General features: G+C 67.6%; 57 protein-coding genes and 1 tRNA gene (1 of these 58 running past the window's edge). 38 read left to right on the top strand and 20 right to left on the bottom strand.

Translation table 11 applies throughout. From position 1 onward, the window contains the following. Together JMF86_RS04450 and JMF86_RS04445 are read left to right on the top strand one after the other, a co-directional pair. Window positions 1–708, top strand: partial view of a Smr/MutS family protein gene (locus JMF86_RS04450; protein ID WP_011544830.1) — the 3' portion only. Its footprint begins 72 nt before the window's first position; the window shows 708 of its 780 coding nt (coding positions 73–780); its start codon lies beyond the left edge, outside the window; it ends in the stop codon at window positions 706–708. Beyond that, entirely contained in the window at window positions 695–1318 is a 624-nt protein-coding gene (locus JMF86_RS04445; protein WP_011544829.1) for a trimeric intracellular cation channel family protein, read from the top strand. The genes JMF86_RS04450 and JMF86_RS04445 overlap by 14 nt, the downstream gene beginning before the upstream one ends. Window positions 1319–1415: 97 nt before the next feature. Here JMF86_RS04445 and JMF86_RS04440 read toward each other — a convergent pair whose 3' ends face one another. From JMF86_RS04440 to JMF86_RS04425, 4 genes are all read right to left on the bottom strand, one after another. Beyond that, window positions 1416–2534, bottom strand: coding sequence for an ABC transporter ATP-binding protein (locus JMF86_RS04440; RefSeq protein ID WP_006476647.1), 1119 nt, complete (start codon window positions 2532–2534; stop codon window positions 1416–1418). 112 nt (window positions 2535–2646) lie between these two features. Continuing rightward, the gene (locus JMF86_RS04435) at window positions 2647–3504 is read right to left on the bottom strand and encodes a carbohydrate ABC transporter permease (RefSeq protein ID WP_006476648.1); all 858 of its coding nucleotides are present in this window, start codon (window positions 3502–3504) and stop codon (window positions 2647–2649) included. Then, window positions 3494–4432, bottom strand: a complete 939-nt coding sequence (locus tag JMF86_RS04430; protein WP_011544827.1) for a carbohydrate ABC transporter permease — start codon at window positions 4430–4432, stop codon at window positions 3494–3496. Before JMF86_RS04430 ends, JMF86_RS04435 begins: the two co-directional genes overlap by 11 nt. A 138-nt stretch (window positions 4433–4570) precedes the next feature. Then, the gene (locus tag JMF86_RS04425) at window positions 4571–5818 is read right to left on the bottom strand and encodes an ABC transporter substrate-binding protein (protein WP_006476650.1); all 1248 of its coding nucleotides are present in this window, start codon (window positions 5816–5818) and stop codon (window positions 4571–4573) included. Window positions 5819–6248: 430 nt separating this feature from the next. Here JMF86_RS04425 and zwf point away from each other — a divergent pair, with 430 nt between their 5' ends. The 3 genes from zwf (at window position 6249) to JMF86_RS04410 (ending at window position 10393) form a co-directional block, all read left to right on the top strand. Continuing rightward, window positions 6249–7718, top strand: coding sequence for a glucose-6-phosphate dehydrogenase (zwf, locus tag JMF86_RS04420; RefSeq protein WP_011544826.1), 1470 nt, complete (start codon window positions 6249–6251; stop codon window positions 7716–7718). Window positions 7719–7806: 88 nt separating this feature from the next. Beyond that, window positions 7807–8487, top strand: coding sequence for a 6-phosphogluconolactonase (pgl, locus tag JMF86_RS04415; RefSeq protein ID WP_011544825.1), 681 nt, complete (start codon window positions 7807–7809; stop codon window positions 8485–8487). Further along, window positions 8465–10393 (top strand): bifunctional transcriptional regulator/glucokinase, encoded by a 1929-nt coding sequence (locus JMF86_RS04410; protein ID WP_006476653.1) that lies wholly within the window; start codon window positions 8465–8467, stop codon window positions 10391–10393. The genes pgl and JMF86_RS04410 overlap by 23 nt, the downstream gene beginning before the upstream one ends. Window positions 10394–10497: 104 nt before the next feature. Here the strand turns inward: JMF86_RS04410 and JMF86_RS04405 are convergent, their stop codons facing one another. Continuing rightward, the gene (locus tag JMF86_RS04405) at window positions 10498–11715 is read right to left on the bottom strand and encodes a Bcr/CflA family multidrug efflux MFS transporter (protein ID WP_006476654.1); all 1218 of its coding nucleotides are present in this window, start codon (window positions 11713–11715) and stop codon (window positions 10498–10500) included. Between the two features lie 246 nt (window positions 11716–11961). Here JMF86_RS04405 and JMF86_RS04400 point away from each other — a divergent pair, with 246 nt between their 5' ends. From JMF86_RS04400 to JMF86_RS04360, 9 genes are all read left to right on the top strand, one after another. Then, window positions 11962–12414 (top strand): hypothetical protein, encoded by a 453-nt coding sequence (locus tag JMF86_RS04400; protein WP_012328082.1) that lies wholly within the window; start codon window positions 11962–11964, stop codon window positions 12412–12414. Between the two features lie 181 nt (window positions 12415–12595). Next, window positions 12596–13879 (top strand): glutamate-1-semialdehyde 2,1-aminomutase, encoded by a 1284-nt coding sequence (hemL, locus tag JMF86_RS04395; protein ID WP_201316770.1) that lies wholly within the window; start codon window positions 12596–12598, stop codon window positions 13877–13879. A gap of 15 nt (window positions 13880–13894) precedes the next feature. Further along, a complete protein-coding gene (ribD, locus tag JMF86_RS04390; RefSeq protein ID WP_006476657.1) occupies window positions 13895–15016 on the top strand; it encodes a bifunctional diaminohydroxyphosphoribosylaminopyrimidine deaminase/5-amino-6-(5-phosphoribosylamino)uracil reductase RibD in 1122 nt (373 codons plus the stop codon). A 14-nt stretch (window positions 15017–15030) separates the two neighbouring features. Then, window positions 15031–15660 carry a riboflavin synthase gene (locus JMF86_RS04385; RefSeq protein WP_054927488.1) on the top strand — a complete coding sequence of 210 codons (630 nt, stop codon included), beginning with the start codon at window positions 15031–15033 and terminating at the stop codon, window positions 15658–15660. Between the two features lie 364 nt (window positions 15661–16024). Then, window positions 16025–16543: a DUF1993 family protein gene (locus JMF86_RS04380; protein WP_023475222.1), complete on the top strand. Its 519-nt coding sequence runs from the start codon at window positions 16025–16027 to the stop codon at window positions 16541–16543. 157 nt (window positions 16544–16700) lie between these two features. Further along, window positions 16701–17843, top strand: a complete 1143-nt coding sequence (gene ribBA / locus JMF86_RS04375; RefSeq protein WP_006476660.1) for a bifunctional 3,4-dihydroxy-2-butanone-4-phosphate synthase/GTP cyclohydrolase II — start codon at window positions 16701–16703, stop codon at window positions 17841–17843. Window positions 17844–17896: 53 nt separating this feature from the next. Continuing rightward, complete coding sequence (ribH, locus tag JMF86_RS04370; protein WP_201316769.1) at window positions 17897–18406, top strand: 6,7-dimethyl-8-ribityllumazine synthase; 510 nt, start codon at window positions 17897–17899, stop codon at window positions 18404–18406. Next, window positions 18403–18840, top strand: coding sequence for a transcription antitermination factor NusB (gene nusB, locus JMF86_RS04365; RefSeq protein ID WP_006476662.1), 438 nt, complete (start codon window positions 18403–18405; stop codon window positions 18838–18840). The genes ribH and nusB overlap by 4 nt, the downstream gene beginning before the upstream one ends. A gap of 70 nt (window positions 18841–18910) precedes the next feature. Further along, window positions 18911–20107 (top strand): pyridoxal phosphate-dependent aminotransferase, encoded by a 1197-nt coding sequence (locus tag JMF86_RS04360; RefSeq protein WP_125380741.1) that lies wholly within the window; start codon window positions 18911–18913, stop codon window positions 20105–20107. Between the two features lie 118 nt (window positions 20108–20225). Here the strand turns inward: JMF86_RS04360 and JMF86_RS04355 are convergent, their stop codons facing one another. Beyond that, the gene (locus JMF86_RS04355; protein WP_125380742.1) at window positions 20226–21362 is read right to left on the bottom strand and encodes a transglycosylase SLT domain-containing protein; all 1137 of its coding nucleotides are present in this window, start codon (window positions 21360–21362) and stop codon (window positions 20226–20228) included. A gap of 596 nt (window positions 21363–21958) precedes the next feature. On the opposite strand from JMF86_RS04355, the gene JMF86_RS04350 reads away from it, so the two are divergent. Both JMF86_RS04350 and JMF86_RS04345 read left to right on the top strand, forming a co-directional pair. Then, a complete protein-coding gene (locus JMF86_RS04350; protein ID WP_201316768.1) occupies window positions 21959–23515 on the top strand; it encodes a UbiD family decarboxylase in 1557 nt (518 codons plus the stop codon). Window positions 23516–23574: 59 nt separating this feature from the next. After that, a complete protein-coding gene (locus tag JMF86_RS04345; RefSeq protein ID WP_077178026.1) occupies window positions 23575–24243 on the top strand; it encodes a LysE family translocator in 669 nt (222 codons plus the stop codon). Window positions 24244–24364: 121 nt separating this feature from the next. Here JMF86_RS04345 and JMF86_RS04340 read toward each other — a convergent pair whose 3' ends face one another. Continuing rightward, window positions 24365–24661: a hypothetical protein gene (locus tag JMF86_RS04340; RefSeq protein ID WP_006488565.1), complete on the bottom strand. Its 297-nt coding sequence runs from the start codon at window positions 24659–24661 to the stop codon at window positions 24365–24367. Between the two features lie 515 nt (window positions 24662–25176). Between JMF86_RS04340 and JMF86_RS04335 the strand changes: the two genes are divergently transcribed. Together JMF86_RS04335 and JMF86_RS04330 are read left to right on the top strand one after the other, a co-directional pair. Then, window positions 25177–26106 carry a Rossmann-like and DUF2520 domain-containing protein gene (locus JMF86_RS04335; protein ID WP_125380743.1) on the top strand — a complete coding sequence of 310 codons (930 nt, stop codon included), beginning with the start codon at window positions 25177–25179 and terminating at the stop codon, window positions 26104–26106. Window positions 26107–26181: 75 nt separating this feature from the next. Next, a complete protein-coding gene (locus tag JMF86_RS04330) occupies window positions 26182–26745 on the top strand; it encodes a YggT family protein (protein WP_006488584.1) in 564 nt (187 codons plus the stop codon). A 13-nt stretch (window positions 26746–26758) separates the two neighbouring features. On the opposite strand, the gene JMF86_RS04325 is transcribed toward JMF86_RS04330, so the two are convergent. Together JMF86_RS04325 and crcB are read right to left on the bottom strand one after the other, a co-directional pair. Then, on the bottom strand, window positions 26759–27109 hold the full coding sequence (locus tag JMF86_RS04325) for a DUF190 domain-containing protein (protein WP_006476669.1): 351 nt from the start codon (window positions 27107–27109) through the stop codon (window positions 26759–26761). A gap of 24 nt (window positions 27110–27133) precedes the next feature. Continuing rightward, entirely contained in the window at window positions 27134–27520 is a 387-nt protein-coding gene (gene crcB / locus JMF86_RS04320) for a fluoride efflux transporter CrcB (RefSeq protein WP_011544810.1), read from the bottom strand. 414 nt (window positions 27521–27934) lie between these two features. Between crcB and JMF86_RS04315 the strand changes: the two genes are divergently transcribed. Beyond that, the gene (locus JMF86_RS04315; protein WP_175809035.1) at window positions 27935–29146 is read left to right on the top strand and encodes a S53 family peptidase; all 1212 of its coding nucleotides are present in this window, start codon (window positions 27935–27937) and stop codon (window positions 29144–29146) included. 37 nt (window positions 29147–29183) lie between these two features. Here the strand turns inward: JMF86_RS04315 and JMF86_RS04310 are convergent, their stop codons facing one another. The 3 genes from JMF86_RS04310 to JMF86_RS04300 all read right to left on the bottom strand — a co-directional run bounded on the left by JMF86_RS04310 (window position 29184) and on the right by JMF86_RS04300 (window position 31216). Further along, on the bottom strand, window positions 29184–30053 hold the full coding sequence (locus JMF86_RS04310) for a Sir2 family NAD-dependent protein deacetylase (protein ID WP_175809034.1): 870 nt from the start codon (window positions 30051–30053) through the stop codon (window positions 29184–29186). Window positions 30054–30239: 186 nt separating this feature from the next. After that, window positions 30240–30620: a DUF4406 domain-containing protein gene (locus tag JMF86_RS04305; protein WP_201316767.1), complete on the bottom strand. Its 381-nt coding sequence runs from the start codon at window positions 30618–30620 to the stop codon at window positions 30240–30242. Continuing rightward, window positions 30617–31216, bottom strand: a complete 600-nt coding sequence (locus JMF86_RS04300; protein WP_006476674.1) for an NUDIX domain-containing protein — start codon at window positions 31214–31216, stop codon at window positions 30617–30619. The genes JMF86_RS04305 and JMF86_RS04300 overlap by 4 nt, the downstream gene beginning before the upstream one ends. Window positions 31217–31297: 81 nt before the next feature. Here JMF86_RS04300 and JMF86_RS04295 point away from each other — a divergent pair, with 81 nt between their 5' ends. The 3 genes from JMF86_RS04295 to JMF86_RS04285 all read left to right on the top strand — a co-directional run bounded on the left by JMF86_RS04295 (window position 31298) and on the right by JMF86_RS04285 (window position 33335). Further along, window positions 31298–32053 carry a DeoR/GlpR family DNA-binding transcription regulator gene (locus JMF86_RS04295; protein WP_175809032.1) on the top strand — a complete coding sequence of 252 codons (756 nt, stop codon included), beginning with the start codon at window positions 31298–31300 and terminating at the stop codon, window positions 32051–32053. A gap of 131 nt (window positions 32054–32184) precedes the next feature. Further along, window positions 32185–32796 (top strand): chromate transporter, encoded by a 612-nt coding sequence (locus JMF86_RS04290; protein WP_012328068.1) that lies wholly within the window; start codon window positions 32185–32187, stop codon window positions 32794–32796. Continuing rightward, the gene (locus JMF86_RS04285) at window positions 32793–33335 is read left to right on the top strand and encodes a chromate transporter (protein ID WP_006476677.1); all 543 of its coding nucleotides are present in this window, start codon (window positions 32793–32795) and stop codon (window positions 33333–33335) included. Before JMF86_RS04290 ends, JMF86_RS04285 begins: the two co-directional genes overlap by 4 nt. Window positions 33336–33375: 40 nt before the next feature. On the opposite strand, the gene scpB is transcribed toward JMF86_RS04285, so the two are convergent. From scpB to JMF86_RS04270, 3 genes are all read right to left on the bottom strand, one after another. Beyond that, window positions 33376–34185 carry a methylmalonyl-CoA decarboxylase gene (scpB, locus tag JMF86_RS04280; protein WP_175788383.1) on the bottom strand — a complete coding sequence of 270 codons (810 nt, stop codon included), beginning with the start codon at window positions 34183–34185 and terminating at the stop codon, window positions 33376–33378. Continuing rightward, window positions 34182–35405, bottom strand: a complete 1224-nt coding sequence (locus tag JMF86_RS04275) for a CaiB/BaiF CoA-transferase family protein (protein WP_175809031.1) — start codon at window positions 35403–35405, stop codon at window positions 34182–34184. Before JMF86_RS04275 ends, scpB begins: the two co-directional genes overlap by 4 nt. Window positions 35406–35467: 62 nt before the next feature. Beyond that, window positions 35468–36790 (bottom strand): MFS transporter, encoded by a 1323-nt coding sequence (locus tag JMF86_RS04270; protein WP_175809030.1) that lies wholly within the window; start codon window positions 36788–36790, stop codon window positions 35468–35470. 192 nt (window positions 36791–36982) lie between these two features. Here JMF86_RS04270 and JMF86_RS04265 point away from each other — a divergent pair, with 192 nt between their 5' ends. Beyond that, on the top strand, window positions 36983–37903 hold the full coding sequence (locus JMF86_RS04265) for a LysR substrate-binding domain-containing protein (protein ID WP_124677238.1): 921 nt from the start codon (window positions 36983–36985) through the stop codon (window positions 37901–37903). Window positions 37904–37980: 77 nt separating this feature from the next. Then, window positions 37981–38607, top strand: a complete 627-nt coding sequence (locus JMF86_RS04260; RefSeq protein WP_077218805.1) for a LysE/ArgO family amino acid transporter — start codon at window positions 37981–37983, stop codon at window positions 38605–38607. A 3-nt stretch (window positions 38608–38610) separates the two neighbouring features. Here JMF86_RS04260 and JMF86_RS04255 read toward each other — a convergent pair whose 3' ends face one another. After that, window positions 38611–39789, bottom strand: coding sequence for an enolase C-terminal domain-like protein (locus JMF86_RS04255; protein ID WP_125380750.1), 1179 nt, complete (start codon window positions 39787–39789; stop codon window positions 38611–38613). Window positions 39790–40127: 338 nt separating this feature from the next. Then, entirely contained in the window at window positions 40128–40472 is a 345-nt protein-coding gene (locus tag JMF86_RS04250) for a cupin domain-containing protein (protein WP_006496617.1), read from the bottom strand. Window positions 40473–40774: 302 nt separating this feature from the next. Here JMF86_RS04250 and JMF86_RS04245 point away from each other — a divergent pair. Further along, a tRNA-Gly gene (locus tag JMF86_RS04245) sits at window positions 40775–40849 on the top strand. A 132-nt stretch (window positions 40850–40981) separates the two neighbouring features. Beyond that, entirely contained in the window at window positions 40982–41758 is a 777-nt protein-coding gene (gene trmB, locus JMF86_RS04240) for a tRNA (guanosine(46)-N7)-methyltransferase TrmB (protein ID WP_125380751.1), read from the top strand. Window positions 41759–41856: 98 nt separating this feature from the next. On the opposite strand, the gene JMF86_RS04235 is transcribed toward trmB, so the two are convergent. The 3 genes from JMF86_RS04235 to JMF86_RS04225 form a co-directional block, all read right to left on the bottom strand. Next, window positions 41857–42687: an undecaprenyl-diphosphate phosphatase gene (locus tag JMF86_RS04235; RefSeq protein WP_011544783.1), complete on the bottom strand. Its 831-nt coding sequence runs from the start codon at window positions 42685–42687 to the stop codon at window positions 41857–41859. 79 nt (window positions 42688–42766) lie between these two features. Next, window positions 42767–43348, bottom strand: a complete 582-nt coding sequence (locus tag JMF86_RS04230; protein WP_074800945.1) for a DUF1439 domain-containing protein — start codon at window positions 43346–43348, stop codon at window positions 42767–42769. Next, window positions 43345–43662, bottom strand: a complete 318-nt coding sequence (locus JMF86_RS04225) for a YkgJ family cysteine cluster protein (protein ID WP_125381074.1) — start codon at window positions 43660–43662, stop codon at window positions 43345–43347. The genes JMF86_RS04230 and JMF86_RS04225 overlap by 4 nt, the downstream gene beginning before the upstream one ends. Before the next feature lie 173 nt (window positions 43663–43835). Between JMF86_RS04225 and hemN the strand changes: the two genes are divergently transcribed. The 12 genes from hemN to JMF86_RS04165 form a co-directional block, all read left to right on the top strand. Then, window positions 43836–45227: an oxygen-independent coproporphyrinogen III oxidase gene (gene hemN / locus JMF86_RS04220; RefSeq protein ID WP_125380752.1), complete on the top strand. Its 1392-nt coding sequence runs from the start codon at window positions 43836–43838 to the stop codon at window positions 45225–45227. A 96-nt stretch (window positions 45228–45323) separates the two neighbouring features. Next, window positions 45324–45581 (top strand): hypothetical protein, encoded by a 258-nt coding sequence (locus tag JMF86_RS04215; RefSeq protein ID WP_125380753.1) that lies wholly within the window; start codon window positions 45324–45326, stop codon window positions 45579–45581. Window positions 45582–45685: 104 nt separating this feature from the next. Continuing rightward, on the top strand, window positions 45686–46342 hold the full coding sequence (locus JMF86_RS04210; protein ID WP_011544780.1) for a protein-L-isoaspartate O-methyltransferase: 657 nt from the start codon (window positions 45686–45688) through the stop codon (window positions 46340–46342). Window positions 46343–46356: 14 nt separating this feature from the next. Further along, window positions 46357–46680 carry a rhodanese-like domain-containing protein gene (locus JMF86_RS04205; protein WP_006476692.1) on the top strand — a complete coding sequence of 108 codons (324 nt, stop codon included), beginning with the start codon at window positions 46357–46359 and terminating at the stop codon, window positions 46678–46680. A gap of 352 nt (window positions 46681–47032) precedes the next feature. After that, window positions 47033–48340 (top strand): urea ABC transporter substrate-binding protein, encoded by a 1308-nt coding sequence (gene urtA, locus JMF86_RS04200; RefSeq protein WP_011544779.1) that lies wholly within the window; start codon window positions 47033–47035, stop codon window positions 48338–48340. A 148-nt stretch (window positions 48341–48488) separates the two neighbouring features. Continuing rightward, window positions 48489–50108: an urea ABC transporter permease subunit UrtB gene (gene urtB, locus JMF86_RS04195; RefSeq protein ID WP_201316766.1), complete on the top strand. Its 1620-nt coding sequence runs from the start codon at window positions 48489–48491 to the stop codon at window positions 50106–50108. Window position 50109: 1 nt separating this feature from the next. After that, window positions 50110–51297 carry an urea ABC transporter permease subunit UrtC gene (urtC, locus tag JMF86_RS04190; protein WP_027810756.1) on the top strand — a complete coding sequence of 396 codons (1188 nt, stop codon included), beginning with the start codon at window positions 50110–50112 and terminating at the stop codon, window positions 51295–51297. Further along, complete coding sequence (gene urtD, locus JMF86_RS04185; protein ID WP_006476695.1) at window positions 51294–52151, top strand: urea ABC transporter ATP-binding protein UrtD; 858 nt, start codon at window positions 51294–51296, stop codon at window positions 52149–52151. Before urtC ends, urtD begins: the two co-directional genes overlap by 4 nt. 4 nt (window positions 52152–52155) lie before the next feature. Beyond that, window positions 52156–52848 (top strand): urea ABC transporter ATP-binding subunit UrtE, encoded by a 693-nt coding sequence (gene urtE / locus JMF86_RS04180; RefSeq protein WP_175809017.1) that lies wholly within the window; start codon window positions 52156–52158, stop codon window positions 52846–52848. Between the two features lie 266 nt (window positions 52849–53114). Beyond that, window positions 53115–53846, top strand: a complete 732-nt coding sequence (locus JMF86_RS04175; protein ID WP_124545230.1) for a type IV toxin-antitoxin system AbiEi family antitoxin domain-containing protein — start codon at window positions 53115–53117, stop codon at window positions 53844–53846. Next, window positions 53846–54838: a nucleotidyl transferase AbiEii/AbiGii toxin family protein gene (locus JMF86_RS04170; protein WP_125381075.1), complete on the top strand. Its 993-nt coding sequence runs from the start codon at window positions 53846–53848 to the stop codon at window positions 54836–54838. The genes JMF86_RS04175 and JMF86_RS04170 overlap by 1 nt, the downstream gene beginning before the upstream one ends. A 223-nt stretch (window positions 54839–55061) precedes the next feature. Next, on the top strand, window positions 55062–55439 hold a 378-nt coding region (locus JMF86_RS04165; protein WP_201316765.1), incomplete at its 3' end, for an urease accessory protein UreD.

Raw genomic sequence — 55439 nt, 5'->3', positions numbered from 1 at the left:
CCCGAGGCGCCGCCGCCCGTGCCCGACGCGGCCGCGTTGCGCGGCCAGGGCCTCGCGGGCCTCGGCGCGTTGCGCAAGTCGCTGCAAGGCGAAGCCGATCGTCGCGAACGCGCGCGCATCGAAACCGCGCAGGCCGAGCGCAAGGCGGAAGCCGACGCGAACCTGTTCCGCAACGAAATCGGCACGATCCGGCCGCTGAACGCGCCGCCGCGCGCGTCGTCGGGCCGCATGCCGCCCGACCCGGTGCCGAAACAGACGCAGCGCGACGAGGAAGCCGTGCTGAACGCGACGCTGTCCGACGAATTCGATCCCGAGACGCTGCTCGACAGCGACGACTCGCTGTATTACCACCGCCCCGGCATCAGCCGCGACGTCGTGCGCAAGCTGCGTAGCGGCGCGTGGATCGTGCAGGCGCAGATCGACCTGCACGGCATGCGGCGCGACGAAGCGCGCGATGCGCTCGCCGAATTCATCCGCGAAGCCGGCAAGAAAGGGCTGCGCTGCCTGCGCGTGATTCACGGCAAGGGGCTCGGCTCGATCGGCAAGGAACCGGTGCTGAAGGGCAAGGTGCGCGCGTGGCTCGTGCAGAAGGAAGAAGTGATCGCGTTCTGCGAGGCGCGCGGCCACGACGGCGGCGCGGGCGCGGTGCTCGTGCTGCTGCAGCCGCACGCGGCGCCGGCCGACCGGGGGCCGCGTGCCGCATCCTAGGCTGACGCTCGCGATCGCGATACTGGAGGCGATCGCCACGCTGGCCTTCGCGATTTCGGGGTTCATCGAGGCGCGCAAGAACCGCCTCGACTCGGTCGGCACGTTCGTCGTCGCGCTCGCGACCGCCTTCGGCGGCGGCACGCTGCGCGACATCCTGCTCGAGCGCCGGCCGTTCTACTGGGTCGTGCACGACGACTACGTGATCGCGATCTTCGTGCTCGCGCTGTTCGCGCCGTTCGTGCTGCGGATGCTGTCGCGGCTGTCGGCCGAACGGCTGCTGCTGATCGCCGATGCGATCGGGCTCGGCATCTTCAGCATCTCGGGCACGTCGATCGCGCTCGACGCCGAGATGCCGCGCTTCATCGCGGTGATGATGGGCGTGATCACCGGCGTGGTCGGCGGGATCGTCCGCGACGTGCTGTGCAACGACATCCCGCTGATCCTGCGCGATTCGCGGCCGTACGCGACCTGCGCGTTCGTCGGCTGCTGGTTCTACCTGCTGCTTGTGTGGCTGCAGTTCGACTCGGTGTACAGCGTGCTGCTCGCCACCGGCTTCATCCTCGTCGCGCGGCTCGCGACGTTCAAGTTCGACGTGCGGTTGCCGCATTGACCGGCGCATCCGCGCGCGCGTCAGCCGCATCGCAAAACGAAAAAGGGGCCGTTCATCGAAACGGCCCCTTTGTCTTTCATTCAGCGCAAGCGTCGCGTCACGCGATCCGCTCTTCCGACGCCGGATCGAACAGCACGGCCTTCGACACGTCGAACAGCAGCGACTGCGTCTGCCCCGGCTGCGGGTTCGCGGCCGGATGCACGCGGCTCACGATCCGCTTGCCGTTCACCTGCGCGAACACGTGCGTGTCCGGCCCGGTCGGCTCGGTCACGTCGACGCGCACGTCGATCGGCTGCAGGTTCGACGCCTCGCCGTTGTGCGCGTTGCGTGCGTCGGTGATGCGCTCCGGACGCAGGCCCAGGATCACCTCGCGGCCGACGTGCGACTTCAGCTTCGCCGCGTCGAACGGCAGGATCAGCGCGCTGCGCGCGAGGCCCGTGTCGATCTCGAGCGCGATTCCGCCGCCCTGCTCGACCAGCTTGCCGTTGATGAAGTTCATCGGCGGCGCGCCGATGAAGCCCGCGACGAACAGGTTCGACGGCGAATCGTAGATGTCCTGCGGCGCGCCGAACTGCTGGACCACGCCGTCCTTCATCACCGCGATCCGGTCGCCGAGCGTCATCGCCTCGATCTGGTCGTGCGTCACGTAGACGATCGTCGTGCCGAGACGCTGGTGCAGCAGCTTGATTTCCGCGCGCATCTCGATGCGCAGCTTCGCGTCGAGGTTCGACAGCGGTTCGTCGAACAGGAACAGCGACGGATCGCGTGCGAGCGCGCGGCCCATCGCGACGCGCTGCCGCTGGCCGCCCGACAGCTGGCCCGGCTTGCGGTCGAGCAGGTGCTGGATCTGCAGCATCGCCGACACGCGGTCGACGATCTGCTGCTGCTCGCTCTTCGGCACCTTGCGGATGTTCAGCCCGAACGAGATGTTCTCGCGCACCGTCATCGACGGATACAGCGCGTACGACTGAAACACCATCGCGATGTCGCGATCCTTGGGCGACAGGTCGTTGACGACCTTGCCGTCGATGCAGATCTCGCCGCTCGTGACCGTCTCGAGCCCGGCGATCATGTTGAGCAGCGTCGATTTCCCGCAGCCCGAGCCGCCGACCAGGATCAGGAACTGTCCGTCCTCGATCTCGATGTCGACACCCTTCAGGACCGGCACCCCGTTCGGGTAGGTCTTGTACACGTCACGGATGGAAAGGCTTGCCATGCTGTGAATCCTCTGTCTCGTCTCGCGCGGCGCACTCGGGCGCCGCGTCGGGTTCGTTTCGATGCGCCGCGCGTGGTGCGCGGCCGGTTCGTCGTATCGGATGAAGCCGCGCTTACCCCTTCACCGCGCCTGCCGTCAGCCCGCGCACGAAGTAGCGGCCGGCGACGATGTAGACGAGCAGCGTCGGCAGCGCGGCAATGATCGCGCCGGCCATGTCGACGTTGTATTCCTTCACGCCCGTCGACGTGTTGACGAGGTTGTTCAGCGCGACCGTGATCGGCATCGAGTCGACGCCGGAGAACACGATCCCGAACAGGAAGTCGTTCCAGATCTGCGTGAATTGCCAGATCAGGCACACCATGAAGATCGGCAGCGACACCGGCAGCAGGATCTTCGTGAAGATCGTGAAGAAGCCCGCGCCGTCGATGCGCGCGGCCTTCACGAGTTCGGCCGGCACGCTCACGTAGAAGTTGCGGAAGAACATCGTCGTGAACGCGATCCCGTACACGACGTGCACGAACACGAGGCCCGGAATCGTGTTGGCGAGGCCGAGCATCCCCTGCAGGCGCGCCATCGGCAGCAGGATCACCTGGAACGGGATGAAGCAGCCGACCAGCATCATCGTGAACAGCGCGTCCGCGCCGCGAAAGCGCCAGTGCGTGAGCACGTAGCCGTTGAACGCGCCGATCAGCGACGAGATCAACACGGCCGGAATCACCATCTGCAGCGAGTTCAGGAAGAACGGCTTCATCCCGTCGCAGCGCACGCCGGTACAGGCGCCGCTCCAGGCCTTCACCCACGGATCGACGGTCCACGAGGTGGGCGGCGTCAGCAGGTTGCCGGTGCGCAACTGGTCGAGGTCCTTGAACGACGTCGACAGCATCACGTAGATCGGGAACAGGAAATACAGCGCGAACAGGATCAGTGCCGCATAGATCACTGCCCGGCTGATCGTCATCTTAGGCTGCATTGCGGGTGCTCCTCGATTCCATATACATCAGCGGCACCAGCACCGCGACCACGGTCGCGAGCATCATCACCGAGGACGCCGCGCCGAGCCCGAGCTGGCCGCGGTTGAACGAAAACGTGTACATGAACATGGCCGGCAACGACGACGACGTGCCCGGGCCGCCCGCAGTCAGCGCGACGACGAGGTCGAAGGTCTTGATCGTGATGTGGCAGAGGATCAGCAGCACCGAGAAGAACACCGGGCGCATGCTCGGGATCACGATCTTGCGGTAGATGGTCGGCAGCGTCGCGCCGTCGACCTGCGCGGCCTTGAAGATCTCGCCGTCGACACCGCGCAGCCCCGCGAGGAACAGCGCCATCACGAAGCCGGTCGATTGCCACACGGCCGCGATCACCACGCAGAAGATCGCCTTGTCCGGATCGTCGAGCCAGCCGAACGAGAAGCTCGTCCAGCCCCAGTCGTGCATCACCTTCTCGAGGCCGAGGCCCGGGTTCAGAATCCATTGCCACGCGGTGCCGGTGACGATGAACGACAGCGCCATCGGGTACAGGAAGATCGCGCGCAGCGCGCCTTCGTTGCGAATCCGCTGGTCGAGCAGGATCGCGAGGAACAGCCCGAGGCCGACGCAGATCGCGATGAACGGAATCCCGAACCAGCCGAGGTTCGCGGCGGAGGTCCACCACACGTCGTTCTGGAACAGGTCCGTGTAACGGCCGAAGCCGTCGAATTCGTAGTTGGGCAACAGCCGCGAGCGGGTCAGCGACAGATAGCCGGTAATCAGGATGAAGCCGTAGATGAACACCACGGCGATCGCGACGCTCGGCGCGAGCACGAGCTTCGGGATCCAGCGATCGGCGAAGGCCGACATCGGCGACGTACGCCGTGCGGCGGCAGCGCCGGATCCGTTTCCGCTAAGAGGGGCAGCCACTTGATTCGACTCCTGGAACGAGGGCGACGCAGGCCGGGCCGGCGCCGGGTACGGCACGGGCCCGCGGGCGAGCCCGTTTGCTGCACATGCAAAAACGCCCGGCCGATGAAGCGTGTCCGGCCGGGCGCCTGGCGCGCGTTACTTGACCTTCGCGGCCTTCGCGAGCGCGGCGACCGCGCTCTTCGAATCCTGCTGCGAGTTCATGAACTTCGTCACGACGTCGGTGATCGCGCCGGCGGTCGCGTCGCCTTGCGCCATGCCGTGCGCGAGCGACGGCACGAAGCCGCCCGACTTGATCGCGGTCTGCTCGTCGGCATACGACTTCTTCGCGCAGTCGTCGAACTTGTCCATCTTCACGCCGAGACGCACCGGCACCGAGCCCTTCAGCAGGCTGAACTGCTCCTGGAACTCGGGCGTCATGATCGTCTTCGCGAGCGCGAGCTGGCCCGGCGTCGCGTTCTTCTCGCCCTTCTGCTGGAAGAACACGAACGAATCGACGTTGAACGTGTACGAATTCGCGGTGCCCGGCACCGGCGCGCAGATGTAGTCCTTGCCCGCCTTCTTGCCGGCGTTTTCGAATTCGCCCTTCGCCCAGTCGCCCATGAACTGCATGCCGGCCTTGCCGTTGATGACCATCGCGGTCGCGAGGTTCCAGTCGCGGCCGTTACGGCCGGTGTCGAAGTAGCCCTGGATCTTGCGCACCGTGTCGAACACCGACAGCATCTGCGGCGACGTCAGCGTCGCCTGGTCGAGGTCGACCAGCGCCTTCTTGTAGAACGCCGGGCCCTGCGACAGCACGACGTCTTCCCACAGCGTCAGGTCCTGCCACGGCTGGCCGCCCATCGCGACCGGCTGGATGCCCGCGGCCTTCAGCTTGTCGGCCACCGCGAAGAATTCGGGCCAGGTGGTCGGCACCTTCGCGCCGACCTTGTCGAGCGCGGCCTTGTTGATGTACAGCCAGTTGACGCGGTGCACCGAGAACGGCGCGGCGACGGTATGGCCCTTGTACTTGATGATCTTGTCGATTTCCGGCGGCAGGTTCTGCTTCCAGTCGCCGGCGGCCGAATCGATGTTGACGAGCACGCCCTGGTCGGCCCAGTCCTGGATCAGCGGGCCCTTGATCTGCGCGGCCGACGGGGAATCGCCGCTGATCACCTTGGTCTTCAGCGCGGTCATCGCCGCGGCGCCGGCGCCGCCCGCGACCGCGAAGTCCTTCCACACGTAGCCCTGCTTCTGCAGGTCGTCCTTCAGCACGCCGACGGCCTTCGACTCGCCGCCCGAGGTCCACCAGTGCAGCACGGTTACGTTCTCGGCTGCCTGCGCCGCCACGGCGCCAGCCATCAGACCCGCGGCGCAGAGCGCGCCCATGATCGAGCGAACTTTCATTACTTATCTCCTCCAGACTGAATCAACTCGTGAGGTTCCCCGACGGGGAACCGGCTTCTTGATAAACGACGGGGAAATCGAGCCGCGGGACGCATGCAGCGTACGGGGCCGATGACCGGCCGGGCTCTTACAGAAAGCGTGAATCGAGATTCAACGGCGTGTCTCCTCTTTGTGTTTCTGGCCCACCGCGATGCTGCGGCGCGAGCCCGGGGGCGACGGCGCGCAATGATGCGCTCCGTCAATGTCCGATACCATTCGGCACAAGGCGCTCCCGAAGGCGAAGCTCGCGCAGTTCATCGACCGCACTTCTTTTTTTCTTCACCCAGGTGCTACCCCTTGCGGCGGATTGTAGTTAAACTACAATTCAGTGTCAAAAATATTTTTATCGCACTACGGATCGCTTCCAGCACCCCCAACACGGCGGAGACACATGCATACCGATTCCAGCTTTACCTTCGTACTTTTCGGCGGCACCGGCGATTTGTCGATGCGCAAGATCCTGCCCGCGCTGTTCGAAGCGCACCGTGCGAACATGCTGGCGGACGGCGGTCGGATCGTGGCCGTCGCACGACACGAATCGGATCGGGCGGGCTATCTCGAATGGGTCGACACGCACGTGAAGCCGCATGCGGCGAAGGCGGCCGGCAACGCGTTCGACGACGCGGCCTGGAAGTCGTTTCTCGACCGCATCGAGTACGTGAAGCTCGATCTCGGCCGCGCGGAGGACTACGTCGTGCTGCGCGACGCGATCGCATCGCTGCCCGGCATCCGCGTGTTCTATCTCGCGACCGGCCCGTCGCTGTTCGTGCCGATCTGCAAGGCGCTCGCGTCGGTCGGCCTGAACGAAGGCTCGCGCATCGTGCTGGAGAAGCCGCTCGGCTACGACCTGAAGTCGTCCAACGCGATCAACGACGCGGTCGGCGAGATCTTCGCGGAAGGCCAGATCTACCGGATCGACCACTACCTCGGCAAGGAGCCGGTACAGAACCTGCTCGCGCTGCGCTTCGGCAATGCGCTGTTCGAGCCGCTGTGGCGCCGCGAATGGGTCGAGAGCATCCAGATCACGATCGCGGAAGAGCTCGGCGTCGAGGCGCGCGGCGATTTCTACGACAATACGGGCGCGCTGCGCGACATGGTGCAGAACCACCTGCTCCAGCTGCTGTCGATCGTCGCGATGGAGCCGCCGCACTCGATGGATTCCGACTCGGTACGCGACGAGAAGCTGCGCGTGCTGCGCGCGCTGAAGCCGATCGATCCGCGCGACATCGGCAAGGTCGCGGTGCGCGGCCAGTATCATGCGGGCGTGATCAAAGGCGCGCAGGTGCCGGCCTACGCGACCGAGCCGGGCGTGAAGCCCGACAGCCAGACCGAAACCTTCGTCGCGCTGAAGGTCGAGATCGAGAACTGGCGCTGGGCCGGCGTGCCGTTCTTCCTGCGCACCGGCAAGCGTCTGGCCGACCGCGTCGCGGAGATCGTCGTCAACTTCCGCCCGGTGCCGCATTCGGCGCTCGGGCCGACCGCGCTGCGCCCCGGTTCGAACCGTCTCGTGATCCGGCTGCAGCCGAACGAGACGATCCGCCTGTACTGCCTCGCGAAACAGCCGGGCGAAGGGATGAACCTCGCGAGCGTGCACCTCGACCTCGCGTTCGACCAGTTCTTCAAGGAAGGGCAGATGGAGGCGTACCAGCGCCTGCTGCTCGACGTGATCAACGGCCGGCTCGCCCTGTTCGTGCGTCGCGACGAGCAGGAAGCCGCCTGGCAATGGGTCGAGCCGATCCTGAACGAATGGGCGCGCACGCTCAAGCCGCCGAAGCCGTACGCGGCGGGCACGTGGGGGCCGGCCGCGTCGAGCGCGATGCTCGCGCAGCACGACACCTGCTGGCTCGAAGAAGAAAACTGATGCAAACCGTTGCGGCGTACGCCACCGTACGCGGCAACGCGCCTCACGATTCGTACGATTTGAACAGACAAAGCAGTCCGGAGGAGATGTGATCGAGATCCACGCTTTCGACACCCAGGAAGCGCAAAGCGAAGCGCTCGCGCGCGCCGTCGGCGATGCGCTGCGCGCGGCGCTTGCCGGCCCCGCGCGCCCCACGCTCGCGGTGTCCGGCGGCACCAGCCCGCGCCCGTTCCTGCATACGCTGTCGCACGCGGCGCTCGACTGGGCCGGCGTCGACGTCACGCTGGTCGACGACCGCTGGGTGCCGGACGACGACGCGGCCAGCAACGCGCAACTCGTGCGCGACACGCTGCTGCAGCGCGCGGCGGCCCCTGCCCGCTTCCTGCCGCTCGTCGACACGCGCAGCACGCTCGACGCGCACGTCGCCGCGTTGAACGCGAACCCCGACTACCGCGTGCCGACCGTCGCCGTGCTCGGCATGGGCGAGGACGGCCACACCGCGTCGATCTTCGCCGACGCACCCGAATGGGACCACGCGATCACGACGTCCGAGCGGTTCGTCGCCGTGCATCCGGGCGCGGCGCCCCATGCACGCGTGAGCTATTCGCTCGATGCGCTCAAGCGCGTCGACCGGCTGTTCCTGCTGATCGCGGGCGCCCGCAAACGCGACGTGCTCGACGCCGCGGCCGCGTCGCTGCAGAAGAACGCGATTTCCCAACTGGCCAACGACAAGGGGACCCAGCTCGATGTCTACTGGTGCGCAAAGTAAGGCGGTCGTCGCGGGTCAGCATGCCGACGGCCCGCGCCTGCTCGCGGACGTCGGCGGCACCAACGCGCGCTTCGCGCTGGAAACCGGCCCCGGCGAGATCACGCAGATCCGCGTGTATCCCGGCGCCGACTATCCGACGATCACCGACGCGATCCGCAAGTATCTGAAGGATGTGAAGATCAGCCGCGTGAACCACGCGGCGATCGCGATCGCGAACCCGGTCGACGGCGACCAGGTCACGATGACCAACCACGACTGGAGTTTCTCGATCGAGGCGACGCGCCGCGCGCTCGGCTTCGACACGCTGCTGGTCGTCAACGACTTCACCGCGCTCGCGATGGCGCTGCCGGGCCTGACCGATGCCCAGCGCGTGCAGGTCGGCGGCGGCGCACGTCGCCAGAACAGCGTGATCGGCCTGCTCGGGCCCGGTACCGGGCTCGGCGTGTCGGGGCTGATTCCGGCCGATGACCGCTGGATCGCGCTCGGCAGCGAAGGCGGCCACGCATCGTTCGCGCCGCAGGACGAGCGCGAGGACCTGGTACTGCAGTACGCGCGCAAGAAGTTTCCGCACGTGTCGTTCGAACGCGTGTGCGCGGGCCCCGGCATGGAGATCATCTATCGCGCGCTCGCGGCGCGCGACAAGAAGCGCGTCGCCGCGACCGTCGACACGGTCGAGATCGTCGAGCGCGCGCATGCGGGCGACGCGCTCGCGCTCGAGACGGTCGAATGCTTCTGCGGGATTCTCGGCGCGTTCGCGGGCAGCGTCGCGCTAACGCTCGGCGCGCTAGGCGGCGTGTACATCGGCGGTGGCGTCGCGCTGAAGCTGGGCGAGCTGTTCACGCGCTCGTCGTTCCGCGCGCGCTTCGAGGCGAAGGGCCGCTTCACGCACTACCTCGAAAACATCCCGACCTACCTGATCACCGCCGAATACCCGGCGTTCCTCGGCGTGTCGGCGATTCTCGCGGAACAGTTGTCGAACCGTTCCGGCGGTGCGTCGTCGGCCGTGTTCGAGCGAATCCGCCAGATGCGCGACGCGCTGACGCCGGCCGAGCGCCGCGTCGCCGATCTCGCGCTGAACCATCCGCGCTCGATCATCAACGATCCGATCGTCGACATCGCGCGCAAGGCCGACGTGAGCCAGCCGACCGTGATCCGCTTCTGCCGCTCGCTCGGCTGCCAGGGGCTGTCGGACTTCAAGCTGAAGCTCGCCACCGGCCTCACCGGCACGATCCCGATGAGCCACAGCCAGGTGCATCTCGGCGATACGGCCACCGACTTCGGCGCGAAGGTGCTCGACAATACGGTGTCCGCGATCCTGCAGCTGCGCGAGCACCTGAATTTCGAGCACGTCGAGAACGCGATCGAGATCCTGAACGGCGCGCGCCGCATCGAGTTCTACGGGCTCGGCAACTCGAACATCGTCGCGCAGGACGCGCACTACAAGTTCTTCCGCTTCGGCATTCCGACGATCGCGTACGGCGACCTGTACATGCAGGCCGCGTCGGCCGCGCTGCTCGGCAAGGGCGACGTGATCGTCGCGGTGTCGAAGTCGGGCCGCGCGCCCGAGCTGCTGCGCGTGCTCGACGTCGCGATGCAGGCCGGCGCGAAGGTGATCGCGATCACGTCGAGCAACACGCCGCTCGCGAAGCGCGCGACCGTCGCGCTCGAAACCGACCACATCGAGATGCGCGAGTCGCAGTTGTCGATGATCTCGCGAATTCTGCATCTGCTGATGATCGACATCCTCGCGGTCGGCGTCGCGATCCGTCGCGCGTCGACGAACGGCGAACTGCCCGAAGCCGTCGCGCAGGCGAAAGCGCGCGCCAGCGACGACGAAACGGCCGACGTGCTCGACTGGCTGAGCCACGGCGCGTCGCCGGCGGCGAAGGACGTCGCGCGGGACTAGCGCATGGCGCGGCGTCAGCCGCTTCACGCGTCCCAACGAAAAACGCCACCGGCGCATCGCGCGCGGTGGCGTTTTTCATTGTGCGACCCGGCGGGCGGCGCGGTTCAGGCGCCCGCTTTCACCGGCCGGCCGTGCCAGCGCAGCACCAGATAGCGCCCGGCGAAGCACAGCAGGCCCGACACACCGATCGTCACGCCCATCGCGAACGGCGTGCCGTCCGCGAGTGCGCCGATCGCGACGCTCGCCAGCGCGCCGAGCGCGAGCTGCATCGCGCCGAACACGGCCGCCGACGCGCCCGCGTTGTGCGGATAGCGATGCATCAGGTCGGTCGTGCAGTTCGCGGACAGGATCCCGACCACGCCGACGACGAAGAACAGGCACACGACGATCGACCACAGCCCGCCCAATCCGGTCAGCGCGACGAACGCGACCGCGAGCGACGCGATGCAGCTCACGAGCGACGCGGCCGCGATGATGCGCAGCGAACCGATGCGGCCGACGAGCCGCGTGTTCGCGAAGTTGCCGATCATGATCCCGACGACGTTCAGGCCGAACAGCAGCCCGTAGTGCTGCGGCGACACGTGGAAATACTCGATGTACACGAACGGCGTCGCGGTGATGTACGAGAACATCGATGCGAACGCCATCCCGCCGCACAGCATGTGCCCCCATGCGACGGGGTCGGACAGGATGCGCCCGTACGACGCGAACGACGCGAGCACGGCCGCGCTCTTGCGCCGCTCCTTCGGCCAGGTTTCGGGCACCCGCAGGTACGCAGTCGTTGCGCAGAGCGCGCCGAACACGGCGAGCACGACGAACACGCCGCGCCAGCCGGAGAAACGCAGGATCTGGCCGCCGATCAGCGGCGCGAGCAGCGGTCCGACCGCGGTGACGATCGCGACCATCGACAGCACCTTCGCCGCGTCGCTCGGCTCGTGCGCGTCGCGCGCGATCGCCCGCGCGAGCACCGACGCGGCGCCGGCGCCGAGCGCCTGCAAAAAGCGCACGACGATCAGCATGTCGATCGAACCCGCCACGAAGCAGCCGATACTCGCGAGCGTGAACAGCGCGATCCCGCCGAGCAGCACGGGGCGGCGGCCCCACGTGTCGGACAGCGGGCCGTACAGCAGCATGCCGATCGAGAAACCGGCCATGAAGCTCGTCAGCGTGCGCTGCGCGGCGCCGGCGCTGACGGAGAAGCCTGCGGCGATCGACGGCAGGCTCGGCAGGTACATGTCGGTGGCGATCGGCCCGCAGGCCGCGAGCGCGCCGAGCAACAGGATCAGCCGGGCATCGGGCCGGCGCCGGACGACGTGGGACATGGGTATCCGGAATGGGAGCCCGCGCGCATCGGGGCGCGCGTGGCGGTGAAGACGGGAAGCCGCGCTGCAAGCGGCGCGTTCAGGCCCATGATTGTACGCGCAACTTTTTTGCGTGCCTCGGGCCGCATGCTGCGGCGGGCAGGAACCCGCCCACGCGCGTCGCGCGCCGAACCAGCGTGAGGGCGGATTCGATTAAGCTTGCTGCTTGCCGCTCTTGTCTGATCTATTCGACGTACGACCGACCCGATGACCGCTTTCCTGCTGATCTGGAGCCCCAAGAAATGGCCATGGCCCGAGCTGCCCGACGTCGCCGCGCGCGTGAAGGCCGGCGAGGCCGTGCATGACGTATGGGGCTGCGGCTTCGCGCGCGGCATCCTGCCCGGCGACCGCGTATTCCTGCACCGCGTCGCGAAGGAGCCCAAGGGTGTGTTCGGCTCCGGCTACGTGACGCGCGCGCCATACGAGGTACCCGATCCGTCGACCAAGCGCGGCTACCGGCTGTGCATCGACTTCGTGTACGACTGGCTGGTCGACGCGCACCAGGACGTCGTGATTCCGCGCGATGCGCTGCGCGTCCATCCGTATTCGGTACAGACCTGGGATGCGCAGAGTTCCGGCACGTCGATCAAGCCGATGGTCGAAGGTCCGCTCGAAAAGCGCTGGGCCGAGCTGACCGGCAAGCGCAAGCCGCCGCGATAAGCGGAAACCGGGTCGCATCGGGGCCGCCTTTCTGTCCGGCCGATTCCCCCGGCGCGCCGAAAGGCCGCGGACCGGCCGGCGGGCTTGCCGCGCGTGTCTCCGGTACAATCAGACGATCGTTCCGCCCAGGCGCCGCGGCCCGTGCACAGGCCCCCGCGCCCTTCTCTCGCAGGTTTCGCTCATGTCCAACAATCAGATCCTCTTCGAACGCGCCCAGAAGACCATTCCGGGCGGCGTCAACTCGCCGGTGCGCGCCTTCCGCTCGGTCGGCGGCACGCCGCGCTTCGTCGCGCGCGCGCAAGGCCCGTATTTCTGGGATGCCGACGGCAAGCAGTACATCGACTACATCGGCTCGTGGGGCCCGATGATCGTCGGCCACGTCCATCCGGAAGTGCTGTCGGCCGTGCAGAACGTGCTCGCCGACGGCTTCTCGTTCGGCGCGCCGACCGAAGCCGAGATCGAGATCGCCGAGGAAATCTGCAAGCTCGTGCCGTCGATCGAGCAGGTACGGATGGTGTCGAGCGGCACCGAGGCGACGATGAGCGCGCTGCGTCTCGCGCGCGGCTTCACGGGCCGCAGCCGCATCGTCAAGTTCGAGGGCTGCTACCACGGCCACGCGGACAGCCTGCTGGTCAAGGCCGGCTCGGGCCTGCTGACGTTCGGCAACCCGACGTCGGCCGGCGTGCCCGCCGACATCGCGAAGCACACGACCGTCCTCGAATACAACAACGTCGCCGCGCTGGAAGAAGCGTTCGGCGCGTTCGGCGACGAGATCGCCGCGGTGATCGTCGAGCCGGTCGCCGGCAACATGAACCTCGTGCGCGGCACGCCCGAATTCCTGAACGCGCTGCGCGCGCTGTGCACGAAGCACGGCGCCGTGCTGATCTTCGACGAGGTGATGTGCGGGTTCCGTGTCGCGCTCGGCGGCGCGCAGGCGTACTACGGGATCGCGGCCGACCTCACCTGCCTCGGCAAGGTGATCGGCGGCGGGATGCCGGCCGCCGCGTTCGGCGGCCGCCGCGACATCATGGCCCACCTCGCGCCGCTCGGCGGCGTCTATCAGGCCGGCACGCTGTCGGGCAATCCGATCGCGGTCGCCGCGGGCTTGAAGACGCTGCAACTGATCCAGGCGCCGGGTTTCTACGACGCGCTCACCGCGCAGACGAAGCGGCTCGCCGACGGCCTCGCAGCGGAAGCACGCGCGGCCGGCGTGCCGTTCGCGGCCGACTCGATCGGCGCGATGTTCGGCCTGTGCTTCGCCGAGCGCGTGCCGGGCAGCTTCGCGGAAGTCACCAAGAGCGACGTCGAGCGATTCAACCGCTTCTTCCATCTGATGCTCGACGAGGGCGTGTACTTCGCGCCGTCCGCGTACGAAGCCGGCTTCGTGTCGAGCACGCACGACGACGCGGTGATCGACGCGACGCTCGCGGCCGCGCGCCGCGCGTTCGCGGCACTCGCCGCCTGACCCGGGGCCGCGCGCATGTTCTCGGATACCGATTTCGCCCACATGCAGCGCGCGCTCGCGCTCGCGGCGCGCGGCATGTACACGACCGCGCCGAATCCGCGCGTCGGCTGCGTGATCGTCAAGGACGGCGACGTGATCGGCGAAGGCTTCACGCAGCCGGCCGGCCAGGACCACGCGGAAGTGCAGGCGCTCAAGGACGCGCGTTCGCGCGGCTACGACGTCGCGGGCTCGACCGTCTACGTGACGCTCGAACCGTGCAGCCATTTCGGCCGCACGCCGCCGTGCGCGAACGCGCTGATCGACGCGCGCGTCGCGAAGGTCGTCGCCGCGATGGAAGACCCGAACCCGCAGGTGTCGGGGCGCGGCCTCGGAATGCTGCGCGACGCGGGTATCGACGTGCGCTGCGGGCTGCTCGCGAATGAAGCCGGCGAGCTGAACATCGGCTTCGTGTCGCGGATGACGCGCGGCCGCCCGTGGGTGCGGATGAAGACCGCCGCATCACTCGACGGCCGCACCGCGCTGCCGTCCGGCGAAAGCCAGTGGATCACCGGCGAGGCCGCGCGCCTCGACGGCCATGCGTGGCGCGCCCGCGCGTGCGCGATCCTCACCGGTATCGGCACCGTGCGCGAGGACAATCCGCTGCTGACCGTGCGCGGCATCGACACGCCGCGCCAGCCGCAACGCATCCTGGTGGACAGCCGCCTCGACCTGCCGCTCGACGCGCGGCTGCTCGAAGGCGCGCCGTTGCTGATCTTCTGCGGCCGGCTCGACGCCGCCGGCGAACTGCGCGCGAACGTGCTGAAGTCGCGCGGCGCGGAAATCGTGCCGCTCGCGAATGCGCACGGCAAGGTCGACCTGCCCGCGATGCTGGCGGCGCTCGGCGCGCGCGGCGTCAACGAGTTGCACGTCGAGGCCGGCCACAAGCTGAACGGTTCGCTGCTGCGCGAGCACTGCGTCGACGAATTGCTGGTGTATCTGGCGCCGAGCCTGCTGGGCGCCGACGCGGCCGGCATGTTCGATCTCGCCGCGCCGGCCAGCCTCGAGGCGCGCACCCGGCTGTCGTTCCACGGTATCGAGCGGGTCGGCGACGACCTGCGCATCCTCGCGCGCGTCGCACCGACCGACACGTCTCACTGAACGGAATCGCCACGATGTTTACCGGAATTGTCGCGGCCGTCGGCCGCATCGAAACGATCGCCCCGCTCGGCACGTCGGCCGATGCGGGCGTGCGCCTGACCGTGCAGGCCGGCGGGCTCGATCTCGCCGATGTCGCGCTGAGCGACAGCATCGCGATCCAGGGCGCATGCATGACGGTGATCGAGAAGACCGACACCACGTTCGACGTCGACGTGTCGCGCGAAAGCCTGAACCGGACGGTCGGCCTCGCGCAGCCCGGCGAAGTGAATCTCGAGAAGGCGCTGCGCGCGCATGACCGCCTCGGCGGGCATATCGTGTCGGGCCATGTGGACGGCCTCGGTACCGTATCGCGCTTCGCACCGGTCGGCGAGTCGCACGAACTGCGGATCGTCGCGCCGCGCGAACTCGGCCGCTATCTCGCGTACAAGGGATCGATCACGGTGAACGGCGTCAGCCTGACCGTCAATACGATCGACGATCGCGCGGACGGCTGCGAATTCTCGATCAACCTGATTCCGCATACGGTTGAAGTCACGACGCTGCGTCACCTGCGGGCCGGCGACAAGGTCAACCTCGAGGTCGACATGATCGCGCGGTATGTGGAGCGGATGCTGTCGGCATCGCAGGGCGTGCATCAGGACTGAACAAGCAGATCCTCTGTATATGGAATGACGGCTGGCGGTTCGTTTCGGCATTGTTTGGGCGTCGCCACGACCCCGTCGCTCCTCCACTCACCGGCCGCCGTGCCGATCGTGTGCGGTAACCGAGCTGGCGCCACCGGGCATTGCTCGTACCCTACTTCGTGCCGTGCCGCTCCGTCTCCTGCCATCCGAAATGCCGGCATCGCGATCGGGTTCGGTCGTTGGCCGTCCGGCCGGCACCTGGCCGAACGGCCAACGACGCGCACGGGCCATGCCGTCGCGCTAAGATGCGTCGACAGCGGTTTCCACGCCGCCACGTACGACGCGCCGCGTAGCGGCCGCCACTCTTCCCATTGGAGTCGTCCCCATGTCCATCTCGATGTACCAGGCTTCGCTGCCCGTCCTGATCCGCGGCCTCACCAACCTGCAGCACATCCTCGGCAAGGCACAGGCGCATGCGGCCGAAAAGCAGATCGATCCGTCGGTGTTCATCGGCGCACGCCTCTATCCGGACATGCTGCCGCTCGTCCGCCAGGTGTACATCGCGACCGATACGGCCAAGGGCTGCGCCGCGCGGCTCGCCGGCGCCGAAATCCCGAGCTACCCGGATGTCGAGCAGACCTTCGACGAACTGCACGCACGCATCCAGAAGACGATCGACTACCTGAAGAGCTTCGACGCCGCGCAGATCGACGGCAGCGAGACGCGCCAGATCGTGCTGAAGATGCGCGTCGGCCCGATCGAGTTCACCGGCCAGTCGTACCTGCTGAATTTCGTGCTGCCCAACTTCTTCTTCCACGTGACGACCGCGTACGACATCCTGCGCCACAGCGGCGTCGAACTCGGCAAGCTGGACTACCTCGGCGGGCGCAACGAGCACGCGTGACGCGCGGCCGGGCCACGTCCGGCCCGCCTCCGTTCGCCCCCGCGCGGGGGCCGGCCGCAGCGCTTTCCGGAGCACGCGCGGGCCCCGCGCGGCCCGCGCCAGCCGAAACGCCGTCCGGCTGGCGTAAAATACGCACTTTCCTCTTTCTCGCCCCCTTATGACGCTCGCCTCCACGCTCGACATCATCGCCGAGCTGAAAGCCGGCCGGATGGTGATCCTGGTCGATGAAGAAGACCGCGAAAACGAGGGCGACCTCGTGATCGCCGCCGAATTCGTCACGCCGGAAGCGATCAACTTCATGGCCAAGTACGGCCGCGGCCTGGTTTGTCTGACGTTGACGCAGGAGCGCTGCAAGCAGCTTCACCTGCCGCTGATGACCTACCGCAACGGCACGCAGTACGGCACCGCGTTCACGGTCAGCATCGAAGCGGCCGAAGGCGTGACGACCGGCATCTCGGCCGCCGACCGGGCGCACACGATCGCCACGGCGGTCGCGCACGACGTGCGCCCCGAGCACATCGTGCAGCCGGGCCACGTGTTCCCGATCATGGCGCAACCGGGCGGCGTACTCGTGCGCGCGGGCCACACCGAGGCCGGCTGCGACTTCACGGCGCTCGCGGGCCTCACGCCGGCCGCGGTGATCTGCGAGATCATCAAGGACGACGGGACGATGGCGCGCCTGCCCGACCTGATCGAATTCGCGAAGGAACACAACCTGAAGATCGGCACGATCGCCGACCTGATCCAGTACCGCAGCCGCACCGAATCGATCATCGAGCGGATCGCCGAGCGCACGATGCAGACCGCGCACGGCACGTTCCGCGCGGTGCTGTACCGCGACCAGCCGAGCGGCTCGCCGCACATCGCGCTGGTGCGCGGCGCTCCGTCGCCCGATGTCGATACGCCGGTGCGCGTGCACGAGCCGCTGTCGGTGCTCGATCTGCTCGAGACCGGCATCTCGACCCACTCGTGGACGCTCGACGCCGCGATGCGCGACATCGCGGAACGCGACCTCGGCGTGATCGTGCTGCTCAACTGCGGCGATACGAAGGAACACCTGATCGACGTCTTCAAGGCGTTCGACGAGGAAGAAAGGGCTGCCGCGCTCAAGCGCCGGCCGGTCGATTTCAAGACGTTCGGCATCGGCGCACAGATCCTGCGCGATGTCGGCGTCGGCAAGATGCAGGTGCTGTCGAATCCGCGCAAGCTGGGCAGCATGTCCGGCTACGGCCTCGAAGTCACGGGCTTCATTCCGATGCCCGGCGGCGAAGCCAAGTCCTGCCCGGCGTCCCACGCGTAACCCGCCACGGCGCTTTCGCCCTATAACCGTTCATCCACACCACGGACCAGATCATGGAAATCGGACAATACCAACCGAATCTCGAAGGCGACGGCCTGCGTATCGGCATCGTGCAATCGCGCTTCAACGAGCCCGTGTGCAACGGCCTCGCCGACGCGTGCGTCGAAGAACTGGAACGCCTCGGCGTCACCGGTGAAGACGTGCTGCTCGTGTCGGTGCCCGGCGCGCTGGAAATCCCGCTCGCGCTGCAGAAGCTCGCCGAAAGCGGCCAGTTCGACGCGCTGATCGCGCTCGGCGCGGTGATCCGCGGCGAGACCTACCATTTCGAACTCGTGTCGAACGAGAGCGGCGCGGGCATTACCCGCATCGGCCTCGACTTCAACCTGCCGATCGCGAACGCCGTGCTGACGACCGAAAACGACGAGCAGGCCGTCGCGCGCATGACCGAAAAGGGTCGTGACGCCGCACGCGTCGCGGTCGAGATGGCCAATCTGACGATGGCGCTCGACCAACTCGGCGACGACGAGGACGAAGAGGAAGACGACGAAGAGGAGCGCGCATGAAGAAGAGCGCCCGCCGACAATCGCGCGAGCTGGCGACGCAGGGCCTGTACCAGTGGCTGCTGTCGAACGCGCCCTCCGGCGAGATCGACGCGCAACTGCGCGGCGCGCTCGGTTACGACAAGGCTGACAAGGAACTGCTCGAAGCGATCCTGCACGGCGTGATCCGCGAGCATGCGACGCTCGTCGAAGCGCTGGCGCCGTCGCTCGACCGTCCGATCGATCAGCTGTCGCCGGTCGAACGCGCGGTGCTGCTGATCGCGACGTTCGAGCTCACGCACCATGTCGAAACGCCGTACCGCGTGATCATCAACGAAGCCGTCGAACTCGCGAAGACGTTCGGCGGCTCCGACGGCTACAAGTACGTGAACGGCGTGCTCGACAAGCTCGCCGCGAAGCTGCGCCCGGCCGAAACGCAGGCGCGTCGCAACGGCTGACGCCGCTGGTTGGTCCACGGGCGCGCAAGCGCCCGTTTTTCATTCTTTTCCCCCTCCGCCCTGCCCGCCGATGAATACCACCGCCGATTCGCTCGTCACGCTCGCCGCACGCGTCGACGCGATCCAGCCTTTTCATGTGATGGAACTGATGAAGGAGGCACAGCGGCTCGAGTCCTTGGGGCGCGATGTTATCCACATGGGCATCGGCGAGCCGGATTTCACCGCGCCGGAGCCGGTTGTCGAGGCCGCCGCGGCCGCGCTGCGCCGCGGCGTCACGCAGTACACGAGCGCGCTCGGCATCGCGCCGCTGCGCGAGGCGATCGCCGCGCACTATGCACGCGCATACGGCCTCACGGTCGCCCCCGAGCGGATCGTCGTGACGGCCGGCGCATCGGCCGCGCTGCTGCTCGCATGCCTCGCGCTGGTCGGCCGCGATGACGAAGTGCTGATGCCCGATCCGTCCTACCCGTGCAACCGGCACTTCGTCGCGGCGGCTGAAGGCCGTCCGGTGCTCGTGCCGAGCGGCCCGGACGCGCGCTTCCAGCTCACCGAACACGACGTCCGCACGCACTGGAACGAGCGCACGCGCGGCGTGCTGCTCGCGTCGCCGTCGAACCCGACCGGCACGTCGCTCGAACCGGACGAACTGAAGCGGATCGTCGAAGCGGTGCGCGCACGCGGCGGCTTCACGATCGTCGACGAGATCTACCAGGGGCTCAGCTACGACGCCGCGCCCGTGTCGGCGCTGTCGTTCGGCGACGACGTGATCACCGTGAACAGCTTCTCGAAGTATTTCAGCATGACGGGCTGGCGGCTCGGCTGGCTCGTCGTGCCGCCCGCGCTCGTCGGCACGTTCGAGAAGCTCTCGCAGAACCTGTTCATCTGCCCGTCCGCACTCGCGCAACATGCGGCGCTCGCCTGCTTCGAACCCGCGACGCTCGACATCTACGAAACACGCCGGCTCGAATTCAAGCGCCGGCGCGATTTCATCGCGCCGGCGCTGCAGCGGCTCGGCTTCACGGTGCCGGTGATGCCGGACGGCGCGTTCTATGTGTATGCGCATTGCGGCGGCGTCGCGCACCCGGCGGCCGGCGACAGCGCCGCGCTCACGCAGGCGATGCTGCACGACGCTGGCGTGGTGCTGGTGCCGGGCATGGACTTCGGTGTCCATGCGCCGCGCGACTATATCCGCCTGTCCTATGCGACGGCCTACTCGCGGCTCGAAGAGGCGGTCGACCGACTCGGGACGCTGTTCGGGCAGCACTGACACCGCGCCCGGCGCACCGGGCGCTTCACGCACCGCAAAAAGAAAAGGCACCCGAATCGGGTGCCTTTCCTTTCTCATGCCCAGTCGTGCCGGCCGAAGCCGCACGGCGCCTGCGACGCTACGCGCCGAGCTCCGAATGATCGGCGTGCGACTGCTTCGCGGTATCGACGCTCGCGTCGTCCTGCGACGCGGCTTCCTTCGGCGCCGCCTTGACCGAGGTCGTACCGTCGAGCGTCGCATGCACGCGCTTCGCGCCGCCGGCTGCGGCCGTCACGGCAGCGGCGGTGACGATCGGCTTCGCGGGTTGCGCGGGCGCCTGCGGCGCGTTGATCGGCACGTTGCGGCCACGCGCGACGTCGCGCAAGCGACCGCGTTCGGCCATCACCTTCGAGCCATAGCCGTTGTCGTCGGGGTTCGTCGAGCCGTTGTACAGGCGCAGGCCGTTCGCGAGCGAGCCGCCGCGCGCGATGCAATCCTTCAGCACCAGTGCGCCGACCTGCAGGTTCGCGAGCGGCTGCAGCGCGGTATCGGTGCCGCCGAAATACTCGAACTTGTCGGAATGAACCTTCGACATGACCTGCATCAGCCCCTTCGCGCCGACGCCGCTTTCTGCGTACGGGTTGAAGCCCGATTCGATCGCCATCACGGACAGCAGCAGCAGCGGGTCCAGGCCGACGTCACGACCGGTCTGGAACGCAGCCTTGACGAGCTGGCCGAGCGGCTCCTGCGCGACGCGGTAACGGCGCGACAGATAAGTGGCGACAAGCGCCTGTTCGCGGTTCGACGCGAGCGCGCGATCGTCGCGCGCATCGGCCGCCACGCGCTGAATCGGAATCAGCTTGGCCAGTGCGACCGGCGACGGGCCGGTGCGGGCCGGATCGGACGCATCGCCCTGCGGGCCTTGAGCGCCCTGCGCGGCGGTTTCCGGCGCGACATCGAGGCCGACCGCCAGCGCATCCGTTTCGGGACCGTCTTCCTGCTGCGGCTGCGCACCGGCAGGCGCGAAGTTCGGCAGCGGATGGCCGGACAGCAGACGCGCCGGACCGGCCTGCACGGCCGCGGATACGACCGGCATCAGCTTCGCGGCAAGCGTGCCGCGGACGGTTGGCAGCAGCCACAGTGCAAGCGCAACCGCGACAGCGAAACAGCCGACAACGCTGAATAGATGGTGACTGACACGCGTCCCGCGACGCAGCAAGTTGCGCACGATTTGCGCATGCTGCTCAGTGGGACGCCACGATAACCAAGCGTTCATTCAGATCATCTCCCATGAACATGACTCGTGCGGCTCGCTCAGCTCGAAGGCGAGACAGAAAACGCGCCGCGGAATCACGACGCCGCACGCCTTGGTTGGGACGTGCAAGCATCGGGGAAACGGTATAAGTACCGTTCGAGGCCACGGTGTAAGAGGACCGGCGCCTTCGCACATTGGGCGAGGCGGGCATACGCGGTGGCACCCACGCAAAAAACCAGCGTCTGGTAGCGCTGGCTAGGACTACGACAAAAGCCGTCGAAGACGCCGTGCAGGGTTCGGCGGACGGTGACGCGCTGCGTCAAAGATCGGTGATTGGCGGCTCGAAGCCTTTTACCCTGCAACCAATGTGAGCGGATTCTAGCAGGGTTTTATAGATCGTCAACACTATAAAAACTCAAATCTATAACAAAAAGTAATTTAAAACTCCTCTTCAGAACGCGAGCCCCGTGCCGTAGGGGGTTTGCGCGCGATCGACTTTTTCTCCGCCGGGCGGCCGCATGGCTGCCCGGGGTAAAATCGGCGGTCAATTCGGGGTCGCAGCCGGCCGCTGCCCCGCCCATCGCTGCCCGCTCATGCGGGTTGCCCGGACCTTCTTCATGAAATACAAAGACTTACGCGATTTCATTCAGCGCCTCGAGGCGCTCGGCGAACTGCGGCGCGTCATGCAGCCCGTGTCGCCCGTGCTCGAAATGACCGAGCTGTGCGACCGCGTGCTGCGCGCCGGCGGCCCCGCGCTGCTGTTCAACGCGCCGCCCGGCAATGCATTTCCGGTGCTCGGCAACCTGTTCGGCACGCCGCGCCGCGTCGCGCTCGGGATGGGCGTCGATGCGGGCGACGATGCCGCGCTCGGCTCGCTGCGCGATCTCGGACGCCTGCTGTCCGCGCTGAAGGAGCCCGATCCGCCGAAGAGCCTGAAGGACGCCGGCAAGCTGCTGTCGCTCGCGAAGGCGGTGTGGGACATGGCGCCGAAGTCGGTGTCGTCGCCACCGTGCCAGGAGATCGTGTGGGAAGGCGCCGACGTCGACCTGAACAAGCTGCCGATCCAGACCTGCTGGCCCGGCGATGCGGGGCCGCTCGTCACGTGGGGCCTGACGGTCACGCGCGGACCGAACAAGTCGCGCCAGAATCTCGGCATCTACCGCCAGCAGCTGATCGGCCGCAACAAGCTGATCATGCGCTGGCTCGCGCATCGCGGCGGCGCGCTGGATTTCCGCGAATTCGCGCTGCAGAACCCCGGCAAGCCGTATCCGGTCGCGGTCGTGCTCGGCGCCGACCCAGCCACGACGCTCGGCGCGGTGACGCCCGTGCCCGATTCGCTGTCCGAGTATCAGTTCGCCGGCCTGCTGCGCGGCAGCCGCACGGAACTCGCGAAGTGCCTGACGCCCGGCGTCGACACGCTGCAGGTGCCCGCGCGCGCGGAGATCGTGCTCGAAGGCTTCATTCATCCGCAGGAAGGCGCCCCTGCCCCCGCTCCGGCCGGCGCGCCGCCGCGACCGGCGGGCAACGCGGCGGCCGCGTACGAACACGCGCTCGAAGGGCCGTACGGCGACCACACCGGTTACTACAACGAACAGGAGTGGTTTCCGGTGTTTACCGTCGAGCGCATCACGATGCGCCGCGACGCGATCTACCACTCGACCTACACGGGCAAGCCGCCCGACGAGCCCGCGGTGCTCGGCGTCGCGCTCAACGAGGTGTTCGTGCCGCTGCTGCAGAAGCAGTTCACGGAAATCACCGACTTCTACCTGCCGCCCGAAGGCTGCAGCTACCGGATGGCCATCGTCCAGATGAAGAAGAGCTACGCGGGCCACGCGAAGCGCGTGATGTTCGGCGTGTGGAGCTTCCTGCGGCAGTTCATGTATACGAAGTTCATCGTGGTCGTCGACGAGGACGTGAACATCCGCGACTGGAAGGAAGTGATCTGGGCGATCACGACGCGCGTCGACCCCGTGCGCGACACGGTGATGGTCGACAGCACGCCGATCGACTATCTCGACTTCGCGTCGCCGGTGGCCGGACTCGGCTCGAAGATGGGGCTCGACGCGACCAACAAGTGGCCGGGCGAAACCAGCCGCGAATGGGGCCGCCCGATCGAGATGGACGCGGCCGTCAAGGCGCGCGTCGACCGGCTGTGGCAGGAGATCGGCCTCTGACGCCAGGCAGGCCGGTGCCTGCCGGCCTGCGCATCGCAATCGCCGCAAACACCCAGAAGATGAGCTTTCCGCCCGCCTCCATGCTGTCCGACGGATTCTTTCTGTCGCTCTCGTTGTGTCTCGACATCGGCCTCGTGAACGTCGCGATGCTGTCGCTCACGCTATCGCACGGCTTCCGCCCGGGCTTCTGGCTCGGCATCGGGTCGTGCGTCGGCGATCTCGTCTACGCGGCGCTCGCGCTCGCGGGAATGGCCGTGCTGCTGCAGTTCGAACCCGTGCGCTGGATCGTGTGGATCGGCGGCGGCGCGGTGCTGCTGTTCCTCACGTGGAAGATGGCGCGCGAAGCGCTGGCGCCCGCCAAGGCGGCCGACGACGAAGCGGACGACGCCGCGCCGCCGCGGGCGAGCGCACGGCGCAGTTTCCTGCGCGGGATGCTGCTCGCGATGTCGTCGCCGAGCGCGATCCTGTGGTTCGCGGCGGTCGGCGGCGCGCTGATCGCGAAAGCCGGTGCGACCACGCCGGCCACCGCGTCGGTGTTCCTGTCGGGCTTCTTCCTCGGCGGCCTCGCGTGGACGCTCTTCATGTGCACGCTCGCGAGCCAGGGCCGCAAGCGCGCGGGCGCCGGACTGATGCGTGCGTGCCATGTCGCGTCGGCGCTGCTGTTCGCGTATTTCTCGTACAGCGTGATCGTCGGCGGCTACCGCGACCTGATCGTGCACGCGGTTTAATCGCCATCGCGCTAGCGCGCCGGCCACGGCGCCGAACGTCAACCCCAATGAAAAACGGCGCAACGCCCCTCGCGGGACGTTGCGCCGTTTTGCCGCGCGCGGTCAGGCCGCGCGGGACGAATCAGCGACGCCAGTAGCCGTGATGGCCCCAGCCGCCGTAACCATGGCGCCAGTACGGGCGACCGTAGTAGCCCCCGACGACCACCGCAGGCGGCGGCGCATAGTAGGCCGGCGCCGGCGCGTAATAGACGGGCGGCGGCGGCGGCGCGTAGTACACGGGCGGCGGCGGTGCATAGACGGGATACGCGGGTGCGACCGGGATACCGATGCCGACCCCGATCGACACGTGAGCCTGCGCGGCGCTTGCGGCGCCCAGGCCCAGCGCGGCGGCGGCGATGAACGGAATGAGCTTTTTCACTTCGATTCTCCTGCTGGAGCGGTATTTTGGGCGCTCCTGTCGGCAACGGCGGGCATGCACGTCGCATGGAAGCAATGTAGCGAAAACCCGCCCCGCGCGTATCGTGCATTTGTTGCAAATTGCAATTGCGCGTGGCCGGACCCGCCGCCTGGCGAGGCGCCCGGCGCAGGCCGCCACCCTTGCGGATCGCGTGATTCCGTCCGATGAGTCGGGCCCCGACACGACGACCGGTCAGTCTTACCGGCTCCGGTGCGTGCAACGGGCACGCGGACGTAATGAACGATTACAAATTCGAGACAAGATGCGGGCATTTCAAGCCGGCTGCGGACGCACGGCATTTCGGGGTCGGATTCGTCGATCATGATTCGGCCGTGGCGCCTGACGTCGGCCCGCATACGAATCGCACCGCATACCGGTAATTCATACGTGCGTTCGCCCGACCATCTGCCTTCCCCGACACCGCCGTCATTCCTGCGATACTGGCGGCTGCTTCGTTTCCGCTTACATCCGCCGCCATGCCGCTTCCCGACACACCCCGCCTCGGCTTCATCGGCGCCGGCCGCCTGGCGCGCTGTATCGCGCAGCGCTTCGCGCAGGCCGGCTTCCCGGTCGTCGCGATCGCGAGCCGCACGCCCGCGTCGGCCGCCGGCCTCGCCGCACGGATCGACGGCTGCCGCGCGGTCGACACCCCGCAGCAAGTAGTCGACGCCGCCGACCTGATCTTCGTGACGACACCCGACGATCATCTCGCGTCGAGCGCCGCGGCGCTGCGCTTCGACACATCGCGCGCCGCCGGCCAGGCGCTCGTCCATTGCAGCGGCGCGTCGACGGTCGCGCTGCTCGATCCGGCGAAGCAGCAAGGCGCGGCCACCGGCGGCTTCCATCCGCTCTATCTGTTCGGCGGCACCGATGCCGACCTCGCGCGCATCGACGGCTGCTCGGTCACGATCGAAGCGGACGGTGCGCTGCACGCGACGCTGCTGCGACTTGCCGCCGCACTCGGCTGCCATCCGCTGTCGATTCCGGCCGGCGGCCGGATGCTGTATCACGCGGCCGCGCACTACGCGGCGAGCTTCGCGCTGTGCGGGCTGTCGGAAGCGGTCGAGCTGTGGCGCGGCCTCGGTTTCGACGAGGACGCCGCGCTGCGCGCGCTGTTGCCGATGCTCGCCGGCACGATCGAGACCGCCCGCGACAAGGGGCTCGCGAATGCGCTGGCCGGGCCGGTATCGCGCGGCGACACCGGCATCGTCGAGCGCCAGCTCGCGCTGCTCGAGGCACGGGGCGGCGATCATGCGGCGCTGTATGCGCTGCTGACGCGCCGCGCGGTCGCGCTCGCGGCGAAGCGCGCAGCACCGCCGGCGTCGTTGCCGGCGCTGGCCGAGGCCGTCGAAACCTCGCTCGCTCGCGTGGCCGCGCACCCCTCCCCGTCGCGAGACGAGGCGTGATAAGGTGTCGGCCGATGCGCCGCCAACCGGCGTTGGCGGCCGCACGCTACTGACTGTATAAAAAGGATGCCAACGATGTTCGGCGAGATCGCCCGTTTTCTGCTCAATACCGTCTTCACGCTATTCGGCGCCGCGCTGATTCTGCGCGTCTGGATGCAGGCCGTTCGCGTGCCGCCGTACAACCCCGTCACGCAAGCCGTGCTGCAGGCGACCAACTGGCTCGTGCTGCCGCTGCGTCGCGTGATCGCGGGCGTACGCGGCATCGACTGGGCCAGCGTCGTCGCCGCGCTGCTCACCGCGCTCGTCTACGTCGTGCTGATGGTCGTGATGGCCGGCTTCGATCCGGCCGCCGTGATCGCGACGCTCGTCGTCGTCGCACTGCTCACGGTCGTGAAGTGGGCGCTCAACCTCGTGATCTGGATGACGATCCTGATGGCGCTGCTGTCGTGGCTCAACCCGCGCTCGCCGGCGATGCCGATCCTCTACCAGCTCACCGCGCCGTTTCTGAACCCGCTGCGCCGCGTGATCCCGAACCTCGGCGGCATCGACCTGTCGCCGATCCTGCTGTTCGTGATCGTGCAGGTGCTGCTGATGATCGTCACGCGCGCCGCCGTGTCGCTGACGATGTTCGGCATCTGATCGGCGCGACGCCCTATGCCGCCGGCCCCTGCGCCGGCGGTGCGCCAAGCGTGTCGATCACGCCGAACTGCGCCGGCATCATCGCGTAGCACACTCGCACTTTCTCGCGCGACAGCCGCTCGAGCAGCCGCTGCGCTTCGTCCTCGGTGACGACGAACTCGACCTCGATCGCGAGCGAACCCTGCAGTTCGAAGAAGCGATCCTCGTGCAGCACGCGATGCTGGCCGAAACCGGCCATCGCGCGAAACGCGGAACCGCCCGCGACGCCCATCCGGTTCGCCTCTTCCAGCAGCCATTCCCACAGCGGCTTGCGGTGCAGCCGGTGCCGCTCGTGCACATAGAAGCGTAAAAAGACCCTGTCCATCGCCCCCTCCGATGGCGGCCCTGCTCAGGCCGCCGCGAGCCACGCGCGCGCGGTCCACATGCCGAGCGCCGTCAGCGCGAACGATCCAGTCAAGTGTAGGGCAGCCACCGCCAACGCCCATCCGAATTCGCCCTCGAGCGCGTGCGTCATCACTTCGACCGAATAGGTCGAGAACGTCGTGAGGCCGCCGAGAAAGCCCGTGATCACGAACAGCCGCCACTCGGGCGGCAACCCGACGCGGACCGTGAACACGACGGCGGCCACGCCGATCACGTAGCCGCCGATCAGGTTCGACGCGAGCGTGCCGAGCGGCACCGCGGGAAAGAAGGCGTTGAGCGCGAGGCTGAGGAACCAGCGCAGCAACGCGCCGAGGCCGGCACCGACGAAGATCGCGACGATCGAATAGAACAAGGGCACCCCTCATGGTCGGCGCCGCGCGGCGCACGCGGCCTACGCTGAACTGTATGCGGAATCGCGCCGCGCCGGCAATGCCGACGGGCCGGGTCAGCAGGCGGCGAATCGTGTCGCGAACGCATGACGCGTTTCACGATTTTCACACGCGTGCCGTCGTGGATATTTACCGAACAATTACATCCGACATTACAAATAAACTTTGAATCGACTGATTATTTATCCGCTTTTTAAAAACCGATAAAGCAGTTCGATCCGGTTCACGACAACCCTGCACAACGCCCACGTCAAAAGGGCCCCACGTACTTTCCCTTATCAGACATTCCCGTATCCGGCCGATATTCGATGTAATTACCGTCGGCGATTTCGTAAAATTGTTTCGCTACTTCATCCGATCGACATGGAGACTCAAAAATGAACAATATGCGCCTGTCATCCATGTTGATCCCGGCGCTGTGCGTGTCGCTGCTCGCGTCGAGCGTCGCGCTTGCCGACGGCAACGGCCCGCCCCCCTACGTCGAAGGCAACCGCGCACCGAAAGGATTCGCGCGCCCGCCGTTCCACACGAAGCCGCGTGCGAGCACGGCCACGATCGCCGGCCTCACGCCGGCACTCGCGCGGCATGCATACGGGTTCGACGCGATCGCGAACCAGGGCGACGGAATGATCGTCGCGATCGTCGACGCGTACGACGACCCGAAGATCGAATCCGATCTCGGCGTGTTCAGCACCGCGTTCTCGCTGCCGGCCTGCACGTCGTCGAACGGCTGTTTCACCAAGGTGTACGCCCACGGGGCACGGCCCAAGCCCGATTCGGGCTGGGCGCTCGAGATCTCGCTCGATGTCGAATGGGTGCATGCGATCGCACCGAAGGCGAAGATCGTGCTCGTCGAGGCCGCATCGGCCAGCTTCAGCGACCTGCTGGCCGCGGTCGACGTCGCGGTCAAGCGCGGCGCGTCGGTCGTGTCGATGAGTTTCGGCGGCAACGAATTCAGCAGCGAGACCGGCTTCGACGGCCACTTCAACGTACCGGGCGTCACGTTCGTCGCATCGTCCGGCGACAGCGGCACCGGCACCGAATACCCGGCCGCGTCGCGTTACGTGGTATCCGTCGGCGGCACGACGCTGTCGTCGGACACGGCCGGCAACTACATCGGCGAGGCGGCATGGAGCGGCAGCGGCGGCGGCGTGAGCAACGTCGAGGCCGAGCCGGCCGGCCAGACCACGTGGCCGATTCCGGTGGCCGGCAAGCGCGGCGTACCCGACGTCAGCTACGACGCGAATCCGTCCAGCGGTTTCGCGGTGTACGACTCGGTCACCTATCAGGGGCAGGCCGGCTGGTTCCAGGTCGGCGGCACGAGCGCGGGGGCGCCGCAATGGTCGGCGCTCGTCGCGATCGCGAATTCGCTGCGCACGGCGGCCGGCAAGAAATCGTTGAGCGGCACCTACGACACGCTCTATACGGTCGGTAAAACCGCGTACGGCAGCGACTTCCACGACGTGACGACCGGGTCCAACGGCAATTGCGGCAGCATCTGCAATGCGGCGGGCGGCTACGACTACGTGACGGGCCTCGGTTCGCCGATCGCGCCGGCGCTCGTGCAGGCGCTCGTCGCGCGGCCGTAATCGCGCGGCCTCGGCCGGTGGATTCGCGGCACGTGGTTCAGCCGCCGCGCCACGCGCGGTCGAGCGCGTTCAGCGTCGCCAGCGCGCCGCCCTTCAGCCCGATCACGTCCGTCCGGCGCGCATGCGCTTCGCGCGCGTTGATGCGGATCACGTCGGCGCCGAGCCGTTCGCTCAGCAGGCGCACGGTCGGAATCGCGGTGCCCGCGCCGATCTCGACCACGGCGACGTGCCCGGCCTGCGCGATCCAGTCTTCGAGCGCGCGCTCCTGCGCGTCGTAACGCGCACCGAGCCAGCCGGTGTCACCAAACATCAGGATGTTCGGCCGCGCGAGCCCGCCGCAGTGCGGGCAGCGCGGCATGTCGCTCACGAGGCGGCACGTCGCTTCGTCGACCACCGGCACGAACGGCGCCGCGTCCCACGTGTCGTCCGTGCACGGTCGCAGGCACTGCATCGCATGAATCGAGCCGTGGATCTCGACGATGCGCGCCGGATCGAAGCCGGCTTTCTGGAACTGGCCGTCGACGTTGCTCGTCAGCACGAAGCCGCCGTTCGGCATCGCGTCGATCCAGCGGCGCAGGATCGCGAAACCCGCGTGCGGCACCGTCGCACGGTACAGCGCGAGACGATGCCCGTAGAAGCCCCAAGCGAGCGATGCACGCGCACGAAACGCGTGCGGCGACGCGATCTCGTGGAATTCGAAACGCTCGTGGCGCAGCGCCGGATACGCGCGCCAGAAACCATCCGTGCCGCGAAAGTCGGGCAGCCCGGAATCGACGCCGATACCCGCGCCGGCCGTGACGAGCAATGCGTCGGCGCGTGCGAGTACGTCGACGGCGGACGTGACGAGATCGGCCGGAAGCGGCGCGGCGGCGGACTCGGCGGAATCAGCGGGATCGGAAAACGGCATGATGGAAAAGCGGTGGCGTCGAACGTTGCGCGAGTGGCGTCGCGATCATACGCCGGTTCGGACGCTGCGCTGCATCGGCCACGCAATGCGGCGTGCTGCACTACACGCGCCGGCTATGGGCGAGGCGAGTGCCGGCCGTCCGCACGCGCCGCACCGGCGATGCCGCCAACCGGCGCCCATGCTCGCTCAGGCAGCCGAATCGTCCTGCGCAACCGGCATCTCGTCGACCGCGAAATAGACCGGCTTGCCGAGTTCCCGCGCAAGCGCCACGTCCGCATCCGCCCCGCGCGACGCACCGTCGATGCGCAACACCGCATCGCAACGTCGCAGCAGCCGGTGCGCGGCCGGATACAGGAAGGTTTCGCTGACGGCGTCGCCCACCTGCGTCGACCCGGCCGCGGCCGCGAGCGGCAACGACACCCATTCGCCGATCTTCGGCACGTGCCCGCGGCGATACACGGCGAGCGCCGCCGCTTCCAGCCGGCGCAGGTTCGCGGCGATACGCGCGGGGTCGCCATCCGTGCCGCTGCGATAGGGACCGGCGACCAGCACGAGCCGCGGCGTCATGCGGCGCGCGCGCCGGCGGTTTCCCGCAGCGCGACGTATTGCAGCAGCATGATCGTCTTCGCATCGACGATCTCGCCGCGCTCGACCGCGTCCAGCGCCGCCTGCAGCGGCATCTCGACGACTTCGAGATCTTCACCCTCTTCCGCAATGCCGCCGCCGGCACTCGTGCGCAGCGACGCATCGTATTCGCCGACGAAGAAATGCAGCTTCTCGGTCACGGAACCCGGACTCATGAACGCCTCGAACACCTTGCGCACGCCGCGCACGCGATAGCCGGTCTCCTCCTCGGCCTCCGCGCGAATGCGCGCTTCGGGCGTTTCGTCGTCGAGCAGGCCGGCCGCCGCTTCGAGCAGCATGCCGTCGTGCCCGCTCACGAACGCCGGCATCCGGAACTGCCGCGTCAGCAGCACGTCGCCCGTCTCGGCATGGCGCAGCAGGATCGTCGCGCCGTTGCCGCGATCGTAGGTCTCGCGGCTCAGGCGCTGCCACGTTCCGTCGCGACGCAGGAAATCGAACGTCACCTTTCGCAGCACATACCAGTCGTCGGACAGCACCGTCGTATCGACGATGCGGACCCGCTCCCGCGTTGCAGCCATTGCAGCCTCCGGTTCGACAAAGGATGGCGCCCATGGTAACGTGCAGCTTCGTGCAATTTCAAGAATTTTCGTGCAAACACGATGCTGACGACGCAACGCAAGAAGGCGATCCTCGATGCGCTCGCGCGCGACGGCCAGGTGCTGGCCGCCGAGCTGAGCGTGCAATTCGGCGTGTCCGAAGACACGGTGCGCCGCGATCTGCGCGAGCTCGCGGCCGAAGGGCTGCTGCAGCGCGTGCATGGCGGCGCGCTGCCGGCGTCGCCGGCCATCGCGCCGTTCGCGCAGCGCGAGGCGCTCGAAACCACGGAGAAGCGACGCATCGCGCGGCGGGCCGCGCAGATGATCGCGCCTGGGCAGGTGGCGATCGTCGACGGCGGCACGACCTCCGCGCTGCTCGTCGGCCAGTTGCCGGCCGACCTGCGCGCGACGATCGTCACGCACAGCCCGAGCGTCGCGGTCGCGCTGGCCGCCCATCCGTCGATCGACGTGATCCTGATCGGCGGGCGGCTCTACAAGCATTCGATCGTCGCGGTCGGCGCCGCGGCAATGGAAGGCATCGCGCGCATTCATGCAGACCTGTACTTCATGGGCGTCACGGGCGTCCATCCGGTAGCCGGCCTGAGCACCGGCGATTTCGAGGAAGCGGCGATCAAGCGCGCGCTGGCCGAACGCGCGGCCGAGACGGTCGTGCTCGCGTCGCAGTCGAAACTGCGTGCGGCATCGCAATTCGTGATCGGCGACCTCACGCTGGCGCAGACGATCGTCGTCGAGAAGGAAACCGACGCCGCGCTGACGAAGCCGATCGAGGCCGCGGGCGTGACGGTGGTGCGCGCGTAGCGTGCGGGGCGCTCGCATGCGCCGAATCGGTTGCGGGCGGCACCGCGCCCGTGCCGAATCCATGTCAGCGTGCTGACAGGCACCGCTTGCTAACATGGGCGATCGCCCGATCGCCACGTGCTACCCGCCCGATGCCCCCGCCCTCCACCACGACGCCTCAGGTACCGCCCGCCGGCGACGCTCCGCCGCCCGGCATCCTCGCGCTGTTCATCGCGTTCGCGCAGATCGGCCTGACCAGCTTCGGCGGCGGGCTCAGCGGGCGGATGATGCGCGACTTCGTCCACGAGCGGCGCTGGCTCGACGAAGAGGCGTTCCTCAACGGCCTCGCGCTGTCGCAGGCGTTGCCGGGCGTCAACGTGAAGAACCTCGCGATCTGGATCGGCTACCGGCTCGCCGGATGGCGCGGCGCGGTGGCCGGCTTCACCGGCATCATCGCGCCGCCGGCCGTGCTGATCGTGCTGTTCGGCGTCGCGTTCTCGACCCTCACGCGCTTCCCGCTCACGCATGTCGCGCTCGCCGGTGCGGCGGCCGCGGCGATCGGGCTGTCGATCTCGATGGCGATCACGGCGGTACGCCGGCTGCCGCGCCGCGCGCTGCCGTTCGCGGTGATGACGCTCACCTTCGTGTCCGTCGCGGTGCTGCACTGGCCGCTCGTATGGACCGTGCTGATCGGCGGCGCGCTGAGCGTCGCGCTCGAATACCGCCGTGCGGCCGCCGCGCCGGCCGGGAGCGACGCACGATGAACGCGTCCGCACGTTACGCAGCGCTGTTCGGTGTGTTCGCGCCGCTGTCGATCGCGACGATCGGCGGCGGGCAGGCGGTCATCGCGGATATCCAGCGGCAGGTCGTCGACGTCCATCACTGGATGAGCGCCACGCAATTCGTGAACGACTTCGCGATCGCGCGGATGGCGCCGGGCCCCGGCTCGCTGCTGGCGACGCTGATCGGCTGGCAGGTGGCCGGTTTCTGGGGCGCGGTGATCGCGACACTCGCGTTGTTCGGCCCGACCGCGTTCCTGATCTATGGGGTCGCGCATCTATGGCGGCGGCACCGGGGCGCACGCTGGCAAATCGCGCTCGAAGCCGGCCTGCGCCCGGTCGCGGCCGGCATGATCCTCGCGTCGGTGTGGGTGCTGCTGCAGGCGCTCGACGGCGGCTGGGCCGCCCGCGCGATCGCGGTGGCGTCGACGCTGTGCGTGATCTACACGCGCGTTCATGCGCTGCTGCTGATCGCGATCGGCGCGCTGCTGCTCGTGGGTGTGCACACGCTCGGCGGGGTGTAGCGCGGCGGCGCCGTCATCGCACCGGCCGTCGCGTGATCGTCTAAGCCCCGCGAAACACCGGCGCACGCCGCTCCGCGAACGCGCGCAACCCTTCGTCGAAATCCGCGCCTTCGCACGCCTGGCGACGCAGCTCGGTGATTCGTTCGAATGCGTCGGCCGGCAACGGCCGTGCGTCCTGCAGCACGCGCAACTGCTCCTTCACCGCGTGCACCGCGAGCGGCGCCTTCGCGGCAATCGTGCGCGCGACGTCGAGCGCCGCGTCGTCGACCCCGCCCGCGTCAGCCAGCCGGTTCACGAGCCCGTGATGCGCGGCGCGTTCCGCATCGAGCGGCTGCGCGCAGAAGAACATCTCCTTGAGCACATGGATCGGCAGGTTGTCGTGGAAGCGCAGCAGGCCGCTCGTCGAATACGGCAGGCCGATGTTCGCGGGCGTCATCGCGAAACGCGCGTCGCGCGCCGCGACGACGAGATCGCAGCTCATCACGAGATCGACCGCCCCGCCCCACGCCGATCCGGCCACCGCCGCGATCACCGCGCCCGGATAGGTCCGCACGCGCCGCAGCGCGCGTTCGAGCGGTTTGCCGTACGCGAGCGGATCGCGGTCGTCGGCCAGTTCGCGCAGGTCGTGCCCCGCGCTCCACACGTCGCCGCTGCCGTCGTTGGACAGGATCACGACCGGCGGCGGACGGTGCCCGGCCAACGCATCGAGATGCGCGACGAGGGCATCGAGCAACGGCGCGTCGAGCGCATGCCGTCGCGCCGGATTCCCGAACCGCACGCGCGCGATCCGCTCGCCGATCCAATCGACCGTCACGCTCGACGCCCCGTCGTGTTTCGTCATGTCGGTCATTGCACGGCCTCCGCCACCGCATCGGCCTGGAAGATCGCGCGCCCGGCCAGCAGTGCGTCGATCGCGTCGTCGCCGTAGCCGGCTTCGCGCAGCACATCGACCGTATGCTCACCGAGCAGCGGCGGCGCATGGCGCGTGCGCGGCGCCGGCACGTCGTCGTCCATCCCGCCGAGCGGCGTGACGACCTGGCGCAGCATACCGAGCGTCGGATGCGCGACCGGCTCGACCAGCCCGCAATGCGCGAGCTGCGGATCGTCGAACACTTCGTCGAGCGTATGAATCGGGCCGGCCGGCAGCCCGGCCTCGACGAACCGTTGCGTCCAGTCGCGCTTGCCGCGCGTGCGCAACCGGCTTTCGAGCAGCGCCTTGAGTTCATCGCGATGCGCGACGCGCGCATCGTTGGTCGCGAAGCGCGGATCGTCGGGCAGCGCGGGCAGATCCAGCAACTGGCACAGCCGCAGCCACATGTCGGTCGTGATCGGCGCGAGGTTGAGCGGGCCGTCGGCCGTCTCGAACACGCCGTACGGCGCGATCACCGCATGCGCATTGCCGGTACGGCGCGGCACGTCGCCGAGGCTCAGGTAGCGTTGCCCGTGTACGCTCAGCAGCGCAACGAGGCTTTCGAGCAGCGACGTGCCGACATGCTGGCCGCGCCCGGTGCGCTCGCGCTCGAACAGCGCGGCCATCACGCCGGTCGCGACCCACATCCCCGAGCTGAGATCGCCGATCGCGGTGCCCGTGCGGGTCGGCTCGCCGTCCGGGAAACCGGTGAGACTCATCAGCCCCGCATAGCCCTGCGCGATCTGGTCGAAGCCCGGCCAGTCGCGCAGCGGGCCGCGCGGGCCGAACGCGGTGACGCTGCCCATCACGAGCCGCGGGTCGCGCGCGCTCAGCTCAGCATAGCCGAGCCCCATCGCGTCCATCGTGCCCGCCTTGAAATTCTCGATCACGACGTCGGCCTGCGCGATCAGGCGCCGCACGACGTCGAGGCCGGCTGGCTGCCGGAAGTCCACGCAGATGCCGCGCTTGTTGCGGTTGCAGGACAGGTAGTACGTGCTCATGCCGCGATCGAACGGCCCCCACGCGCGGCTCATGTCGCCGTGCGGCCCCGATTCGACCTTGATCACGTCGGCGCCGAGATCCGCGAGCACCATCGAGCAGAACGGCCCCGAGAGCGCGCGACTCAGATCGACGACCTTGATTCCCGTTAATGCCTGCATTCCGGACTCCTGATATTGATGGGTATGTCTCGTCTTGTTTCCGAACGACTGCGGCATTTCGCTCATTCGGGCAGCGCCTGGTGCCGCGTCTCGACCGCGAACGGCAGGATCAGGACGCCGAGCCCGAACACGGCCGCGGTCCATGCGACCGGCACGCCGAGCGATCCGTAACCGTGAATCGCGGCGCCGAGCAGGAAGTTCACGCCCGCGCCGATGAAGCGGCCGACCGACGCGTTGAACGCGAACGCGGTGGCCCGTACGCGCGTCGGATATTGCTCGGGCAACCATAGCGAGAAGATCGCGAAGTTGCCGCCGAAGAAGCCGAGGAACGCGAGCGACACCATGAAGGCCGCGAGCCCGTTCGGCTGGTAGAACGCCCAGCCGAACGCGAACACGATCGATGCGGCCATCCCCGCGAAATACACGCCGAGCGCGGTACGCCGGCCGAGCCGTTCCGACAGCCACGGCGCCACCAGGCAGCCGGCAATCGTCGCGCACGACAGGATCGCCGCGCCGATCGACGCAAGCCGCAGCGCGCCAACGTGATCGATGCCCGCACGCGCCGCCAGCGTGGTAACCGCGCTCGCCTCGTAGACGGAGCCGGCCCACAGCCCGACGATCGCAACGCCGACGAGGCTCGCGCTCGTCAGCGTGCGGCGCCGGAACGCCGGCGCGAAGATCTCGCGCAGCGGATGCGCGCGCCGCGTGTCGGCCACGTCGCCGTCGCGCGCGTCGTGCCGCCGCCACTGCCCCGGCTCCTTCACGCGCATCACCGTGAACACCGCGAGCAGCGCGGGCGCCAGCCCGCACAGGAACATCGCGCGCCAGCCGTAGGTCGCACCGATCGTGTAGTTCAGGCAGGCCGCGATGAAGAAGCCGAAGTAGTAGCCCGTCTGCAGGTAGCCGGCGCCCATCTTGCGGCGGTCTTCCGGCCAGCTCTCGGCGACGTAGGTACCAGCGAGCGCCCATTCGCCGCCGACGCCGATCCCGGCAATCAGCCGGCACGCGGCCAGCGCCCACACGTCGTGCACGAACGCGGCCGCGCCGGTGAACACCGAATAGATCAGGATGCTCGCCGCGAGCGTGCGCACGCGGCCGAAGCGATCGGCGAGCGGCCCCCAGATGAACGACAGCCCCCAGCCGATCAGGAACAGCGCGAACAGGATCGAGCCGTACATCCCCAGATTCGCGGGCGTCGCCGCGATGCCGGACGCCGGCAGCAATTCCGTCAGCGCGGGAATCAGCACGAGCGCGTAGATCACCGAATCCACGCCGTCGAGCACCCAGCCCGCGTACACCGCCCAGAAGCCCTTCACCTGCTCGCGCGTGAGCGGCGTGCGCCGCGGCTTCGCGCCGGCCGCCGGCGCGTCGATCGCCTTGAACATCTTCGTCTCCTTGCCGGCGGGGCCGGCTCTTGCGCCGCGTCCGGTCCGGAATGGCCGGCAGTCGGGCTCTTTTGTGAGACGAGTATAGAAACGCTATCGATCGCTGAAAAATATGATATTCATCTTGCTCGATCGGATTGGCTTATGGCTCGAATCGGGCGTGATTCGGGCTTGAATCGGGAGACGGCGGCGATGGACTTGAGACAGTTGCGCTATTTCGTGAAGGTCGTCGAATGCGGCAACGTCACGCACGCGAGCGAGGCGCTGCACGTCGCGCAGCCGGCGGTGAGCCAGCAGATGCGCAATCTCGAGCAGGATCTCGGGATGCAACTGCTCGAACGAAGCGTGCGCGGCGTCGCGCCGACCGCGGCGGGCCGCACGCTGTATCGGCACGCGCTCGAGTTGCTGCGCCAGGCCGACGGCACGCGCGAACTGCTGCGCCGCGACGCCGACACGCCGCAGGGCCGCGTGACCGTCGGCATGCCGTCGAGCACCGCGCGCGTGCTGGCCATTCCGCTCGCCCGCGCGGTGCGCGACCGCTATCCGGGCATCATGCTGGAGCTGATCGAAGCGCCGAGCGCCGACCTCGATACGCTGCTCGAACGCGCGCGGCTCGATCTCGCGATCGTCGTCGATGCGGTCGACACGCGCGGCATCGCGATTCACCGGTTGCTGACGGAAACGCTGTACCTGATCACGTGGCCCGGATTCCCGGTGCCGGACGCGCCCGTGCCGCTCGACGCGATCGCGCGGATGCCGCTCGTGCTGCCGAGCGCGCCGAACACGATCCGCAACCGCGTCGACTGGGCGATGCGCGAGGCCGGGCTGTCGTACGAGATCAGCTTCGAGGCGAGTTCGACCGGGCTGCTGTTCGCGGCCGTGATGGCGCAGCTCGGCGTGACGATCCTGCCGTGGACCGCCGCGCACGTCGAGATCGAGGAGCGCAAGCTCAAGCTGTCGACGGTCGCGCACCGGCTGTTCGCGCGCGACCTGTCGCTGTGCTGGCACGACACCGCGCTGGTCAGCAACGCGGTGCAGAAGGTGAAGGCCGAAATCGTCCGGCTGTTCGATACGCTCGGGCAGCGGCCGGAATGGGCGGCCGCCGGGCATTGACAATGGCCGCCGGCACCCCTTAACGTAGCGCCATCCTAACCATCACCGGTTCAGCTTAAGAGGTTGTCGGCCCGCTCGTGCTCGACACCTCTGCCTTCCTCGAAGGCCTGCTGCTTGGCGCCGGCCTGTTCACGTCGGTCGGTCCCAAGGACGCCTTCGTCATCAAGCGCTCGCTTTCGAGCCCTCACCTGCTCTCCATCGCCCTCGTCTGCGCGGGCAGCGACGCATTGCTGATCGTGCTCGGCGCGCACGGGCTGTCGGCATTGCTGTCGCGCCATGCCGCCGTGGTGGCGGCCGCGCTGTGGGCCGGTATCGCGTATCTCGCCGGCTACGGCCTGCTCGCGCTGCGCTCGGCGATCGTCGGACGGGAGCCTGAGCATGTAGATGGCTCACGCGTCGCTAGCGAACCCACGCGGTCGCGCACGCTGCTCGCGACCGCCGCGGTTTCGCTGCTCAATCCGTATGCATGGATCGATACGGTGCTGCTGCTCGGGACCGTGATCGTGAGCCACGCGCCGTCTGCCCGCGCGCCGTTTGCGATCGGCGCGATGACTGCGTCGCTGGCGTGGTTCCTGATGCTCGTCTATGGCGCACGCGCGTGCCGTGCGTGGTTCGCCCGTACGCTCGCGTGGCGCGTGCTTGACGGCTTCGTCGCGGTGATGATGCTCGGCTTCGCGGTGCGTTTCGCGATCGACGCGCTTTAGGCGTCAGCGGCCCGATGCCCGCACCGATTCCGATCTCGCGCGGAACGCGTCGTGCGCGTGGGTATGCAGCTCGAATCCAATGCCCGGCGCCTGCGGCACGCGTGCGTATCCCGCGTCGACGATTTCGCCATCGGCGAGTCCGCTGAACGGAAGGAATGCGAACGGGCTGACTTCCGCACCGCCGAGCCCGAGCGCCGCGACGACGTGCAGCGAGAACAGATGGCCCCCATGCGGCCAGAACGCGTCGCGCTGCCAGCCGCGCGACACGAAGTGATCGACGATCTGCAGATAGCCCGGCAACCCGTAGCTGTGCACGGGATCGAACACCAGCACGTCGCGGTCGGCACGCAGGCCGCCGTAGCGGTCGAGCAGCTTCGCTTCCGCGAGCGAAAACAGCGCTTCGCCTGCTGCGATCGGCGGTGCGTATCGCGTGGCGATGTCTGCCTGGAGCGGCAGGTCGAGCGGATCGCAGATGTCCTCGAACCACCAGAGGCCGAACGGCGCGAGCATGTTGGCCGCCTCGCGGGCGGTCGTCGCGTCGTACGTGTTCATCGCGTCGACCGCGAGATGCGAAGGGCCTGCGAGCTGTGCGGCAGCGGCTTCGATGCGGCGCCGGTCCTGCTCGAAATCCGCGCCGCCGATCTTGATCTTCGCGTGCGTGTAGCCGAGATCGACGATCCGGCGCATCTCGTCCGACAGGCGCGCGAGGTCGTCATGCGGGTAGCGGTAGCCGCCGCCCGCGTACACGCGCACGCGCGGCGCCGCCGTGCGTTGGAGGCGCTCGGCGAGCAAGCGATGCAGCGGCAGATCGGCGATCTTCGCGGCGGCGTCCCAGATCGCCATGTCCAGCGTGCCGACCGCAACGCAGCGCTCGCCGTGCCCGCCCGGCTTCTCGCTGGCCATCATCGCGCGCCAGGCGCGGAACGGGTCGAGGTTCGCGCCGGCTTCGTCGGCGAGCGTATCGGCGGCGGCGAGCAGACGCGGCGCGAACCGTTCGCGGATCAGGCCGCCCTGCGCGAAGCGGCCGATCGACGCGTAGCCGTAGCCCGTCACCGGGCGGCCGTCGCGCACGACGTCGGTGACGACCGCGACGACGCTCGTGGTCAGGCCGCCGGAGGCAATCGCCGGATCGGCATAGCGGGATACGGGAATCGCGCGTTCGTGGACCGCGGTGATACGCATGGTCGAGGCTCCGGAGGGGCGTCCGGCGCAGGCGGGAGGTTCGTGCGCTGCAGCGGAAACGGTGGGCGGATCGCTGCATCTTAGGGGTTTGCGCGACAGCGTGCAGGGCCGGCGGCGAGCGTTATCGCGTCGTCGTCAGCGCACAACCCGGCGTCGCATTCGTCACGGGTTGCGGTCGGATAGCGGGCGCGGGTGCGCGCGCCGAGCCTGTGAGCCCGCTCGGCGCACCGCTTCCCAACCGAGTCAAGTTGGGTCGAGCCGGAGTCCGCGGTTGCCGTCACGGTTTCGGGAACCGGGAAGATATGTGGCGCGTGGGTTGAGTCGAATCGACCGACCCGTCAGGCAAAGACGAAGTACTTGCGCACCGTCTCCACCACCTCCCACGTCCCCTTCATGCCGGGTTCGATCACGAACACGTCGCCAGCTTTCAAGTGCTGCGGCTCCTCGCCTTCCGGCGTGATGATGCAGTAGCCATCGAGGAAGTGGCAGTACTCCCATTTTTCGTAATTCACCTCGAACTTGCCCGGCGTGCAGATCCAGGTACCCATGATCTTGCTGCCGTCCTTCGAGACGTACGCGTTGAGGTTCACGGTGTGCGGATCGCCGCCAATGCGTTTCCACTTGGTCGCGTCAAGGACAGGCGTCGGGCAGGTTTTGCGCAGAACGGTGATGAAATCGGACATGTCGGCTCCAGACTAACGATCGTATGAGAGACCTGTCACGTTAGTTCGAAAGCTTTACCCGAGCTTGCATGCTTCCGACGCCGACTCGTCTATTTTCGACATGGGCTGGCGTGTAAGCGCGCCGCCATCGCGTTTGTAGTCGGGCCTCGGCACCGCAGCGCCGCTCTCGTTACTGCCGACTTGCTGGCGCGTAGCCGGCGCATCGCGCGGGTGCGTGCACCCCGAGCGCGAAGCCCGTTTGCCGGCTGCTTCAACGCATCACTTGTAACATCACGACCAAACCCTGTACAATCACCCGTTCTGCGGGCGTCGTATAATGGCCATTACCTCAGCTTCCCAAGCTGATGACGTGGGTTCGATTCCCATCGCCCGCTCCACCTTCCGGCTGCACAACAGCTTGCGCATGAGCCGCCTCGTCGAAGGCGGCTTTTTTTGTACCATGCGCCGAATCGCCCGGCAGCACTGCTGCGCAACGGGTCCTCGCCCGAACCGAGCCTTTCTCTGTACCGATGATGCACGACGATCCGAACGAAGCCGGCCTGCCGCCGCACGACGACGCCATTCCCGACGAAGCCGACCAAGCTGGCGAAGGCGCCGACGAAGTCAACCCGCTGCACCACCGCCGCATCCGCAGCTTCGTGACGCGTGCCGGCCGCGTGTCGACCGGCCAGCGCCGCGCGCTCGACGAATTCGGCCCGCGCTTCGTGGTCCCGTATGCGCCGGAGATGCCCGACTGGGACGCGATCTTCGGCCGCAGCGCGCCGCGCATCCTCGAGATCGGTTTCGGGATGGGCGCGTCGACCGCGGAAATCGCCGCGCACCGCCCGGGTGACGATTTCCTCGGCGTCGAGGTGCACGAGCCGGGCGTCGGCGCGCTGCTGAAGCTGATCGGCGAGCAGGGTCTGTCGAACATCCGCATCATCCAGCACGACGCGGTCGAGGTGCTCGAGCACATGATCGCGCCGGCAAGCCTCGACGGCGTGCATATCTTCTTCCCCGATCCGTGGCACAAGGCGCGTCACCACAAGCGCCGGCTGATCCAGCCGCCGCTCGTCGCGCATCTCGCGTCGCGCCTGAAGCCCGGCGCGTACCTGCACTGCGCGACTGACTGGCAGAACTACGCGGAGCAGATGCTGGAAGTGCTCGGCGCGGAACCGACGCTCGAAAACACGGCTGCCGACTACGCGCCGCGCCCGGACTACCGCCCGGTGACGAAATTCGAACGGCGCGGGCTGCGGCTCGGCCACGGCGTGTGGGACCTGGTGTTCCGCAAGCGAGCAGACTAAGCGCGCCCCCGCCCCGCGCAGAATAAAGAAAGCCCGACCGGCATCTCACGCCGGTCGGGCTTTTTTCATGGAGCGGCGCATCGCGCCGCTCGCCAACTTCACGCCCAGTTCAACCATCCGCTGTAACCGACCAACAACACGAACAACCCGAACGCGATCCGGTACCACGCAAATACCGTGAAATCGTGCGTCGCGACGTAGCGCAGCAGCCAGCGCACGCACACGAACGCGCTGACGAACGCCGCGACGAGCCCGAGCGCGAACAGCCCGAGCGAATCGACGGTGAACGCCTGCCAGTCCTTCACGGTTTCATAGAGCGTCGCGCCGAAGATGATCGGAATCGCGAGAAAGAACGAGAATTCGGTGGCCACGCGACGGTCGAGCCCGAACAGCATCCCGCCGATGATCGTCGAGCCCGAGCGCGACATACCGGGCACCAGCGCGAAGCACTGCGCGATCCCGACCTTGAGCGCGTCGAGCGGCGTCAGCGCATCGACCGACATCACGCGCGGCGGCTCGCTGCGTTCGCGCTGCCGCGCCTCGGCCCACAGGATGATCGCGCCGCCCACGACGAGCGCGAACGCGACGGGCACCGGCGAGAACAGCACGGCCTTGATCTTCTTCTCGAACAGGAGACCGAGCGCGATCGCGGGAATCGTCGCGATCACGACGTTCAGCGTGAAGCGTTGCGCATCGGGCCGGCTCGGCAGCCCGGACACGACGGACACGATCCGTTGCCGGTATTCCCAGCAGACCGCGAGGATCGCGCCGAACTGGATCACGACGTCGAACGTCTTCGCGTGCGAATCGTTGAAATTCAGGAAGCTGCCCGCGACGATCAGGTGACCGGTGCTCGACACCGGCAGGAATTCCGTCAGCCCCTCGACGACGCCGAGGATCAATGCCTTGCAGATCAGGATCCAGTCCATCCGTGGCCCAACTCCGAAATGGTCGAAAGAAAAGGCCACTCTTGCGCGCGCGGCCCGCCCGGCCGTGCGCGCCCCGTCGTCACTTTTCGACGATCGCCACGCGTATGCCGTTTGTAAGGATCGTAATTGTACCGGGTTCGTAGTTCACCCCGGCAAATTGCAGTTGTTCCGGCTTGAACGTGTAGATCGGGTAGTTGGTCAGCAACTGCGTCGCGAGCAGGCCGGCGGCGGCGCCGACCTGCTGCGCGTACATCTGCGCGTCGCCGTCGAGCACGAGGCTGTCGACGGCCGGCGCCTTCAGCACGACCGAGCGGCTCGGCGCGTCGTACGCGAGCTGGCCCGACACGGTGAACTTGCCGCTGACGGGCCCGCGCAGGAACGGGCTCGCGAAATTCGCGTCGAGCTGCACGGCGATGCGGTTCTGGTCGGGCAGCAGGTTGACGGCCGGGTTCGCGAGCGACACGTCGACGACCTGCGCGACCGTCTTCTGGTAAGGAAACTTGCGCGCGACGGCCTTCTGCACGTCGCCGCGCGAGAACGTGTAGTGATCGGGGATGAACGGGAACGTCGACGCGCACGCGGCAAGCGATACGCACACGCCGACGGCGCCTACAGCGGCAGCGAGAAAACGGCGCCGGCCGGGCGCGCGAGGGACGGTCATGCTGATTTCTCTCCTGAATGCGCCGGCCGCGTCGCGGCCTCGAGGCGCGTGAGCCACGCGAGCGCGTCGTCGCGCGACGCGCCGCACATGTCGGCGGACGGCTGCAGCCCGGAGCAGCACGCGGGGCGCTCGGGCCGGCCGAAGATCATGCAGCGCAGGTCGTCGCCGAGCTGCACGCAGCGCACGCCGGCCGGCTTGCCGTCGGGCATGCCCGGAATCGGGCTGGAAATCGACGGGGCGATGCAGCACGCGCCGCAGCCCTCGCGGCACGCGTGCGGCGGCGGGGTTTCGGCGGGCACCGGGCGGACAGGCATTTCGACGGACACTCGGCTCTCTCGACGAACAACGAAAAACGGTGCGGCAACCGGACGCGGCGTCCGGCAGCCCCACCCCGCATTGTGCCATCGCCGGCTGCGACGTTATTACACAATGCGGCCCGATCGCGCGTTCATATACTCGAAAGCATCTAAAAAAGCGCGAGACCGTCATGCATTCTGGTTCTGCCGACACGATGTTCCGTCCCGATTTGCTCACGAAATACGGCGCGAACGGGCCGCGCTATACGTCGTACCCGACCGCGCTGCAATTCCGCGACGATTTCGATCCGGCCGACTACGTCCGCGCGGCGGGCGACCCCGGCGCGTCGTCGAGCGACCTGTCGCTGTACTTCCACATCCCGTTCTGCAACACCGCGTGCTTCTACTGCGGCTGCAACAAGATCGCAACCAACAACCGCCGCCGCGCGCGCCCGTATCTCGACCAGCTCAAGCGCGAGATGGCACTGCAGGCCGCGCTGTTCGATCCGTCCCGCCCCGTCACGCAACTGCACTGGGGCGGCGGCACGCCGACCTTCCTGTCCGACGACGAAACGGCCGAGCTGATGGCGGCCACGCGCGAGCATTTCGCGCTCGCGCCGGACACCGACGCCGAGTTCTCGATCGAGATCGATCCGCGCACGGTCACGCCGGCGACGCTCGTCCACCTGCGCACGATCGGCTTCAACCGGCTGAGCCTCGGCGTGCAGGATTTCGACCCGGTCGTGCAGCAGGCGATCAACCGCATCCAGCCGCGTGCGATGACGGCGGACCTGCTCGCCGCCGCACGGGCGACGGGCTTCCATTCGGTCAGCGTCGACCTGATCTACGGGCTGCCGCACCAGACGGTCGCGGTGTTCGCGCGCACGCTCGAAACGATCATCGAACTCGCGCCCGATCGCCTGTCGGTGTTCGGCTACGCGCACATGCCGCACCTGTTCAAGATGCAGCGGCAGATCGACGATGCGGCGCTGCCGCCGCCGGAAACGCGCATCGCGCTGCTCGGCCTCGCGATCGACATGCTGACGTCGGCCGGCTACGTGTACATCGGTATGGACCACTTCGCGCGGCCGTCCGATGAGCTCGTGCGCGCGCAGCGCAACGGTACGCTGCAGCGCAATTTCCAGGGCTACAGCACGCGCGCGGATACCGACCTGATCGGCTTCGGCGTGTCGTCGATCGGCAAGGTCGGCGACGTCTATGCGCAGAATGCGAAGGACCTGCCCGCGTACGGCGCCGCGCTCGACGCGGGCCGGCTGCCGATCGCGCGCGGCGTGCGGCTCACGCCGGACGACCGGCTGCGCCGCGACGTGATCACGCAACTGATGTGCAACCTCGCACTGCCGTTCTCGCATGTCGAGGCCGCGCACGGCATCCGCTTCGCCGATCATTTCGCGCGCGAGCTCGATGCGCTGCGCCCGTTCGAGCGCGACGGGCTGCTGACGATCGCAGGCGACCGGCTGACGATCCATCCGGCCGGCCGGATGGTCGTGCGCAACATCGCGATGGCGTTCGACGCGTACCTCGGCCAGACGCCGCGGCAGCGCTACTCGCGCACGGTTTGAGGCCGGTTCGCACGGCAAGGGGCGGCCGCGGGCCGCACGCGGTCGGCCGGTTTGATAGAGTGTGAGGCTTACATCCGCTTCGCCAGCTCCCCCAAGATGCGCACCACCAAAGCGACCCACGCGGTCGAACGCCTGAAGACCCGCTCCGGCAACCCGCACTTCGCGGCCGTCGCGATGGCGGGCGGCCTGTTCTATCTCGTCGACCGCTCGGGCGGCACCGCCGAGAAGCGCTGCGAGCCGCTGCCGCTCGACGAATTCGTCAAGTTCGTCGACGAATTCGGCCCCCAAAAACCGCGCAAGGCGAGCAAGCTCGACCTTGCGTTCGAGGCGCAGATCAAGAAGAGCAAGGGGTAAAGGTCTGTTGCAGGCCGCCTGAAGGCTTGCCGGCCGTGCCGTTTGGTACAATCACGAAGTTTCTCTATCCCCGCTGATGGCCGACCAGGCTGCGTGACCACACCATGAATATCGAAAACGCGCGTTTCAACATGATCGAACAGCAGATCCGTCCGTGGGACGTGCTGGATCTGGATGTCCTGGGCCTGCTGTCGATCGTCAAGCGTGAAAACTACGTGCCGGCCGAATACCGCGATCTCGCGTTCGCCGATCTCGAACTGCCGCTGCCCGGCGGCGCCAGCAAGATGCTGTTCCCGCGCGTCGAAGCGCGCGTGCTGCAGGAACTGACGGTCAAGAAGCACGAAAACGTGCTCGTGATCGGCGCGGGCTCGGGCTACCTGGCCGCACTGTTCGCGCATCGCGCGCAGCACGTGACGGCCGTCGAGATCGATCCGACGATCGCGAAGTTCGCGGAAGACAACCTGCGCAACGACGGCGTGACCAACGCCGAAGTCGTGCTCGGCGACGGTTCGCGCGGCTGGGCCGCGAAGGCGCCGTACGACGTGATCTGCGTCGCGGGCGGCCTGCCGGTCGTGCCGCAGGAAATGCTCGAGCAGCTGAAGATCGGCGGCCGCCTGTCGGCGTTCGTCGGCGGCCGTCCGGTGATGAAGGCGCAGATCATCACCCGCATCGACGACAAGCAGTACCGCGTCGCCGACGTGTTCGAAACGTACATCGACCACTTGGTCAACGCGATCGAGCCGTCGCGCTTCAAGTTCTGAGCGGCGGAGCCTCCATGCAGATCCTGACGCCCGCGATGCTCGCGGAATGGCTCGGCGACACAGCGCGCCCCGCGCCGGTCGTGCTCGACGTGCGCGAGCCGTGGGAAATCGCGACCGCGCAGATCGCCGGCAGCGTGGCGATTCCGATGCAGCAGATTCCCGCGCGCAGCGAAGAGCTCGACGACGAAGCGGAAATCGTCTGCGTGTGCCATCACGGGATGCGCAGCGCGCAGGTCGCGATGTTCCTCGAATCGCGCGGCTTCACGAAGCTGTACAACCTGCAGGGCGGCATCGACGCGTGGTCGCGCGACGTCGATCCGTCCGTGCCGCGCTACTGATCGATCCTTCCGGCGGCGCATCATGCGTCGCCGCGCCGCCCGGCCCTGCCGCCGGCCGCACCGATCCGCCGAACGGGCGCGCACCGCGCGCCCGTTTTTTCTTTTCCCTCCCTGTTCCGTCATTTCCCGCGTTTCGACGCCGCAGCGCCGTCGTGCACCATTTGCGCCCGTGCGTCTGCACCGCAACGGACCGCGCATGCTGCACGGCGCGTCATCCGCACCGCCCCGATGCCCGACGATGGCCCGCGCAGGCACGCCGGGCGTGCATCCGCGCGACTGGCACATGCCTTGCGTTACACGATGGCCGGCACCGCCACGGCGCACGCGCATCCAACACGACAAGGGGATCTCGATGAAACGTCGCAGTCTGTTGAAGTTCGGTTCGATGGCCGGCGCGCTCGCGCTGGCGGGCAAGAGCCCGTTCGCGCACGCGGCCGACGCGGGCACCGGCCCGATCAAGGTCGGCGTCCTGCATTCGCTGTCGGGCACGATGGCGATCTCGGAGACGTCGCTGAAGGACACCGCGCTGATGACGATCGCCGACATCAACAAGAGCGGCGGCGTGCTGGGCCGCAAGATCGAACCGGTGGTGGTCGATCCCGCGTCGAACTGGCCGCTGTTCGCCGAGAAGGCGCGCCAGTTGCTCACGCAGGACAAGGTCGCGTGCGTGTTCGGCTGCTGGACGTCGGTGTCGCGCAAGTCCGTGCTGCCGGTGTTCGAGGAGCTGAACGGGCTGCTCTACTACCCGGTGCAGTATGAAGGCGAGGAAATGTCGCGCAACGTGTTCTACACGGGCGCCGCGCCGAACCAGCAGGCGATTCCGGCCGTCGAGTACCTGATGAGCGCGGAAGGCGGCGGCGCGAAGCGCTTCTTCCTGCTCGGCACCGACTACGTGTATCCGCGCACGACCAACAAGATCCTGCGCGCGTTCCTGAAATCGAAGGGCGTGAAGGACGCCGACATTCAGGAGGTCTACACGCCGTTCGGCCACAGCGATTACCAGACCATCGTCGCGAACATCAAGACCTTCTCGCAGGGCGGCAAGACGACCGTGGTCTCGACGATCAACGGCGACTCGAACGTGCCGTTCTACAAGGAGCTCGGCAACCAGGGGATCAAGGCGACCGACGTGCCGGTCGTCGCGTTCTCGGTCGGCGAGGAAGAACTGCGCGGCATCGATACGAAGCCGCTCGTCGGCCACCTCGCCGCGTGGAACTACTTCATGTCGGTGAAGAACCCGACCAACACGAAGTTCAAGGACCAGTTCGCCGCGTGGGTGAAGGCGAACAACCTGCCGGGCGGCGCGAAGCGCGTGACCAACGATCCGATGGAAGCGACCTACGTCGGCATCCACATGTGGAAGCAGGCCGTCGAGAAGGCGAAGAGCACCGACGTCGACAAGGTGCGCGTCGCGATGATCGGCCAGACGGTCGCCGCGCCGTCGGGCTTCACGCTCGCGATGGACGGCAACCATCACCTGCACAAGCCGGTGATGATCGGCGAGATCCGCGGCGACGGGCAGTTCAACGTCGTGTGGAAGACCAAGACGGCCGTGCGTGCGCAGCCGTGGAGCCCGTTCATCGCGGGCAACCAGGGCAAGCCGGACGTCGTCAGCTCGATTCCGGCGTTCCTGCGCCGGCAGCGGGCGGCGCTGGCCTGACGCCGTGCGGCACGTCGCGCTTCGTGTGCGACGTGCCGCACGCACGCTCGCCCGCTGCCGATGTGCCGGCCGCGCTTGCCGTGACCCATCGCCCGCGCCGGCGCCACGCCGCACCGCTCCCCTTTCCCACGCCCGACAGGATTCCCCGATGCCTACACGCCTTCGCCGAGCCGCCCGCGCGATCGTGGCATGCGCCGCCCTCGCGGGCTTGCTGCCGCACGCCGCGTTCGCGCTGACGGCAGCCGACACCGCCGCGCTCGCCGGCGACGACTTCGACGCGAAGACGGCCGCGATCGAACGGCTCGCCGCCGACACCGATCCGCGTGCCGTTGCGGTGCTCAACGCGCTGTCGAGCGGCGATGCGCTCGCGACCGGCGACGGCCACCTGCTGATCCAGTCCGGCGACACCGCGCACGACGCGCTCACGCAGGCCGCGACGCCGGCCGGCGACGCGCAGCCGGTGATGCTGAACAACCTGCTGCGCACGAAGATCACCGGCGCGCTGTCGGGCCTCGCGCTCGCGTCGCCCGACGTGGCCGCGCGGCGCGACGCGATCGACGCGCTGCTGAAGTCGCCCGACCCGGCGCTCAAGCCGATGATCGACCGCGCCCGCGCAAAGGAAACCGATCCGGCGCTGAAACGCCGCCTCGATGCGCTGTGGGCGATCGCCGCGCTGCACGATCCCGATCCGGCGAAGCGTCTCGAAGCCGTGCAAGTGGTGGCCGCGCGCAGCGACCTCGACATGATCGAACAGCTGCGCCCGCTCGTCGCGAAAAACGCGGACGGCAGCTACGCGGAACCCGACGCACGCGTGCGCGACGCCGCGCAACACGGGCTCGATACGTTGCACGCGCTGCAGCGCCGCGGCGAAATCGTCGGCACGTTGTTCGCGGGCCTGTCGCTCGGCAGCGTGCTGCTGCTCGCCGCGCTCGGCCTCGCGATCACGTACGGGCTGATCGGCGTGATCAACATGGCGCACGGCGAATTCCTGATGATCGGTGCGTACGCAACCTATGTCGTGCAGACGCTGATCCAGCGCTACGCGCCCGGCGCATTCGACTGGTATCCGCTCGTCGCCGTGCCGGTGTCGTTCGCGGTGGCCGCGCTCGTTGGCATCGTGCTCGAACGGCTCGTGCTGCGGCACCTGTACGGCCGCCCGCTCGAAACGCTGCTCGCGACCTTCGGCGTGAGCCTGATCCTGATCCAGGCCACGCGCATGCTGTTCGGCGCGCAGAACGTGCAGGTCGTGAACCCGTCGTGGATGAGCGGCGGCGTGACGGTGATGCAGAACCTGATCCTGCCGTACAACCGGCTCGCGATCCTCGCGTTCGCGCTCGCGGTGGTGTTCGTCGCGTGGGCCGTGCTGACGAAGACGCGGCTCGGCCTGTTCGTGCGTGCAGTCACGCAGAACCGCCGGATGGCCGCCTGCGTCGGCGTGAAGACCGCCCGCGTCGACGCGTATGCGTTCGCATTCGGTGCGGGCATCGCGGGCCTCGGCGGCTGCGCGCTGTCGCAGATCGGCAACGTGGGCCCCGATCTCGGCCAGAACTACATCATCGATTCGTTCATGGCCGTCGTGCTCGGTGGCGTCGGCCAGATCGCCGGCACGGTGCTCGGCGGCTTCGGGCTCGGCCTCGCGAGCAAGGCGATCGAACCGTTCTGGGGCGCTGTGCTCGCGAAGATCGCGGTGCTCGTGATGATCGTGCTGTTCATCCAGAAACGCCCGCAGGGGATGTTCGCCTCGAAGGGCCGCAGCGCGGAGGCTTGACGTGACTTCATACACCGATTCGATGTCGAACCCGGTCGCCGACGCGTCGAAGCCCGCTGCCGCCGCGCGCGCGGCGGACGGCTTCGCGCTCGGCCTGCCGCCCCGCCCCGCGCTGCTGTCGCGCCGCGCGTGGCTCGCGCTCGTCGCGCTGTGCGTGGCGATCGGCATCGGCGTGCCGCTCGCCGCGCTGGTTGCGCCCGAAGCCAGCGCGTTCCATCTGTCCGCGTACACGATGACGCTCGCGGGCAAGCTGATGTGCTATGCGATCGCCGCGCTCGCGCTCGATCTCGTGTGGGGCTACTGCGGCATCCTGAGCCTCGGTCACGGCCTGTTCTTCGCGCTCGGCGGCTATGCGATCGGCATGTACCTGATGCGCGAGATCGGCCGCGACGGCAAGTACGGCAGCGACCTGCCCGACTTCATGGTGTTTCTCGACTGGCACCAGTTGCCGTGGTACTGGAGCGGCACGCAGCATCTCGCGTGGGCGCTCGCGCTGGTCGTGCTCGTGCCGGCCGTGCTCGCTTGGGTGTTCGGCTTCTTCACGTTCCGCTCGCGCGTGAAGGGCGTGTACCTGTCGATCATCACGCAGGCCATGACGTTCGCCGCGATGCTGCTGTTCTATCGCAACGAGACGGGCTTCGGCGGCAACAACGGCTTCACCGATTTCAAGCGCATCGCCGGCTTCGCGATCACGTCGCCGGGCACGCGCACGGTGCTGTTGCTGCTGACGTTCGCGACCCTCGTGCTCGCGTTCATCGCCGCGCGCGCGATCGTCACGAGCAAGCTCGGGCGCGTGGTGACCGCGGTGCGCGACGGCGAGACGCGGCTGATGTTCCTCGGCTACAGCCCGCTCGCGTACAAGCTGTTCGTGTGGACCGTGTCGGCCGTGCTGTGCGGCATCGCAGGCGCGCTGTACGTGCCGCAGGTCGGCATCATCAATCCCGGCGAGATGTCGCCCGGCAACTCGATCGAAATGGCGATCTGGGTCGCGGTGGGCGGGCGCGGCACGCTGATCGGGCCGATCGTCGGCGCGTTCGCGGTGAACGGCGCGAAGAGTTTCTTCACCGCGTACTTCGCCGAATACTGGCTGTTCTTCCTCGGCCTGATCTTCGTGCTCGTGCCGCTCCTGCTGCCGCGCGGGATCATGGGCCTCGTCGAAACCGTGCTCGCGAAGGGGAAACGCGCATGAACGGAACGGCTCTCTACCAGTTCACGCCGCCGCCCGAAGACGAGTTGCTCGCCGTCAGCGGCAGCGCGTCGATGGGGCGCGTCGTGCCGGACGGCATCGATACGTCGCACGGCACGATCCTCTATCTCGAGGATATCGAGGTGAGCTTCGACGGCTTTCGCGCGCTGAAGAAGCTGTCGCTCGCGATCGACGCGGGCGAGCTGCGCTGCGTGATCGGCCCGAACGGCGCGGGCAAGACGACGATGATGGACGTCATCACCGGCAAGACGCGGCCCGATGCGGGCAAGGTGTTTCTGGGCCAGACGATCGACCTCGCGCGGATGAACGAGCCCGAGATCGCGCGGGCGGGCATCGGCCGCAAGTTCCAGAAGCCGACCGTGTTCGAACAGCATCCGGTGTGGGAAAACCTCGAACTCGCGATGCAGACCGACAAGGGCTGGCTCGCGTCGCTGCGCGCGCGGCTCGACCGCACCGCGCAGGGAAAGATCGAGGAAACGCTCGCGCTGATCGGCCTCGAAAGCCACGCGTATCGCGCGGCCGGCGAGCTGTCGCACGGGCAGAAGCAGCGGCTCGAAATCGGCATGCTGCTGATGCAGCGCCCCGCGCTGCTGCTGCTCGACGAGCCGGCGGCCGGGATGACCGACCACGAGACGATGGAACTCGCCGAGCTGCTGAACACGCTGCGCGGCACCTGCTCGATGATGGTCGTCGAGCACGACATGGAGTTCGTCGCGGCGCTCGCGGGCGACACGGGCCGCGTGACGGTGATGGCCGAAGGCGCGGTGCTCGCGCACGGCACGCTCGACCAGGTCAAGCGCGACGACGCGGTGATCGAGTCTTACCTCGGACGATGATGCGATGCTGAAAATCGAAGCGCTGAACCAGTACTACGGCGGCAGCCATATCCTGCGCAACGTGAACCTCGCCGCCGACGACGGCAAGCTGACCGTGCTGCTCGGCCGCAACGGCGTCGGCAAGAGCACGCTGCTGCGCTGCCTGATGGGCGTCGTCGCCGCGAAAAGCGGCAGCGTGTCGTGGCGCGGCGCCGCGCTCGGTGCACTGCCGCCGTATGCGCGCGTCGCGGCCGGGCTCGCGTACGTGCCGCAGGGCCGCGACGTCTTTCCACGGCTCACCGTCGAGGAAAACCTGCTCGTCGGCGCGGCGAGCCGCAAGGCGCCATCGAAGGTACCCGACCGCATCTACGACCTGTTCCCGGTGCTGAAGGACATGCGCGCGCGGCGCGGCGGCGACCTGTCGGGCGGCCAGCAGCAGCAGCTCGCGATCGGCCGTGCGCTGATGAGCGAGCCGCAGTTGTTGATCCTCGACGAGCCGACCGAGGGCATCCAGCCGTCGATCATCCAGGACATCGGCCGCACGCTGCGCCAGCTCGTCGACGAATCGAACATGACCGTGCTGCTCGTCGAACAGTATTACGATTTCGCGCGATCGATCGCCGATCGCTACTGGGTGATGAGCCGCGGTGAGATCGTCGCGGGGGGTGATGCGCGGGACATGGAAACGAACGGCGTGCGCGAACTGATCGCGGTGTGATGGACACCGCCTGGCCATCCTGCTGCCGGCAATCAGGTCTTTTTATACGGACCCTTATTATTCGAGCGTTGTATATTTTCGAATTATCAAATAATCCGGCCATTTCTCGCATGCACTCAACGTGTCAGCCGGATCATGTCCTTCCCGAGGCGTGGCTCGAGGCGTGACGGGATCCGATGAATCTGGCGCGATAGCGTTACAAAATTGCAGATAATCAAACATACTCTATATATACTGCAATCAAACAACGCCCTGATCACGCCACGATGAGCAACAAAACAGTCCAGCGGTTGATGCAGGAGACCCTGCGCGGTTACCCCATCGATTCAGAAATGCTTCGAAACATGGGCGTGAGCGCGGCTTTGGCGTCACATATGGTCAAGTCCGGCTGGCTGCAACGCCTTTCGAAAGGTACCTACCTGCTGACCGGCGACACGCCCTCTCGGGACGGCATCATCGCGCATCTTGGCCGACGCGTCCCCGGCATCCACGTCGGCGGCAAAACAGCCCTCGCCTGGCAAGGCGTTCGCCACAACATCGCATTCAAAGAGAAAGTCATTCTCTGGGGCCCGAGACCCTATCGCATCCCCTCATGGGTCGCGGAGCACATGCACTACACGTACCAGACCACTGCGTTGTTCGACGAATCGTTGCCCTATTCGTTCGGGCTGACGCAGCTTCCCGCCGGGGGACCCGACGTGCTTGTTTCCGTGCCGGAGCGAGCCATACTGGAGCTTGCAAGCGACATCGGAAAGGGACAGTCATTAGAGGAAGCATCCAACTTGGTGATCGGATTGCGCAACCTGCGCGTCAAAACGCTGGACGTACTTCTACATCACTGTACGAGCGTGAAGGTGGTACGACTGGTGCGGGACCTTGGACAAGGTGCGGATTTTCCGTGGGCACGAGAACTCCAGAAGCACGTCAACCGTCTCGGCGAAGGCACGCGATGGTCGAACAAGATGAAAAACGGCAAGCGACTCACACTCAAACCGTGATGAACCAGACCTACGTAGACACCGTCCGGCTGATGCTCTCGATTGCACCGATCGTCTTCGACACGCCGCGCTTCGCGATGAAGGGCGGTACCGCACTCAACCTCTTTCTCCATGACATGCCACGTCTGTCGGTCGATATCGATGTCGTGTTCACCGATCGAGGCCTGAACCGCGAAGAAGCGCTCGATGCGATCGACCAGGAGCTGGATCGAACCCGGAAGCAAATCGAGGCCGAGGGACATGCGACGGAGTTCTCGGCTGCCTCCTCATCCGGGAAAGCGAAGGGCGACGACGTGAAGCTCGTCGTCATTTCCGGCGCGACCGCCGTCAAGGTCGAGGTCAACTACATATTCCGGGGCACGTTACTCGACCCCGTCCGGCGCCTCCTCACGAAGCAAGCCGAGGACACATTCAGCACCAGCATCGAAGTCCCGACGCTTCACGACGCGGAGCTCTATGGCAGCAAGCTGGTGGCCGCATTGGACCGCCAGCATCCGCGCGATCTTTTCGACGTGATGCATATGTATGCGCACCACGGGTTGCGCCCGGATATCGTGGATGCGTTCGTGGGCTATCTGTCCGGGCATAACAGGCCGATTCACGAAGTGTTGTTTGGACCGAAGCACTCGATGGCAGAGGCCTATGACTCCGATTTCGTCGGCATGACGGTCGAGCCCGTCGACCTGGCGGTGCTCGAAACAACTCAAGAACGGCTCCATCGGGAACTACCCGCATCGCTCACGGAGAATCATCGTCGATTCCTGATATCGCTGGTCCGGGCCGAGCCGGACTGGTCCTTGATGCCATACGCGCATCTGCGCGAGTTGCCGGCCCTGAGATGGAAGCTCATCAACCTCGAGAATCTCAAAAAGAAAAAGCCGGAGGTGTTCGCACAGCAGGAGTCGGCGCTCCGCGAGAAATTCGCCGCGCTGGACAGCGAACACGCGTCAGCCGACACGGAGACCGACACCATGCCACCGAGCCAGGCATAAACGCGCCAGCAGCGTGCCACCATTCTCGTGTCGCTCGGGCCCGTCGCACTGCTCTGACGCTCCACGGCACGGCGCGCCATCGGACATGTACGGCCATGCTTGTCACGCAGAAGATTGGGGATTCGACCCAACCCGGCGCTTTCAACGAACGCCGCATCTGCATTATTGTTCCGGTAGCATCCACGTTCTTCGCACCCGCTTCCTCGTTTCCCGTTCGCCGCCGATGTCCGCTCCCGATTCGCATGCCCCGCTGTCCCGGCCCGCCGTCGCCAAGTCGTGGCGCGGCCGCCTCGAACTCGGCTTCGAGCGGCACGGCGCGCGCACGACGCTCGCGCACCGGCTGCACGACGGCCCGCTGCGCGTGCAGCGGCCGCTGTACCCGGAAGGCGACGCGATCTGCCATGCGGTGATCGTCCATCCGCCGGGCGGCGTCGCGGGCGGCGACCGGCTCGACATCGACATCGCGCTCGGCGACGGCACGCACGCGGTACTGACGACGCCCGGCGCGACCAAGTGGTACAAGTCGAACGGTCTCGATGCGACGCAGCGCATCGGCATCACGGTCGGCGCGCACGCGAAGCTCGACTGGCTGCCGCAGAAC

Source organism: Burkholderia sp. E168m15 (assembly GCF_016586105.1).
Taxonomy (GTDB): Bacteria; Pseudomonadota; Gammaproteobacteria; order Burkholderiales; family Burkholderiaceae; genus Burkholderia; species Burkholderia orbicola.
This window is presented reverse-complemented; position numbering and strand designations above follow the sequence as displayed.

Excerpts from the sequence above, each read along its gene's own strand:
- JMF86_RS04210 (WP_011544780.1), top strand. The coding sequence starts at position 45,686 with ATGAATATCGAAAACGCGCGTTTCAACATGATCGAACAGCAGATCCGT.
- JMF86_RS04405 (WP_006476654.1), bottom strand. The coding sequence starts at position 11,715 with ATGTCCCACGTCGTCCGGCGCCGGCCCGATGCCCGGCTGATCCTGTTG.
- JMF86_RS04380 (WP_023475222.1), top strand. The coding sequence starts at position 16,025 with ATGTCCATCTCGATGTACCAGGCTTCGCTGCCCGTCCTGATCCGCGGC.
- JMF86_RS04170 (WP_125381075.1), top strand. The coding sequence starts at position 53,846 with ATGAACCAGACCTACGTAGACACCGTCCGGCTGATGCTCTCGATTGCA.
- JMF86_RS04300 (WP_006476674.1), bottom strand. The coding sequence starts at position 31,216 with ATGGCTGCAACGCGGGAGCGGGTCCGCATCGTCGATACGACGGTGCTG.
- JMF86_RS04205 (WP_006476692.1), top strand. The coding sequence starts at position 46,357 with ATGCAGATCCTGACGCCCGCGATGCTCGCGGAATGGCTCGGCGACACA.
- ribH (WP_201316769.1), top strand. The coding sequence starts at position 17,897 with ATGGAAATCGGACAATACCAACCGAATCTCGAAGGCGACGGCCTGCGT.
- trmB (WP_125380751.1), top strand. The coding sequence starts at position 40,982 with ATGATGCACGACGATCCGAACGAAGCCGGCCTGCCGCCGCACGACGAC.
- JMF86_RS04310 (WP_175809034.1), bottom strand. The coding sequence starts at position 30,053 with ATGCCGTTTTCCGATCCCGCTGATTCCGCCGAGTCCGCCGCCGCGCCG.
- JMF86_RS04290 (WP_012328068.1), top strand. The coding sequence starts at position 32,185 with ATGCCCCCGCCCTCCACCACGACGCCTCAGGTACCGCCCGCCGGCGAC.
- JMF86_RS04255 (WP_125380750.1), bottom strand. The coding sequence starts at position 39,789 with ATGCGTATCACCGCGGTCCACGAACGCGCGATTCCCGTATCCCGCTAT.
- JMF86_RS04305 (WP_201316767.1), bottom strand. The coding sequence starts at position 30,620 with ATGACGCCGCGGCTCGTGCTGGTCGCCGGTCCCTATCGCAGCGGCACG.
- JMF86_RS04235 (WP_011544783.1), bottom strand. The coding sequence starts at position 42,687 with ATGGACTGGATCCTGATCTGCAAGGCATTGATCCTCGGCGTCGTCGAG.
- urtD (WP_006476695.1), top strand. The coding sequence starts at position 51,294 with ATGAACGGAACGGCTCTCTACCAGTTCACGCCGCCGCCCGAAGACGAG.
- JMF86_RS04360 (WP_125380741.1), top strand. The coding sequence starts at position 18,911 with ATGAATACCACCGCCGATTCGCTCGTCACGCTCGCCGCACGCGTCGAC.
- ribD (WP_006476657.1), top strand. The coding sequence starts at position 13,895 with ATGTTCTCGGATACCGATTTCGCCCACATGCAGCGCGCGCTCGCGCTC.
- JMF86_RS04285 (WP_006476677.1), top strand. The coding sequence starts at position 32,793 with ATGAACGCGTCCGCACGTTACGCAGCGCTGTTCGGTGTGTTCGCGCCG.
- JMF86_RS04410 (WP_006476653.1), top strand. The coding sequence starts at position 8,465 with ATGTCTACTGGTGCGCAAAGTAAGGCGGTCGTCGCGGGTCAGCATGCC.
- JMF86_RS04425 (WP_006476650.1), bottom strand. The coding sequence starts at position 5,818 with ATGAAAGTTCGCTCGATCATGGGCGCGCTCTGCGCCGCGGGTCTGATG.
- JMF86_RS04325 (WP_006476669.1), bottom strand. The coding sequence starts at position 27,109 with ATGGACAGGGTCTTTTTACGCTTCTATGTGCACGAGCGGCACCGGCTG.
- JMF86_RS04400 (WP_012328082.1), top strand. The coding sequence starts at position 11,962 with ATGACCGCTTTCCTGCTGATCTGGAGCCCCAAGAAATGGCCATGGCCC.
- JMF86_RS04230 (WP_074800945.1), bottom strand. The coding sequence starts at position 43,348 with ATGACCGTCCCTCGCGCGCCCGGCCGGCGCCGTTTTCTCGCTGCCGCT.
- JMF86_RS04225 (WP_125381074.1), bottom strand. The coding sequence starts at position 43,662 with ATGCCTGTCCGCCCGGTGCCCGCCGAAACCCCGCCGCCGCACGCGTGC.
- nusB (WP_006476662.1), top strand. The coding sequence starts at position 18,403 with ATGAAGAAGAGCGCCCGCCGACAATCGCGCGAGCTGGCGACGCAGGGC.
- JMF86_RS04295 (WP_175809032.1), top strand. The coding sequence starts at position 31,298 with ATGCTGACGACGCAACGCAAGAAGGCGATCCTCGATGCGCTCGCGCGC.
- JMF86_RS04345 (WP_077178026.1), top strand. The coding sequence starts at position 23,575 with ATGAGCTTTCCGCCCGCCTCCATGCTGTCCGACGGATTCTTTCTGTCG.
- JMF86_RS04440 (WP_006476647.1), bottom strand. The coding sequence starts at position 2,534 with ATGGCAAGCCTTTCCATCCGTGACGTGTACAAGACCTACCCGAACGGG.
- JMF86_RS04350 (WP_201316768.1), top strand. The coding sequence starts at position 21,959 with ATGAAATACAAAGACTTACGCGATTTCATTCAGCGCCTCGAGGCGCTC.
- hemN (WP_125380752.1), top strand. The coding sequence starts at position 43,836 with ATGCATTCTGGTTCTGCCGACACGATGTTCCGTCCCGATTTGCTCACG.
- JMF86_RS04215 (WP_125380753.1), top strand. The coding sequence starts at position 45,324 with ATGCGCACCACCAAAGCGACCCACGCGGTCGAACGCCTGAAGACCCGC.
- ribBA (WP_006476660.1), top strand. The coding sequence starts at position 16,701 with ATGACGCTCGCCTCCACGCTCGACATCATCGCCGAGCTGAAAGCCGGC.
- JMF86_RS04315 (WP_175809035.1), top strand. The coding sequence starts at position 27,935 with ATGAACAATATGCGCCTGTCATCCATGTTGATCCCGGCGCTGTGCGTG.
- JMF86_RS04175 (WP_124545230.1), top strand. The coding sequence starts at position 53,115 with ATGAGCAACAAAACAGTCCAGCGGTTGATGCAGGAGACCCTGCGCGGT.
- JMF86_RS04265 (WP_124677238.1), top strand. The coding sequence starts at position 36,983 with ATGGACTTGAGACAGTTGCGCTATTTCGTGAAGGTCGTCGAATGCGGC.
- JMF86_RS04435 (WP_006476648.1), bottom strand. The coding sequence starts at position 3,504 with ATGCAGCCTAAGATGACGATCAGCCGGGCAGTGATCTATGCGGCACTG.
- JMF86_RS04330 (WP_006488584.1), top strand. The coding sequence starts at position 26,182 with ATGTTCGGCGAGATCGCCCGTTTTCTGCTCAATACCGTCTTCACGCTA.
- hemL (WP_201316770.1), top strand. The coding sequence starts at position 12,596 with ATGTCCAACAATCAGATCCTCTTCGAACGCGCCCAGAAGACCATTCCG.
- JMF86_RS04355 (WP_125380742.1), bottom strand. The coding sequence starts at position 21,362 with ATGAACGCTTGGTTATCGTGGCGTCCCACTGAGCAGCATGCGCAAATC.
- JMF86_RS04335 (WP_125380743.1), top strand. The coding sequence starts at position 25,177 with ATGCCGCTTCCCGACACACCCCGCCTCGGCTTCATCGGCGCCGGCCGC.
- scpB (WP_175788383.1), bottom strand. The coding sequence starts at position 34,185 with ATGACCGACATGACGAAACACGACGGGGCGTCGAGCGTGACGGTCGAT.
- JMF86_RS04250 (WP_006496617.1), bottom strand. The coding sequence starts at position 40,472 with ATGTCCGATTTCATCACCGTTCTGCGCAAAACCTGCCCGACGCCTGTC.
- JMF86_RS04270 (WP_175809030.1), bottom strand. The coding sequence starts at position 36,790 with ATGTTCAAGGCGATCGACGCGCCGGCGGCCGGCGCGAAGCCGCGGCGC.
- urtB (WP_201316766.1), top strand. The coding sequence starts at position 48,489 with ATGCCTACACGCCTTCGCCGAGCCGCCCGCGCGATCGTGGCATGCGCC.
- urtE (WP_175809017.1), top strand. The coding sequence starts at position 52,156 with ATGCTGAAAATCGAAGCGCTGAACCAGTACTACGGCGGCAGCCATATC.
- JMF86_RS04385 (WP_054927488.1), top strand. The coding sequence starts at position 15,031 with ATGTTTACCGGAATTGTCGCGGCCGTCGGCCGCATCGAAACGATCGCC.
- urtA (WP_011544779.1), top strand. The coding sequence starts at position 47,033 with ATGAAACGTCGCAGTCTGTTGAAGTTCGGTTCGATGGCCGGCGCGCTC.
- JMF86_RS04275 (WP_175809031.1), bottom strand. The coding sequence starts at position 35,405 with ATGCAGGCATTAACGGGAATCAAGGTCGTCGATCTGAGTCGCGCGCTC.
- zwf (WP_011544826.1), top strand. The coding sequence starts at position 6,249 with ATGCATACCGATTCCAGCTTTACCTTCGTACTTTTCGGCGGCACCGGC.